Below are 49,292 nucleotides of genomic sequence, written 5' to 3'. Positions count from 1 at the left end.
GATCTAAATTACTCAATCATTAATAATAAACTTTAAATTGTAAAATATATAAGGCAATAAAATTCTCACAACTTCATATTTATAAGTACAATCTATCTCTTATGTACTCCCCCTCCCCCAAAACCTCTCCACAACCACATCCCGTTCATCCAAACTATTAGAGCTTAAAACCTGTAGCAGCAAACCATCTATAAGGTTGACCACCATATCGGCATCAAATTTTGGCTCGCGAGTTTCACTGCTAAAAATTAGGTCAAAAATTTCATGGCGCAGCCACTTTCGGTATTCAACTGCCATACGGTAAGCCTGTGCATAAAGCAGTTTTATTTCAAAAATGGCCTTAAGTAAAAGGTTGTACAGGCTGTTTAAATTAGTATGTAAGACAATAATTTTTTTAAGTTTATCTTTTGAAGTGTAATAACGGTTTGAGTAAATGATAGAAAGCACTTCTTCTCTCAGTAAACTTTTTTGAAAGGCGATGCACATTTCGATCAGGTGTTCTTTTGAGCCAAAGTATTTATAAAACGTGGATTTGGTAATGTTGGCTTCTTTAGCAATCAGGTCTACGCCTGCGGTGTGAAAGCCACGAGTGGTAAAGAGTTGGATTGCGGTTTGAATCACTTGTAATTTTTTGGAAGATATTTCTAAAGTTGGCATAGTTTTACCTTTTTAAATTCTTGTTGTGTCTAAATGAGATAAAAAGCCCGTGCCCTTTTTGGGAGAAAAAAAGGCACAGCAAAGCCGCAAGACGGTGCTTGGCACATCTCAAGTTTTGTTGTTGCTAAGTTTTAAGTAAAAATGACGTAAAGCCTGAAAACCTTATGGCGTTCAAGCTGCTGTAATTTTTTAAGCTGTGTTGTTATAGCTTTTGGCACCGAGTACCAAGAAATGATGGATGTGCATAGCCAACTCCTGATTTATGGAGTTCTGCCAGAGCATTTATTTGGACTTATGGTGGCAGAACGAAAGAGGGTTAGCAGACTGGCTTCGAGAACCCAGCACACCCGAAGGTGTCCCCCTTCCGTCCTACCGCTACAAAAAGGGAGACGAGTGGGTCTACATCAAAAAAACGTGTTTTTTCAATGTCCTCAAAGAACGGTCTGCTAAAACCGACTGGCAATGTGGCCAGCACGCAAAGCATAATCTGAGAGTTTAGATGTGTCAATGTCGCTTTTATGACAAGTATTTAAATTTCTTATTGTTTTTCATTAGATTAACTTAATTATTATTTTAGATATTATATTTAATTGTATTTATTTATTTTTTAAAAAGAGTCAGATACGGTAAGCTAAACCTCATAAATTTTACTTTTTGATTTTGAATATTTTTTAGAACTTTACGAGAACATAAATGATAAGACTATCTTCAAAGTCCATTTTAATATTAACAACTGGGTGTTTGTTAAATGGCTGTAGCCAAGGCCCTCTTCCATTAGAGGTTACGCTACATCAGGATTATGTATGTGCCTTTACCAATAAACCTCCAAAAACCACTTATCCTGTTGATAATAGTTTTTTGATTTATATGGGGAAAATCGACAATAGAAACGCATATTCAAGTTCTTATGAGAAGTTTTACCCAAGCGGTCCGTTACCAATAGAAGAAAAGGATTGTGCAAAAATTCCTCTAAAAGAGTTTGAAAAGAATGTGGTTTATGACATTACTTTGGATACATATAAAATTTTTGATACACGTATTTGTGTAGTAGAACAGAACAATAAGCTAGAAATTCGAGAGCCTGAACTCGGTGAGACAACTTGTAAATAGAATTGTTTCTAGGCTCTCATTTCGCTATTACAGAAATAACAAAACGAGTGGGATTAGACAATCTCGGTCTGCCCCACTTGGTGATAAGCGCGATTAAAATAAACCAAACTTTGGTCATGCTGGCTTTGTTTAATCGCCACAATCGGACATATAAAAATCGTATGTGTGCCGACTTGTTGAATTTGTTCAATCTCACAATCGAAACTGACCAAAGCATCATCTAACACAGGTGAACCTGTTTCTAACTCAATCCATTCGCCATGTTTAAAGCGTTCTTCTGGTGTGAGCTTAGATGAAAATGCTTTTGAAATATGTTCGTGGTGTGCGCCTAAAACATTTACCGTTAAGATTTTGTTATCTAGGAAATGTGCATGTGAACTCGCAGATTGGTTCATACAGACCAATAATGTCGGCGGTGTGTCAGTCACACTACAAACAGCAGAGGCAGTAAATCCAAAACGGCCAGACATGCCTGCCGTGGTCACAACGCTAACCGCACTTGTGAGTAAAGACATTGCATTTCTAAAGTCTGTTGCTTGAACCATGACATTATTCCTAAATTGAACCGTACCTTGTCCTGTGTGTTTTGCTATACCGCCCAACTCCATCAGGAAGGTACTGTATCGACATGAGTCCTGTTTAGAACTACATGTAATAAGTGAAATGAGGGTTACTGCTTTGATTATCAATAGCCATCAAAAAAGTAACCCTTTATACCATTGTATTGGTAAATATTAAGCAGTAAGTTCAAAACCAGTTAGTTCTCGACGAACAATTTCTGCACCTGCCGTTAAAGCATTTAACTTGCCACGTGCCACTTCACGCGAAAGAGGTGCCATACCGCAGTTTGTGCACGGGTAAAGCTTGTCAGAGTCTACAAACTGAAGCGCTTTACGTAGTGTGTTCGCCACTTCTTCTGGTGTTTCAATCTGGTTAGATGCGACATCAATTGCACCCACCATGACTTTTTTACCACGAATGAGTTCAAGCAAGTCGATTGGCACACGCGAGTTGTGACATTCTAACGAGATGATGTCGATGTTAGAAGTTTGAAGTTTCGGGAAAGCTTCTTCGTACTGGCGCCATTCTGAACCGAGTGTCTTTTTCCAGTCAGTGTTGGCTTTAATGCCGTAACCATAGCAAATGTGCACCGCAGTTTCACATTTTAGGCCTTCAATTGCACGCTCTAAAGTCGCGATGCCCCAGTCATTTACTTCGTCAAAGAATACGTTAAATGCAGGTTCGTCAAACTGAATAATGTCTACACCAGCAGCTTCTAACTCACGCGCTTCTTGGTTCAATATTTTAGCAAATTCCCAAGCAAGCTTTTCACGGCTCTTGTAGTGACCATCATAAAGCGTATCAATCATGGTCATTGGGCCAGGTAATGCCCACTTAATTGGTTGATCAGTTTGCTGACGTAAAAACTTCGCATCTTCAACAAACACAGGCTTTTGACGAGACACAGCACCAACAACAGACGGTACACTTGCGTCATAACGGTCACGAATACGAACTGTTTCGCGCTTCTCAAAATCTACGCCATTTAAGTGTTCAATAAACGTGGTCACAAAGTGTTGGCGGGTTTGTTCACCATCGCTCACAATATCAATGCCCGCACGTTGTTGTTCGTGCAACGCTAAACGTAGCGCGTCTTTTTTACCTTCAACTAAGCCTTCGTTTTCGAGTTTCCACGGCGACCAAAGCTTTTCAGGTTCTGCAAGCCAAGACGGTTTTGGTAAGCTGCCAGCAGTTGAAGTCGGTAATAATTTTTTCATGTTAAATGACCTGTATGTTGATTAATTAGGAGCGTAATTAGCAGACCACTGCTCAAGAATCGCTTGGTATGGTTTGATAAATTGCTCTTCAACAAACTTCCCCTGCTCAATAGCCAAACGGCTACGTTCTTCACGGTCATACACAATTCGAGTAAGTGAATAATCTTCGTGTTTCAAGCTTGGTTGATAAGACTTTCCAGCCACTGAATTTGCGTTATAAATTTCAGGGCGGTAAATCTTTTGGAATGTTTCCATCGTACTAATGGTACTAATCAACTCAAGGTTGGTGTAATCACTCAACAAATCACCAGTAAAATAGAACGCTAACGGTGCAACGCTATTTGGCGGCATGAAGTAGCGAACTTTTAAGCCCATTTTTTGGAAATATTCATCGGTTAATGAATAGTCTTCTTGCTTATATTCAACACCTAAAACAGGATGTTCGTTTTCAGTACGGTGGTACTCTTTAGTGGTTGAAACGCTTAGGCAAATCACAGGCGCCTTTTTAAAGTTGGCTCTGTAAGTTTCAGAGTTAATAAAGCTCTTAAATAAGTTGCCGTGCAGTTCACCAAACTTTTCTGGCGTGCTAAACGTAGACTTGTTTTTGTTGTGATCTAACAACAACACACTAAAGTCATAGTCACGTACATAAGACGAGAAGTTGTTACCTACAATACCTTCGATGCGTTCATTAGTCTTTTTATCAACAATATTGGTTTTCAATATTTCAATGAGAGGCAGTCCGCTGGTACGGTTTTCGGCATCAATATTCATTTCAACCGAAATGATTTCAAGTTCAACGCCATAGCGATCGCCCTTAGGGTTGTCCCAATGAGCTAAGGCATTAAAACGATTGTCGATCATCCGTAATGTATTGCGCAAATTTTCTTCGCGGCTCATCCCTCTCGCCAAGTTAGCAAAGTTGGTGGTAATACGCGTATTGTCTGCTGGACGATAGTTCTCATCGAAACAAATACTCTTAATCGTAAATGTAAATTCTTTACTCATTTTGATCAGTACCCTAATTTCTGAGATAAAACCTAAAAAAATTTCGAGCTCTTTTTTGAACTTTCCAGCCTTGTCAGTTTTGTGCCTTATGGTCTTATCAAAAAGTGAATTACTGGAGCGCTTCAGAGCATGAATAGATTTATACCGCAATCACAACATGAATAAAAATGATTTAGTCTCATTCAAAACTGAGTGAAATTCATGTTTAGGGTTTAATAAATAAGTAGGAAGTTAAATATTTTTCATCTTAGGTTTTTTTAGACAGTACAAACGAGACATGCGGTACTCACGTTTTAGCACCTGTATTTTTTATAATTTATTATTATTTTTAACTACTTAAACTTATTATTTTAAAATAGAACTGCTAAACCTAAAGCAGTTTATGCTGAATCTCGCTCATCTCTGCTTTGAGCCATTCTAAAAATATAGTTTTGCGTGGATCTTCTTCAAAAGCACTATGAGAAAGTAGAAAATAGGCTGAACCGTCTTGAACGATTGGTGAAATTTTTTGTATTGCGTTCCACTCAAGCTCTTTTTCAATCATATAAATTGAGATAACTGTAGCTCCGAGTCCAGCCAAACAGCCTTCTAAACATAGATAAAAATGTTCGAGTTCAACTTTAGTGTAGCCTTTTAAACTTTGCTTTAACTCAGCAATACGACTCATGTTTTTGAAAAAATTCGGCCTAGAGGTCGAAATGAGTACGTCGTTGGTTTCCGATGGCTTGGTTGCTTGAACTAGGGCGATATATTCATCGGCAATTTTTTCGCTATAGATATGCTCTCCCCAATCAAAGTCATTTCGGCGAATCGCGATATCAATATTATCTTTTTCAAAATCAACCACGCCGCCTGCGGTAAGTAACACAACCTCAAAATCATGACCGAGCTTTTTAAATTTTGATAATCGTGGAATAAGCCATTTCATGGAAAGAGTCGGTTCACACGACAAAACCAGTTGCTTTTTTTCGTTTTTAGGGTGGCTGAGTTCTATTAAACATTCATCAAGTTGACCAAAAACTTGATGGCAACAACTCAATAAAGTTTCACCCTGCTCGGTCATCACAAGCGTTTTATTTTTTCGGTCGAATAAAGTCGTATTTAAAGCTTCTTCTAAATTATAAATCTGTTTACTGACCGCACTTTGCGTCACAAATAACTTCTTTGCAGCTAAAGTCACGCTGCCATACTTCGCCACAAAATAGAAAAATTTTAGTGAATTCAGCGATATTCTTTCGATCATTCCAAAAACTCATAGATGTTTAGTCGTTTTTATCGATTTTTATTTCTGGGTTTCTGTTCAAAAATAAAAATCATCTTTATTAAACCCCATTTTAGATGATGAAAAACATATTGAATATCTATCTTTGTAAACCTCAAATCCTGATATTTCTCGCGAAAAGAATAGCAACTATAGCTAGTTCTTCCGCACTCTTACATACATTCCAAAAACTACAGATTAGTTCTCTTGTTTTTAGTGAAGGTACAAGATAATGGCAGAGTTTATTGCGGTTATTCTCATTACGATTTTGGCGGTGGTTAGCCCCGGCGCTGACTTTGCAATTGTGACTAAAAATAGTTATCTGTACGGCAGAAAAATAGGGGTTTTCACTTCACTAGGAATATCGCTTAGCGTATTGGTGCATGTGACCTATACGTTAGTTGCGGTTGCCTTTGTGATGGCTTATACGCCACAAATTTTGACTATTGTTAAGTATATTGGCGCACTTTACCTGATCTATGTTGGTTATAAAACCTTTACGCAAAAACCTGTTTTAGACACTGCTGCGTTAAACGCTATAGGCACTTTGCAAGCCATAAAATACGGCTTTTTTACCAATGCCCTGAATCCAAAAACCACGCTATTTGTAATTAGCACCTATACGCAAATTGTGAGTTTAACCACGCCTGAAAGCATTCTTTTAGCTTATGGCTTTTTTATGTCATTTGCCCATTTTATATGGTTTTCACTGGTGGCTGTGCTTTTCTCTTCAATGCTCTTAAGACAGAAAATGTTAGCCAAACAAGCTCAGATTAATAAGGTAATTGGTTCTATTTTATGTGTGTTGGGTGTGATTCTGCTTTTTACTAATTTTCAGTAGAGGCACTTAATTTTTCAGAACCTTTTTAATGTATTACTGTTAATATAAAAATACATGATAGATTTTCCAATCCTTCATATTTCTATAAATCAAGGATGATGAGCGAATACATTTATTATGGAAATCAAGCAAATAAAGTATTTTTTGACAGTCGTTGAATCGGGCAGTATTGGTAAAGCTGCCCAAAAACTCGATGTCGGTGCTTCGGCGATTAGTCAGCAAATTAGTAAGCTCGAACAAGAGCTAAGCATTCGCTTATTACAGCGTAATGCTTTTGGCGTGACCCCAACCCCAGCAGGTCTTGCCTTTTTAAAGCACTCGCAACTTATTTTGCGTCAGGTAAATTTTGCCATAGATGCTGCGCATTCGGCACGGTTGTCTGGTCATGTCAGCCTTGGTTTTCCACCGACCATTACCGCTTTGATTGGTATCCCTTTAATGAAACTGATGTCTGAACGCTATCCAGACATTCGTTTAGAGATTGTGGAAACCCTGTCAGGTAACCTGATTCAATACATTAACTCGCGTCAGCTTGATATCGCTATTATTTTTACTAATGAGATTGATAAGCAGTGGTCGATACAGCCCTTGGTACGCGAGCAAATGTACTTGATGGCGCGAAAAGAAGTGCTCGAAAAATACGGTCTTGCCGATTGTATTAAAAGCGGCATTATTCAGTCGCAGCAGATTGGTGATATTCCTTTAGTGTTGCCACGTCAGCGTCATAGCTTACGAAAGCTACTTGAACACAAGATTGGACAGCTTAATGTCGTCTATGAAATTGATGGCTTACACTTACTCATGGACAGCCTAATCCACCTCGACCTTGCCAGTGTTCGCCCCGGAAGTGCCTGCCTGCAAGAATACAAACATCAGCTGCAATTGCTTAAAGTGATTGACCCAGAAGTGGAACGAATTAACTACTTAGTGAGCCTTGCCGAAGAAGAATTATCACCCGCTGCACTTGCTGCAAAGTCAGCCATTAAGGCATGTGTGAAAGAGTTGATTCAAAACCAAATTTGGCCATGTTCTGAAATTATTGTTTAAAGGGTCATTAATTTTTCTAAATACCTAATTAATTTTCGCCTCTCACTCCTCCCTGCTTTTTAAGATTACATTTTTATACAAATGATAAGTGGTTTTCTGTTTATCGAAATATAGATGTGTAGTTTTAACTGGAAACAAGGCATCACATTTTCTACCAAGGACACCTTTAAATCTCATCTCTAACCCATTTCCTATTTAGGTTTATTGATTGAATCAATTTACGTCCAAACTTTGAAGATCGTGAATGTTTCCATTTTGTCAGGCCAAGGAGGTCTCCAATGGATGTCGTTAATAACCGTAGGGCTACTTTTAAAAAAATATTAAATGTAACGAGTGGCAACTTTTTAGAACAGTACGATTTTTTTCTTTTTGGTTTCTATGCCACCTATATCGCAGCAAAATTTTTCCACTCTGAAAATGAATATGTCTCTTTAATGATGACATTTACCGTATTTGCTGCGGGCTTTCTTATGCGTCCTCTCGGCGCTATTTTCTTGGGTGCTTATGTCGACAGAATTGGTCGCCGTAAAGGTTTAATTGTGACTTTAAGCCTCATGGCTATTGGTACGATCTTAATTACCTTTGTACCGGGTTATGACACCATTGGTATTATGGCTCCTATTTTGGTGGTCATTGGACGCCTATTACAGGGCTTCTCGGCAGGTGTTGAATCTGGCGGTGTGTCGATTTACCTCGCAGAAATTGCAACCGATAAAAACCGTGGTTTTATCACAAGCTGGCAGTCTGGTAGTCAACAAATTGCGGTGGTGTTTGCTGCGTTATTTGGTTATTGGCTCAACACCGTTTTAACTCATGCACAAGTGAGTGAATGGGGCTGGCGTATTCCGTTCTTAATTGGTTGTTTAATCATTCCTTTAATCTTCTTATTCCGCCGTACTTTAGAGGAAACTGAAGCTTTTAAAGCGCAAAAAACTCACCCTTCAACCAAAGAAATTTTCAGCACACTGGCGAGCAACTGGCGCATCGTACTTGCAGGTATGATGATGAGTGCAATGACCACAACGACGTTCTATTTCATTACGGTTTACACCACAGTATATGCAAAACGTACTCTAGAAATGTCGGTAACGGATAGTCTTTTAGCAACCGTATTTGTAGGTTTATCGAATTTCTTCTGGTTACCAATGGGTGGCTTACTTTCAGACAAAATTGGTCGTCGTCCTGTGTTAGTCGGTATTACGACTCTTGCGATCTTTACCAGTTATCCAGTTTTAAGCTGGTTGGTGAGCGACATTAGTTTTTCAAACTTACTGATCACACTTGCTTACTTCTCGTTCTTCTTTGGTATGTACAACGGGACTATGGTGGCAACACTTGCCGAAGTAATGCCAAAACGTGTTCGTACCGTTGGCTTCTCTTTAGCGTTTAGTCTTGCAGCCGCTATTTTTGGTGGTATGACGCCAATGGCGTGTACTTACCTTGTGGAAAACACAGGCAATGCAAGCACACCAGCGTACTGGCTGATGCTCGCTGCGGTATGTAGTCTCATCTCAAGTTTATATCTATGTCGCGGTTCTAAACAGAACAAATCTGACGCGATTGCTGAACCTGCAAAGGTTAGCGCTTAAAACAACTCCTTAACCTGAAATTTTAATGAACAGTACGGCGCATGTTGCAGCCGTACTGTGCTCTCCTGTCATTAAAGCGAGATACTATGAAAAAGTCCCCTATCTTCATGACCATTTGCCTAGCTGGTGCGGGCTTAGGCTCAACCCTTGCTAACGCAGATACCCTCGAAGTAATTAGCTCAGGCGGTTTCTATTCATCTATGGAAAAACTCATTCCAATATTTGAAAAGCAAACTGGTCACACGGTTCACCTTTCATCTGGTTCATCTATGGGTGCATCGCCAACTGCAATTCCAAATCGTCTCGATCGTGGTGAACATTTTGATGTGGTGGTGTTGGCCGCTCCTGAACTGAACAAGCTTGCAGAAAAAGGTTATGTAGACCCAAATTCACAAAGTGCATTAGTCAATTCAAGCATTGGCATGGCTGTGCCTAAAGGTGCACCAAAACCAGATATTAGCTCTGCGGCAAAATTTGAAAAAGTTTTATTAAATGCCAAGCACATTGGTTATTCAGCAAGTGCGAGCGGTACACATCTTGAAAAAGATGTTTTCCCAAGCTTCCCACCTGTCGAGTACAAAGTGATTTCTGGTAAAGCAGAAAAAGTAGTCGGCGACCGCGTTGCAAAACGTATTGCTGAAGGTCAGTTTGATATTGGTTTCCAGCAAATTAGTGAAATCAAACCGTTTACCGGCAAATATGGTCAAGTTGATTTAGTCGGTCCAATTCCTGCGCCTTACCAAAAAGTCACCGTGTTTGCTGCTGGCATTGGTAAAAACTCACAACATGAAAAAGTCGCAAAAGAACTTATTCAATTTGTGAAATCGCCTCAAGCGACACAAATTATTGAAGAACAGGGTCTTGAGCAGGTTAAACAATAAAAGCTCTAAAAGGCAGCATTTTGAGAGGGTGTTGCCTTTACTCTTTAGGCGGTTTACGTAGCGTAATAGAACAAAATGTATAGCAATAAACCAGTGTAGAATAATTAACAAAGGACAATGTAGTATTTGCCGTGGAACTCAAACAATTAAAGTATTTTATTGCAGTGATCGAGTCTGGAAGCTTGGGTAAAGCTGCAAAAAATCTCGATATTGGAACTTCTGCATTAAGTCAGCAAATCTCAAAATTAGAAAGCGAGCTTTCTATTCGCCTTTTACAACGTACTGCTTTGGGTACAGTTCCCACCCCTGCGGGTTTAGCTTTTTTTCAACAGGTTCAACTTGCGCTTAGGCACTTAGACCATGCCGTAGACTCTGCGCATTCTTCACGTTTAAGTGGTCATGTTACCGTCGGTTTTTCGCCGAGTGTCGCGTCGGTTATAGGCACGCACTTTTTAAAACTCATGAGAAACCGTTATCCCGACATTAAAGTCCGTCTCATTGAAGGCTTATCAGGCGACTTAAAAGCTTTAGTTAATGCAAGGCAGCTTGATGTTGCCATCATCTTTAGTGACGATGTCGACCCACAGTGGGCCATACAGCCTTTAGTAAAAGAGCAAATGTTTTTAATCTCGCCTAAAGAAGTACTGAGTCAGTACCATCTTGAAAACTGTATAGACACTCAAACTATTACGCATACACAGCTTAAAGAACTTCCGCTGATTTTACCAAGTCAACGACATGGGCTGCGCTTGTTGCTCGAACAGAAAATTCATCAACTTAAAGTGGCTTATGAAATTGATGGGTTGCATTTGTTAATGGAAAGTATTAGCCAACTCGAAATGGCGACCATTCAACCTGCCGGTGCCTCATTAAACTCACGACAAGACCTATGTTTGCTACGCATTGTAGAACCTGCCATTGAACGTATTAACTATTTAATTAGTCTCTCTGAAGAAGAACTCTCGCCTGCCACCTTAGCCACCAAAGTGGTGATTCGTGCTTGTGTGACTAACTTAATTAATGAAAAGCGCTGGCCCGGTGCGGAACTCATAAACACTTAAGCGCTTAGTGTTTATTTTTACTAAACACCCATTCAAGCTTAGCCTCTCACTTCACCTGCTCTTTTAAAGCTAAATTAGCCTTAGCTGAGAAAGGGAGAAATCTATGCATGATGTGATTGTAATTGGTGGTGGGAATGCCGCACTGTGTGCCGCGCTCACGGCAAAAGAAAGTGGTGCGTCTGTGCTTGTCATAGAAGCAGCACCTAAAGAATGGCGTGGTGGTAACTCACAACACACCCGTAACCTCCGTTGCATGCATGATGCTCCTCAAGATGTATTAGTCGATGCCTATCCCGAAGAAGAATATTGGCAAGACCTACTTAAAGTCACTGCAGGCAAAACAAACGAACACTTAGCTCGTCTGGTTATTCGTAGCACAGCGACCTGTCGTGACTGGATGCGTAAACATGGCGTGAATTTTCAGCCGCCACTATCGGGTGCTTTGCATGTTGCACGTACCAACGCCTTTTTTATGGGTGGCGGTAAAGCCCTCATTAATGCGTATTACCGTAGTGCCCAAGAACTTGGCATTGAGATTTTATACAACACAAAAATTAAAGACCTAAAGTTAAACCAAGGACATTTTGAAGCTGCAATTGCTGAGGATGGCCGTGTGTTTAAAGCGAAAAGCTGTGTATTGGCCGCAGGTGGTTTTGAGTCAAATCTGGAATGGTTAAGAGAAGCATGGGGACAAAATGAAAACGGTGAATGGCCTGCCGATAATTTCATTATTCGCGGAACCCGCTTTAATCAAGGCAACTTACTCAAATTTATGATAGATCAAGGCGCCGATATTATTGGTGACCCATCACAATCGCACTGTGTCGCCGTAGATGCACGCGCACCGTTATATGACGGCGGCATCTGCACCCGTATTGACTGCGTTTCTTTGGGTATTGTGGTCAATAACAAAGCCGAACGTTTTTACGATGAGGGCGAAGACTTCTGGCCAAAACGTTATGCGATTTGGGGTCGCCTTGTTGCCAAACAACCTCAGCAAATTGCTTATTCCATTATCGACTCAAAAGCCATTGGTCGCTTTATGCCACCTGTGTTTGCGGGTGTGAAAGCAAATAGCATTCAAGAACTGGCCGAAAAAATCGGACTAGATGCAAAAACCTTATGTCACACCGTAGAAGAATTTAACCAAGCCTGTTTACAAGGCACCTTTAACCACACGGTTTTAGATGACTGCAGCACCCAAAATATTGTTCCAAACAAAACCCATTGGGCCGTTCCTCTCGATCGCCCACCTTTCTATGCCTATGCGCTTAAACCTGGCATTACCTTTACCTATTTAGGCTTAAAAGTCGAAGACGATGCTGCGGTGCGTTTTAACAATAAAGCCAGCCGCAACCTGTATGTCGCAGGTGAAATGATGGCAGGTAACGTACTCGGTCAGGGTTATACCGCTGGCGTTGGTATGTCGATTGGCACGACCTTTGGACGCATTGCCGGAAAAAATGCAGCCCACTATGCACTTTCACAAGGAGTTGAACATGAATGCTAGTACTAAAGCCCTAATTCCAGTTGTTCAGCTCTCTGACCATGAGCAAGAAGTTCAAAGAGCCCTACAGATTTGTAATGCTTGTCGTTACTGTGAGTCATTTTGTGCTGTATTTGCGGCGATGACCAAGCGTCTTGAGTTTAATCAAGCAGATATTCATTACCTCGCAAACCTGTGCCATAACTGTGGTGCTTGTTTACACGCTTGCCAATATGCCCCGCCGCATGAGTTTGGTGTAAACATTCCAAAAGCAATGGCGCAAGTACGTTTGGAAACTTACCAAGAGTTTGCGACACCTCAACCACTAGGCAGACTTTATAAGTCTGTTGGGATTCCTTTTGTTTCGGCGTTATCAGCTATTTTCTTTTTATGCATGTTAGCTGTGGTCTGGTACAAAGGCACCGACCTGTTTGCAGGCTATCAAGGTAATTTCTATGCGATTTTCCCACATAACTTTTTAGCGCTACTGTTTGGAGCGACCTTTACAGTTGCGATTGTTCTGCTCGGTATCGGAATTAGTAAATTTTGGCGACAGACGTCTAAAGTTATTCATGGCAAAGTTGAGAAACCAGATCTAGTTCAAGCTACCCAAAATGTATTAACACTTAAATATTTAGATGGTGGACATGGCAAGGGCTGTAATGAACAAGATGACCGTTACACACAAATCCGCCGTGTGTTCCATCACCTGACTTTTTATGGCTTTATGCTCTGCTTTGCAGCTACAGGTGTAGCGACTTTATATCACTATTTTCTTGACCTACATGCGCCTTACCCTATCTTTAGCTTGCCTGTGATTTTGGGTACTTTGGGTGGACTTGGCTTAGTGGTCGGACCATCTGGCTTGCTCTATTTAAATCTTAGACGTCATCCGTTGCATGGTGACCGTGAGCAAAAACCTGTAGATCGAGGCTTTATTTTCCTTTTAATTTTAGTCAGTGCTTCAGGCTTAGCTCTCATGGCATTTCGCAATACACCTTACATGGCACTTTTACTGATTTTCCATTTAGCCACAGTCATGACCTTCTTTATTACTATGCCATTTGGAAAGTTCGCACACGGTTTTTACCGCAGCGCCTCTTTACTCAAATTTGCCATCGAAGAACGTATTTCCAAGAAATCATAATTTCATTCAAAAGTATTCACTATCTTAGCGTAGTGAATACTTTCATTATTTTAAGCTCAAAATACTTCATACCTTGCCTACTTTTTACTATTTAAAATTCCCAAGCCATACATCGGCCACTTGGTACTCGCTTTAATGTTATTAATCAGCATCGCTACCAAAACTAAAGACACTGCACCGACCAAAACAGGGAAAATTAGAAAACTCCACTGGTAATGTATGCTGCTTGCGGTGAGTAAAATAACTAAAGGATTTGCCCCAGCAGGTGGATGAACGCATTTAAACACTTGCATGAGCGCAATTGCGCAGCCCACTGATAAAGCAATTGTAAAAATAGAAACACCAACAAATTTTAGAAAAAACAAACCTACAAAAGCCGAAATAAGATGCCCAAATATAATATTTCTCGGCTGCGCCAAAGGTGACTGCGACACGGTATAGAGCAATACACAGGTCGCACCAAACGGTGCCATGATAAAGATATTGTGTGTGAGCTTACTCAACCACAGAAGTATAAAAATACTGAGCGTACCTCCAATAAGACTTCTTAAAACATCAACTTTAGTGGGCGATGGAGCCAGTTTTTCTTTGCCATAAAAGATCGAGAACATGATTTTTTCCTCAAACAAAAATTTGCTTTTTAAAAAGCATATAGATAAAATTCTAAATAGTACAGATCTGTACTATTTTATTTTTTGGAAAAGATACATGTCAAAATCTGCCTTAAAAATATTAGATACAGCCGAGAAGTTATTTAATGAAAATAGTTTTGTCGGGGTGGGTGTCGACCTGATTCGCGATGAATCTGGCTGCTCTAAAACCACTATGTACACATACTATAAAAATAAAAATCAACTGGTTAAGTCTGTGCTCGTTGCGCGTGATGAACGGTTTAAGCAAAGCCTTTTGGGTTATGTTGGAGATGCAACAGGATTAGAGGCCATCAATAAGATTTTGGATTGGCACACCAATTGGTTTAGACAAGATTTTTTTAAAGGCTGTTTATTTGTAAGAGCAGTCGCTGAATCTAACCAAGATGATCAAGACATTATTTCTATTTCTAAAGCCCATAAACAATGGATTAAAGTATTGATTGCGGAAAACTGCAATGTACCGAATGGTGAAGCTTTTTCTGAGCTGATCTATACGGTGATTGAAGGCTTAATTAGCCGCTTTTTAGTCGATGGTTTCGATGAAACACTTGCGATAAACATGAAAAATTCTATTAATCAATTATTTAATATTCATCAACATTAGCATGAGAACTTAAAATGGAAGTGGACCATATTTTTATTTGTGTACAACCAGGCGCTCCCGAAGCTGAAACTTTAAAAAAATTCGGTCTAACAGAAGGTTCATCCAATAAGCACCCGGGTCAAGGTACAGAAAACAGACGCTTTTTCTTTAAAAATAGCTTTATCGAATTAATCTTTTTAAATAATCCCGAAGAAGCCTCAAGCGATCTCACCAAACCGACTCTGCTTTTTGAGCGACTAAGTACTCAAAATAATATCGCGTCCCCTTTTGGTATTTGTTTTCGTCCTAAGAATAAAGATGATAACGGTGCAAAATTTCCTAATTGGGTGTACAAGCCAAGCTATTTACCAGCCAGCTTAGAAGTAAATGTTGCCAAAGATGCTGTTTTATCTGAACCGATGTGGTTTTTCCTTTCATTTGCTTCACGACCAGACCTTGCCGTAAAAGAAAAACAACAACCACTTGTTCATAGCAAAGATTTATCAGAAATCACCGCGATTAAAGTTTCTGTTCCAAACCTTGAACAGCACCCTACTTCGTTACTGTTCAATACACTTGATAATTTTGAAGTGACAGATGGAACCGAACACTTAATGGAAATTAGTTTTGATCATGAACCTCAAGGAATGATTCATGATTTCAGACCAGAGCTACCGCTTATTTTTAAATATTAAAACGCTTAGTTTCTAATAAAAAACTGTGATTTATTGCAAATCACAGTTTTTATTTAAATTGAATCACATTAAAAACGATAATAGCTTAAGCAATTTTTCCATCAATAATGCCTTTCTCCTTTAATGCAGCAAGCTCTTCTGCTGTTTTAAATCTCGATAAGATTTGAGCAGTATGTTCACCTAACTCAGGCGGTGCATGATGATATTCAACTGGAGTATCAGACAGCTTGATTGGTGAGCCAATCGTTTGGAAGTTTTCATTTAAACGATGAGGAATATTCACTACCAAATTGCGATGGACGATTTGTGGTTCAGCCAAAGCATCTTCAATAGAATTGATAACACCTACTGGCACTTTAAGCACATGAATCATCTCAACCCATTCTTTAGCAGTTTTTCGCAAAAAGTGTTCCGACAATAAAGGAATCAGTTCATCTCGATATTTGACGCGGTCTTGATTGCGTACAAACTTTTCATTTTCGAGTAACTCTGGATAACCAATCGCAATACACAGATCTTTAAACTGTTTGTCGTTACCGCAAGCAATAATAAATTCTTTATCTTTAGCCTTAAAAGTTTGATACGGCACAATACTGGGGTGTTGATTACCCATGCGTTGAGGGGCTTTACCTGAGGCTAAATAATTCATCCCCTGATTTGCCAGTGCCGCGACCTGTACATCTAACAAAGACATATCAATATACTGACCGCGTCCTGTATGTGAGCGTGCAATCAGTGCCGCTTGAATGGCAATGGTGGAATACAATCCAGTTTGAATATCTACCACAGCCACGCCAACCTTTTGCGCACCACCACCTGCCACATCATCAGGCTCGCCAGTAATGCTCATTAAGCCAGACATACCCTGAATAATAAAATCATAACCGGGTTCTTCTGCACGTGGGCCATCTTGCCCAAAACCAGTAATCGAGCAATAAACAATGTTCGGGTTCAACTCACTTAATGACGCGTAGTCCAAACCATATTTAGCCAAAGACCCTGTCTTATAATTTTCAATCACGACATCGGCAGTCTTGGCAATTTCATAAATTAAGGCCTGACCTTCTGGTGTGGTAATGTCCACTGCAACCGAATATTTATTGCGGTTGGTACACTGGAAATAACCAGATTCACGGGTCATGTTTCCGTCTTGATCGGGCATCCATGGTGGGCCCCACATACGTGTATCATCACCGACTCGAGGACGTTCAATTTTAATCACTTCCGCGCCAAGGTCTGCCAAGATTTGCCCACACCATGGCCCCGCAAGCACACGACTTAAATCTAAAACCCGAATACCTTGTAATGCACCCATAACGATACCCTTATCTTTTTAGAAGGTACTTAGAGCACCTTCCTGTCATTGTTTATGATTGTTTTTGCGGATCGTACTGACGATCTTTAATAAATAAGCCCGGCAATACACCCGCAACAAAATACGCAGCACCCATCACAATAAAGGCCATGGTAAACGTACCGCCCGACGCTAAGAAACCAATAGTAGCTGGTGCAATCGCTGCCCCGACACGACCAATGTTATAAGCACCCCCAATGGCTGTTCCGCGCACATCGGTTGAAAAACTTTCAGCCATATAAGTCGCGTTCACACCATATGGAATGCCATATAAGAAGCCAAAAGTGATTAATAAATACAAAATATTGTCAGGGGTATTGAAGAAAATAATGATTGGTAAAAACACGGCACTCGCAATTGTTCCAAACACAAAAACAGCACGGCGGTTAAATTTGTCGGCAAGATAACCCGCTAAAATTTTGCCTAGAATCATTGCGGTATATGAACCCACCATATAACTGGTTAAGTTTTTAAAGTTCATATGCACTTCTGTTTCCAAATAACTTGGCATCCAGTTGTTAATGCCGTAATAACCAAACTGCAAGAAGAACGCTGTGGTCATCCACAACAAAAACATCTTGCGGTGCTTAAAGTTATGAAAGATTTGCTTATAGATACTGCCACTTTTCGGCTTTTCAGCCACGACCATTTCTTTAGGTTGTCTGTTGCCTTGTAAACTTTCAATTTTAGTGAGCTGCCAAGATTTTGGCTCTGGCACAAAGCGTTGCAAGAAAATATTAATAAAAGCAGGTACCACGGTCAGAAAGAACAAAACACGCCAGCCATGATCTGGAATAATTGCTCCTGCTAAGAGTGTTGCAGCAATATAACCTACGGTCTGACCTGTCTGTAATGTGCCCAATACCGTTGTACGGTAAGTAGTTGGCACATATTCAGCCATTAAGGTATTACAGGCCATATAGAGTGCCCCGATTCCTAAAGCACCAATAAAACGTAGAGCCATAAATTGCTCGAAGCTTTGCGTAAAGCCTAATAAGCAGGTCGCTACCGAAAAGAAAGTCACCGAGTTGGCAATGGTTCGTACGCGACCAAACTTGTCACATGCCCAGCCACCCAAAATACCGCCAATACCCATACCCGCCAAAGAAGCACTACCTAAGGCACCCGCCTGAAAGGTACTTAACCCAAACTCTGCCTTTAAACTGGTTAAGCTATAAGACAACAGCATAATATCAATACCATCGACCACCATTGCAAAATAGGCAAATAACAACGCCCATTTCCATGTATGAGGGCTAATTCTTTCATATGTTCCAAGGTTGCTTGGAAATGTATTTCTTAATTCTTTCGATATTACTTGAACGTCATTGTTCATCTTTAGTTCCTCATTTTCCCAAATGAGTCATCGATAGCCTACTTATGTTTTCTGTATGACTTAATCTTCTATACTTTTCATCATTTTACATTTGGTTTTAAGTCCACAGAGGCACATCTTCACATGAGTATCCTTACGATGAATCTTGTCATTATCCATAAATTTTTGCGTAAAAATCCCTACAGGTGCTCCCGAAAGAACACCTCTATTTTTAAAAAATGAATTAGTTACTAAATGCGGCAATGCCTGTTTGTGCACGGCCTAAAATTAAGGCATGAACATCGTGTGTACCTTCGTAGGTATTTACGACCTCAAGGTTAACCAAATGACGTGCTACGCCAAACTCATCACTAATACCATTTCCACCCATCATGTCACGTGCCATGCGGGCAATATCAAGTGCCTTCCCACAGTTATTACGCTTAATTAAGGAAGTACCCTCAACTGAGGCAATGCCCTCATCTTTCATACGACCAAAACGCAAAGCCGCTTGCAAACCCAAAACAATTTCAGTTTGCATATCTGCCAATTTCTTTTGAATCAATTGATTTGCAGCCAACGGACGACCAAATTGTTTACGGTCCATGGTGTATTGATGTGCGGTATGCCAGCAGAACTCAGCAGCCCCCATTGCACCCCATGCAATGCCATAACGAGCACTGTTTAGACAGGTAAAGGGGCCTTTTAAACCTCGAATTTCAGGGAATGCATTTTCTTCAGGGACAAATACGTTATCCATTACAATTTCACCCGTAATCGAGGCACGTAAACCGACCTTGCCATGAATGGCAGGTGCAGATAAACCTTCCCAGCCCTTTTCTAAAATGAAGCCCCGAATATCACCTACATTACCTTCAGCAGAAACTTCTTTTGCCCAGACCACAAATACATCGGCAATTGGACTATTGGTAATCCACATTTTTGCGCCACTTAAACGGTAACCACCGTCAACTTTTTTAGCACGGGTAATCATACTGCCTGGGTCTGAGCCATGGTCAGGTTCAGTCAAACCAAAACAACCTATGTATTCACCCGTAGCTAATTTAGGTAAGTACTTTTGCTTTTGCTCTTCGGTACCAAATTCATGAATCGGAACCATCACCAATGAACTTTGCACACTCGCCATAGAGCGGTAGCCCGAGTCAACATATTCAATTTCACGCGCAACCAAGCCATAACTCACATAGTTCAAACCCGCGCCGCCATATTGCTCAGGGATGGTTGGGCCCAGTAAGCCAAGCTCTCCCATTTCACGAAAAATAGATGGATCTGTTTTTTCATGACGGAATTGTTCAAGTACACGGGGTTGCAGGCGTTCTTGGCAATAGGCATGAGCCGCATCACGAATCATGCGCTCATCTGGGCTAAGCTGTTGTTCAATTAAAAATGGGTCTTGCCAGTTAAATTGAACTTTTGCTTTTTTTGTTGTCACCATGTGATTCATCGCATCCTCTGCTTGATTTGATCTTCTTTATTTAAGTCGATGTTATGCGTGAAAAATGCAGTAATCAAACGATAAATGTTCATGCAGATATGCGACTTACGCATATTTAAAATAAGATGCATGAAATTTAGATATTTAATTGGTTGTATTTCATTAAAAATGGCTTATTTTTATACTAAAACTCGGATATCTGCATTTAGGTCATATGCTGTTTTGAAATATGACGACAAATAAAAGGATTTATTTATGCGAAGAAGTATCCCGTCCATTCAGGGCCTGATTTGCTTTGAAAGTGCAGCAAAACATCTAAGTTATACCTACGCTGCGCAAGAGTTATGTATTACCCAAAGTGCAGTCTCTCGCCAAATTCAGCAGTTAGAAGATTTCTTGGGTGTTGAACTCTTTATACGTACTCGGCATGGTGTTGAACTCACTATTGCAGGTCAGCAGTATTTTAAAAGTATTAAGCCCTATTTATTGGGTTTAGAGAAATGTACAGCCGATGTGATTTCTCATAAAGGTTTAGGTGGAACATTAAAGTTAGGTGTGGTTCCTACCTTTGCAACACGCTGGCTGTTACCCAAGCTTCATCTTTTAAATCAAAAGCATCCTGAAATTACGGTTCACTTAGAAACCAGTACTAAACCTTTTTTATTTAATGACAATATTTTTGACGCTGCGATTTTTGCAGGTACACAGCAGCAAATTGACCACTGGCCCGGTATACAAGCGCATTATTTAATGGATGAAGAAATTGTACCTGTATGCTCGCCAAGACTGATTGAAAAGTATTCTCCAGATGTAGTGATGATCAATGAAAATACCTATGATCTAAGCTCTGAAGATTTGCTGAAAATTCCCCTGCTACAACAAACAACTCGGCCTAGCATTTGGCAAGAATGGTTTCTGACCCATCACATGCAGCACCCTAAACCTTTTGATGGACAACGCCATGAGTTATTTTCAATGCTTGCTGTTGCTGCGAGTCATGACATGGGAATGGCTTTAATTCCACAAATGTTGATTGAGTCTGAACTACAAAAAAAGGAACTGGTGATTGTTTCCAATAAAAAACTAAAAGGTAGCCGAAAGTACTATCTCATCCATTCGAGCCAAGACATAACCCCAACCATTCAGAAATTTGTTGAGTGGATTTACCAAGAACTAGAACAACTAAAGACCAATACAAATTAGCTGAGCCACTTTGTGCGATCTATACGCATAAAAAAAAGATTGTGATTAATCAAATCACAACCTTTTTAATTGAGCATAAATGACTTTGAATTAATGACTCATCAACTGAATGTCTGAACCACTACGTTTAGGGTCGATCAAGATTTTGGCGTGCTGTTCAGGATCACGTAATGCTTCAAATGCACTGGTAACACCTTCTAGGCCAACAACACCAGTAATGAGCGGTGAGCAATTCACTTTACCTTCTGCAATCATGTGTAGCGCATCTCGGAACTCAAGCGGTGTATAACCCAATACGAACTGAATTTCTAACTCTTTATTAATTGCAAGTGCGGGTTCGATTTTGTCGCTTTGCATGCAGACGCCCACCCCAACAATTCGGGAAAACAAAGGTGCACCTTCAATAATTTGCTGTAAAACACCCGGTACGCCGACACACTCAAAAATAACAGGACGTTTTGGCAGAGTACCTAATTTATCAATCATGCGCCATCCATGCCACCACGGTAAGCGTGTCGCTTGCAACTTATCAAACAGCCCCATACCCATGTTAATTGCATCAGAAACATTGCCAAGCAAACCAAACTCTTTCCAGTTGGCAAATGGCGATGTCTCTTTAGGATCTACCACAATATCTGCACCGCATTGCTCGGCAAGCTTACGACGGTTTGGAGAAAAGTCACTGGCAACTACGGTTTTAACCCCAGCTGCTTTAAGCATTAATATGACACCTAGCCCGACAGGACCACAGCCAATCACAATAGCAGGTTCACCAGTTTTCACACGGCTACGGCGAACAGCATGTAATGCAACCGCCATAGGTTCAGTCATGGCAGCACTATCTGCATCTAGACCGTTGGGTACTTCAAACATCAAGCTCGATTGAGCCAATACTTGCTCGGCATAGCCACCAGATGCATTTGGAGAAAGCCCTGTAGACAAATAACCATGCTGATCTACATTTAAAAGAGGCATTGCACAAACGAGTGTATCGGCTTTAAATTTATGACGTGTTTTTGGACCGTAGTCTAAAACCTTGCCACAAAATTCATGTCCTAGTACAAATGGGTCTGTAGACTTAGCTAAACCATTAAACCCGACACGTGCAGCCAAATCATGCATGTGGTCGCAGTGATGCTGCATATGTAAATCTGAACCACAGATCCCACATCGCACCACTTCCAATAAAACCTGCCCTTTAGCAGGTGTTAATTTCGGTTGGTCCACCACTTGTAATTTTGCCTGATGACAAAGTACCGACTTCATTTGAGCGCTTCCTATTTCTTCTTTTTCATTTACTTGCTAGAAATAGATTTCTACAGATAAATTAATCGCTTTATCAGTTTGGTCTTTAGCAAGCCTTTATTCATCTTTACAACTAAAAGGCAAAATACCAATGACCATTCTTCAGCCAATCTATTGTTGAAGAGTCAACAAAAACAGGCTCAGCGAAATTAAAAACAATAAAAATCTTGGTGCTTGTATCTTACACAGACTGCGTTGTCTTCTTAGGCCAGAACAATGTCATCAAAATTAAAACTTATACAAATATAGTAAGTTCAAAAAACTCAACTCAACGCTTTTCACAAAAACATAGCAAATCCAAACTTTTATCAGTGCATCTAAACAGGCATGATGAACTAATACGAACAGATAAGAAGAAATCTATGATCACAAAAATGCTTCCGCTTACAGATATACACCGCCACCTTGATGGCAACATTCGCATTCAAACCATTTTAGAGTTGGGGCAAAAATACAATTTGGATTTACCTGCCTATGACATTGAATCTTTACGACCACACGTACAAGTGATGGATAACCAACCTGACTTATTAAGTTTTTTATCTAAGCTCGATTGGGGCGTAAAAGTATTAGCGAGTTTAGATGCCTGCAAACGCATTGCTTTTGAAAACATGCAAGATGCAGCACAACAAGGCCTAGATTATGTAGAGCTGCGTTTTTCACCAGGTTATATGGGAATGACACATCAACTTCCACTTGAAGGCGTTGTTGAAGCGGTTATTGCGGGCGTAAAAGAAGGTAGTCAAGCTTACGGAGTAAAAGCGAATTTAATTGGCATTATGAGCCGTACTTTTGGTCAGGAAGCTTGCGAAAAAGAATTAAATGCCCTACTTGCCCATAAAAATGATATTAAAGCTTTGGATCTTGCTGGAGATGAGCTTGGTTTTCCGGGCAATTTATTTATTGATCACTTTAAAAAAGCCCGTGATGCAGGTTGGCATATTACGGTACATGCAGGTGAAGCTGCCGGCCCAGAAAGTATTTGGCAAGCCATTGAAGAATTAGGTGCCGAACGAATTGGACATGGCGTTAAAGCAGTTCAAGATTTAAAACTTTTAGATTATTTAGCTAAACATGAGATTGGTATTGAATCTTGCCTCACTTCAAACATTCAAACCAACACAGTACCGTCTTTAGCAGAACACCCATTAAAGACTTTTTTAGAACATGGTGTACTTGCCACCATTAATACAGATGACCCAGCAGTAGAAGGTATTGAGATACAACATGAATATTTAACTGCTGCCCCATTAGCAGGTTTAAGCCCTGATCAAATTTATACAGCTCAAGAAAATGGACTTAAAATCGCATTTTTATCAGATCAAGAAAAAGATGAGTTAAGACAGAAATATCAATAACAGAGAACAGAGAACAGAGAACAGAGAACAGAGAACAGAGAACAGAGAACAGAGAACAGAGAACAGAGAACAGAGAACAGAGAACAGAGAACAGAGAACAGAGAACAGAGAACAGAGAACAGAGAACAGAGCTTATATAAAGAAGTTCAAATATTGGAGTGTGTATGAATTAAAATTTAAATATATAAAAACAAAAAAATTCCTTCAATCTGTAAGACTAGAAGAAATTCTTTTCAATATTTGGGATATTTCAAAGCTTGAACGCTTTTAAAATATGGTCGGAGCAGTAGGATTCGAACCTACGACCCCCTGGTCCCAAACCAGGTGCACTACCAGGCTGTGCTATGCTCCGAAATTGGGGTGAATGACGGGATTCGAACCCGCGACAACTGGAATCACAATCCAGGGCTCTACCAACTGAGCTACATCCACCATCAAATAAGTTCTATGTACCAAGCTACCAAATGGCGCGCCTGACAGGATTCGAACCTGTGACCATCCGCTTAGAAGGCGGATGCTCTATCCAACTGAGCTACAGGCGCTTAACCGATGATGCTTATCATGCGATACTTCGCCGATCTTAAAATATTATTTTAAGTGGTCGGAGCAGTAGGATTCGAACCTACGACCCCCTGGTCCCAAACCAGGTGCACTACCAGGCTGTGCTATGCTCCGATCTATCTCAGCTTTTGCTGTATCGCACATCGTGCGGTACGGTGTGCATTCTAGGCGCGACGCCCTCAGACGTCAACACCTATTCTCAAAAAAAGTTAAAAATCCTTATCAAATGTATATTTAACAAGCATTTTGAGGTTTTTTAACGTTTTAACGATGCACTAAAGGCTAACATTCGATCTAAAGGCATTTTGGCACGTTCAGCAAGCGCTGGATCAACGTGTATTTCCTGATCACCTTTTTGTAAAACTTCTAAAATTCCGTCGAGTTCATTCATTGCCATCCACGGACAGTGAGCACATGAACGACAAGTTGCCCCCTCACCCGCTGTTGGCGCTTCAACTAAAATCTTATTTGGTACCGCTTGCTGCATTTTGTAGAAAATACCGCGGTCAGTTGCCACAATGAGTCTTTCATTTGGCAAAGTCTGCGCAGCTTTAATGAGTTGAGAAGTACTACCTACTGCATCTGCAATTTCTACAACCGACTCTGGTGACTCTGGATGTACCAATACAGCCGCATCTGGATACAGTGCTTTCATGTTGGCAATGCCACGTGCACGGAATTCTTCATGCACAATACATGCACCATCCCAAAGCAACATATCAGCACCAGTTTTCTTTTGAATATAGCGACCTAAGTGCTGATCTGGTGCCCAAATAATTTTTTCGCCCAAGCTATCTAGATGCTCAACAATTTCAACAGCACAGCTTGAAGTCACTACCCAATCTGCACGTGCTTTAACAGCAGCCGATGTGTTGGCATAAACAACTACGGTATGGTCAGGGTGCTGATCACAAAATGCCGTGAACTCATCAACTGGACAACCCAAGTCGAGTGAGCAGGTTGCTTCAAGTGTTGGCATTAAAATTGTTTTTTCAGGAGACAGAATTTTAGCTGTTTCTCCCATAAACTTTACACCAGCCACAACCAGTGTAGAGGCTGCATGATCTCGTCCGAAACGAGCCATTTCTAAAGAGTCAGAAACGCATCCACCTGTTTTTTCAGCAAGTTCTTGTACATCCGGATCGCAATAGTAGTGAGCAACAAGGACAGCATCACGTTTTTTGAGCTCTGCTTCGATCTGTGCAAACTTTTGTTGTTTTGCTTCTTCACTTAGGCGGTTGTCTTTTGGCTCACCTAAACGGTCTAAATGCGCTTGTACAATGTTTTTTGCATCGTTGGCAATTAAAGTCGCATCACTCATAAAACGTCTTCTCTATCCTTCATGCTGGCATACCTGCTCGCATATAACGTTACTGCTTAAATGATTTACGGATTGAATCATTTAATATCAAAAGTTGGGGCTAATAAAAAAGCCTCTTTGTCGAGGCTTGATTATAACTGAATATTTACGAACGGTAATCTGCATTAATCTTGACGTAGTCGTAAGATAGGTCACAGGTGTAGACTGTGTCCTTGGCTTGACCACGACCTAAATCAACACGAATGGTAATTTCCGTTTGTGCCATAACGCGCGCACCAGCTTCTTCGGTATAGTCCTCTGCCGCACCACCATCTTTGCAGATTTGTACGTCGTCTAACCATACCTGAATTTTAGATACGTCTAGGTCTTTCACTCCAGCATAGCCAATTGCCGCTAAAATACGTCCCCAGTTCGGGTCAGATGCAAAAAGTGCAGTTTTAACGAGTGGAGAATGCGCAATGCTATACGCAATGTCACAACACTCTTGAATGTTACCGCCGCCCTCTACAGCAACAGTAATAAACTTCGTTGCACCTTCACCATCACGGATAATTAACTGCGCTAAACGGTTCATGACACGAGCAAGCACTTCTAATACTTTCGCGTAGCGTGCATCGCTGTCTGATGTAATTTCAGTGCCACCTGCCTGACCAGTCGCCACAAAAATACAAGAGTCATTCGTTGAAGTGTCACCATCAATGGTAATACGGTTAAATGAATGCTCAACCGTGGTCTTTAATAGCTTTTGTACTAAATCGCGGCGAATAGGCGCATCTGTAGCTACAAAGCTCAGCATCGTTGCCATGTTTGGACGGATCATGCCTGCACCTTTACTAATACCTGTCATGGTATAAGTAATGCCATCAAGTTCAAATTTTTCAGATGCACCTTTAGGCACTGTATCTGTCGTCATAATACCAGTTGCGGCATCATTCCAAGCAGCATCTTGTACGCTATTTAATGCAGGCTGAAGTCCAGCAAGTAAACGCTCCATTGGAAGCTGCTCACCAATCACACCCGTAGAAAACGGAAGTACTTCAAAACTGTTCACACCAGCAAGCTCAGCTAACTTCGCGCAAGTATCCTGAGCATTTTTTAAGCCTGTAGGCCCAGTACCCGCATTGGCATTACCTGTATTAATTACTAAATAACGAGGATTACCTTGAGCAAGATGAGCTTTCGATACATGAACAGGTGCTGCACAGAACGCATTTTGGGTAAATACACCCGCAACATTTGAACCTTCTGCAAACTCAAAAATGACTAAATCTCGTCGGTTTTGGTAACGTACATATGCTTCTGTTGAGCCAATTTTTACACCTTTTACCACATGCATTTGTGGCATTGTTACGTCGCCGACAGCCATTTTTAGAACATCCAGAGTTTGTTATGAAAAGATTAATATTTCAGGAAATAGCGATGCAAGAAAAGCCGCTTTACATGAAATATCAGTGTTGACAGCTTATTAGAAAAGCCTGAAAAAATCGAGCGCTAAAACTAGCTTATTTTTGCTCTAATTTTAATAAAATATCTTTCTTATCAAGACCACCAGCAAAACCGACCAAGGCACCACCTGCCCCAATGACTCGGTGACAAGGTGCAATAATTGAAATCGGGTTTTTACCATTGGCAGCACCTACTGCACGCACGGCTTTTTCATTGCCAATTTGAACAGCAATCTCTTTATAACTTCTTGTTTCACCATAAGGAATGCTGAGCAATACCGCCCATACCTGTTTTTGAAATGCTGTACCTTCAAAATCTAATGGCAATGTAAATTCACGGCGCTTGCCTTCAAAATATTCTTTTAATTGTTGTTCAGTTTTTAATAAAACTGGATGCTCAGTTTGTTCGACCAGCTCTGCCAGTCGAACACGTTTTGGATTTTCATTGTCCCAAAGTACTGCTACCAAAGCATTTTCATTCGCAACTAGCTTTAATTGCCCAACAGGCGAATTGATATACTTATAAGACAGCAACATACTTTATCCTTTTAAGATGGAGACGAAATTTTCATTAGAACCAGTCCCGATACAATCAGTACAGCGGCAATCATTCTCATTGCACCAATAGGTTCATTAAGAAAAAATATACCCACTAAAAATGATCCAATTGCACCTATGCCTGTCCAAACCGTATAAGCAGTACCAAGGGGTAACGTTTTCATTGATATTGAAAGCAGAACTACACTCAAAATCATAAAAACTACGGTAATAACACTAGGGGTTAAGCGTGTAAAACCTTCGGACATTTTCATAGAATATGCCCAAATGATTTCAAATACACCTGCTAAAATTAAAATAGCCCAAGCCATAACATTCACTAATTTTTATAGTGTCAGGTCGTCCTGACATGATTACCCATTATGGGGGAGGTCGTTCCTCCAGTATGTGAAGACCCAGTTTACTTTAAAATAAAAAATGAAGGCAAACTCGCACTCAAGTCCGCCGTAAATCTATAAATCTTGTTCATTTTTGAGTTGTAAGATTTTCCGTGCACCATTTAAAACAAATAAAACAATAATTAACCCAATTATTAGATCAGGATAACGAGAACCTGTGATTGCAACCAATATTCCCGCAATAATGACACCTAAGTTTACGATGACATCATTTGCAGAAAATATATAACTCGCCTTCATATGTGCCCCACTCTCCTTATGGTCTCTCATTAAATAAAGGCAACTAATATTGGCCGCAAGTGCTAAGCCACCAATTAAAATCATGAGAATTGAAACAGGTTCACTGCCGTATATAAAACGACGTAGTACATCCACTAGCACGATCATGGCTAAGCCAAACTGAAACCATCCGGAAATATGTGCAGCCTTTAATTGAGCATTGAGGTTTTTACCCACCACAAATAAAGCAATGCCATAAATTGCCGCATCGGCAAACATATCGAGCGAATCGGCGATTAATCCTGTGGAAGAAGCGATGATGCCTGCCATTAACTCTATGACAAACATGACCCCATTAATGAGTAACAACCATTGTAAAACTTGTTTTTGTGCTGCATTCGTTGAAGTACTTGGTCGAACCTTTTTAGGTTTTTCAACAGGTTCATAATGTGGCTGTGTTTGTTGTAACTCGGCGCCTAGTCCCAAACGCTGTAAACTTTGAGTAATCCTTTCAGCTTGAAGACTGTGATAAATCGCTAAATGGCGTGCAGGCAAATCAAAATGAAGTTCTTGAATATCGTCAGTGTAAGAGGCTAAAGCCATCCGCACCATTTGCTCTTCGGCTACACAGTCCATGCGAGGAATATGATAATAACTTACCCACTGGCTCTTTTTAGCCACAGGTTCACTAGGCGTGAAACACTCATGAGACGACATGCTTGAGCATTCGCAGTTAGAGCTATTTTTACTTAAATGTATTTGATTCTCTTGTTTTTCTAAAGCCATCTTTGCACCATAACTGACACAAAAAACAATGCCATCAGTATAAACCAATGGCATGTCATTAAGCTTACTTTTTGTTCGGCAATTAGAATTTAAGTGTTAACCCTGCACCATAATACCAACCATGTTCAGAGCCGGTTTCAGTTTGCCAATCAGTTTGTTTTAAACCTTTTTCATAGCCGTAACCAACATCAACAAATGGCATGACCTTTTTGTTGATTTCATAACGGGTTTGAAAGCCAGCTTGTAAACTTGATAGCCCCGTTTTACTGGCATAGCGAGATTCATCTTGTAAAACAACATTTGCTTTTAAATAGGGCTTACCAATCAACTTTTGGGTAAAGAGTAAGTCCCTTTCAGTCTCTAGGCTCAACTTCCATAACTGATCTTCACCTGCGTAAAGATATGCATCGGTTTCAAAAAAGTAAGGTGCCATGCCGTGTAAGCCCACTACACCAGCCCAGCGATCTTGCTTTTCAGCTTCCCGTTTTAAACGCTCGTAGTTTACCCCAGCCTGCACATCCCAATAGTCAGCTACATTGCGGCTATAAAGTACTGAACCACCATAATTGGCATCTTCCGACTCGGCCTTTTCAACATGGGCTTTAATGAACAATTTATTTTCATCCGTTCCCACCCAGCTTTCCAATTCAGAAGAAAAACTGCCTTCACCCTCTTCATTTTGAGTCCAGCCAGTATCAATCTTTGTTGCTTGATAAACCTGTCCACCATGTTCACGTAAATGATCATGTGTTAAAGGCTCTTGAGCAAAAGCAAATACAGATATACCCGAGAAAGCACCGCAACATATCATTTGAGAAAATAACTTAGTGATGTGCATGACTAGCTCCTTTCTCATTTTCAGATTGAACAGGTGGCTGTGATTGAGCTGGTTGTTGGCTTTCATTTACTTGAGCAACAATCAACTTATTCATCATTCCCGCACTCATGTGATAGAGCAAATGACAATGAATCGCCCATTCCCCCAAGGCATCGGCTGTCAATAACGCAGTAACGGTTTTTCCGGGTGGAACAATAACGGTATGTTTATTTGGTAAGTTTTCAGCTTGTTGACCATTTTCCAATTGCATAAACATGCCATGTAAATGCATTGGATGGGCCATCATGCTGTCATTCACAAACTTCAAGCGAATACGTTCGCCATATTTAACTTGTAATGGTTCAGCTTCGTTAAATTTCTTACCATTAATGGTCCAGATATAACGCTCCATGTTGCCACCCAAATGGATGACTAATTCACGCTCGGGCGCACGCGTGTCTGGTTGAGGTGTTAAAGATTGCAAATCACTATATTGCAGCGCTTTCATACCCTCTGGTGTTGAAGCATTTGCCCAGCCATAAACAGGCTCATTATTTTTAGTCTTATTCTCAGATTGAGATGGCATCTCATGCTTCATATTCATCATAGCGTGGTCATGTTCGCTAGACGACATTGCCTGCATATCATGCTTCATTTGCATCATAGAGGGATCATGTTCACCAGATGACATATTTTTCATGTCATGATCCATTTCCATCATATGATTATGACTGGCATGGGCATCCTGATTTTTTATTTCAGGCATGGCCGACATGTCGTGTTGCATGTTCATTTGATGGCCAGCATGTTCATCACTTGCCCCATTGCCATGACTCATGCCCATATCATCCATGGTTAGCAAAGAACGTGGGCGTGGTGTTGGCATTTGGACTGGCCCTACAGCCTGCGTATTTTCATTGTGCAAAGTACCGATAGCAAAACCAGTACGGTCAATAGACTCTGCTTCAATCTGATAATTTGGCTGTTTAGGTTCCACAATGACATCGTAGGTTTCAGCTGTACCAATACGAAACTCGTCAATTGCAACAGGTTTGACTGGCTGCCCATCTGCACTTACAACTGTCATTTTCAAATTTGGAATTCTGACATCAAAAAATGACATTGCTGATGCATTAATAAATCGTAATCGAACCTTATCGCCAGTCTTAAAGTTTCCTGTCCAGTTTTGCTGTGGTGTCTTGCCATTAATTAAGAAGGTATAACCCGTCACATCAGACATATCTGTTTTTAACATCCGCATCTGATTCCACATCGAACGATCTTGCCAAGTTGCATTTAAGCCTTGTGCTTTAACTTGCTTCCAAACATCAGATACGGTTTCACGGCGGTTTTGATAATACTCAGCAGATTTCTTCAAATTCTTTAAAATACTATCACTAGAAGAGTTATGAAAATCTGAAAGCATCACCACATAATCACGGTCAGCTTTTTCATGCGCCGCTACGGGTATTTTTCCTTTTGGATAAATCACGAGCGGGCCATATAAACCATCTTGCTCTTGGCCTTTACTATGGGCGTGATACCAATATGTGCCATTTTGTTTCACCTTAAAACGGTAAACAAAATCTCCGTTTGGCGCGATTCCTTTAAAACCATTGAAACCCGGTACACCATCCATTAACCCTGGCAGTAATAAGCCATGCCAGTGTAAAGAGGTATCTTGATTCTTTAATTGGTTATGAACATGAATAACAGCCTCATCTCCTTCCTCAAACTCAAGGAGTGGTGCTGTAAACTTGCCATTTACGGTAATTCGCTTGAGCGGCTGACCAGTAACATTGACCTGTTGTTCATTAATATTAAGGTGATATTCCTTAATTGCCGCGAGGGTCCATGGTGAAACCAATAGACCAAATACAGCGACGAGGCTGCTAATTGTTTTATGAGACATTGCTGTAATCCTTTGAACTAAAAAATAAGTAAGAAAGGATTAAGCTTTTGGTGGACGTAAGATTTCTTGCCAGTGTCCAGCTAAATGCTGTGCCTGATAAATACTACTAAATTGAGATGAAATAGGAATAAATGATGTTTCAATATCTGGTACAGCTTGCTGTAAAGCCAGATTCACCATTTGACAATGCACTGGGTTACAGTCTTGACAGTGTTCACCATGTTGATGAGAAACTTTAACCATAGATTGATGACACATCGCTTGATCATCAGCTTGACCCTGCATAGTGTGATGTGTCATTTGTTTACTATGGCATGGCATTGTATGAAGATCATGCTGCATAGGCATCTGAGCAACAGACACGCCACTCCACCCAACGACCAAAGTCATTAGGAACACAAACCAAGCATACTTGCGTAAGTGTTGCAGCGTCATCATTTATTGCCTTGAGCAATCCATTTATCTATGGGATATAAGCATAACCAAGTTTTAAAACAGATACAATTTTACATCTTAATTGATTGTTTTTATGGTCATTAAGCAAACGGAGGTTGATGCTGAAGGACTAAATCAATCACATCTAGTGCACCTTCTTGTTCATTACTTACTGTTGCATAAGGCGCTACTGCTTTTAAAGCTTGAACAGCATTTTCAACAGCAAAACCATAACCGACTGCTTTAATCATCTGGATATCATTATTGTTGTCACCTATCGCCACCACTTCATTAGGCTCAATCTGCCATTTTTGTAGTAATAGCTTCAAACCATGCGCTTTATGCTGATCAGGAAGAATTAAATCGATAAAACCAAAACCACTTGAAACGGGAACTAATACTTTATCTGCAACAAAACTTTTTTTCTGAAAATGTTCAAAAATCGCAAAGCTTTCGTTTTCCTGAGCAGTAAAAGTAATTTTACACACCAAGTCATCTAGTGCATAAAAATCATCAATAACTGTCAGCTTCTCAAAATATCGAGCGACTTTAGCGTAGTCCTCTGCGTTCATGCTGCTATGCACATAAGCACTCTGTTTCCCACAGATTACCATAGTCGAGGTATACGCAGAGTCAATCGCTTTTAGAATATTACTAAATTGTTCTTTGCTTAAATGGGCAAAAGCGAGTTCTTGTCCAGCATCTACAACATGCGCGCCATTTTCTGCAATAAAAGCTATTTCATGATTAATTTCTGGAAAATAGGTCACAAGCTTTGCGAGTTGGTTCCCGCTGGCCACCACAAAATGAATATTATTTTGTTTTAATTGTTCATACTGTTTTAAAAAACGTGCTTTGTTGTACTGCTTCTTAGAATTAAGAAAAGTCCCATCCATATCTACCGCTAAAATTTTTACTGTCATTAATGATCTAGGTCTCTTACTAAAATCTTATTAAAGCAAATTTAGCTTTACTTTTCATGACACTTTTATAGTTTTCTCTCTATAAGTTTTTAAAAGTTTTATACAGCCTCATCTCGTTTTTTGCACAGGTTATTTTTTAGCAAATCTTAATAAAAAACCAGACAATAAAACATTCAATACGCATAAAAAAAGAACGCCAAAGCGTTCTTTTTTCATATATTTTGTTTAGAGAGTAAACGGTTGATCTCATTTTGTTTATTTTACCAACATCTTATCCATACGGTTATCAACACAGTTATCCATACAGTTATAAACAAAGTTATCCACATGAAAGAGGGGTAGCAGCGATTAAGTATCGCTGCCCGAGTACAAGACGAACAGCTATGCTGTGAGTGGCGGGAAAACTATGCTTTGCCTGAGCGCAAGACGAACAGCTATGCTGTGAGTGGCGAAAAGCACATCTCATCTTATTCAAGCACAAAAAAGCTGTTAAGCCTCTTTCACCCCTACTTTAGCAAGCTCTGCACGCATTTGATCAATCACAACTTTATAATCTGGTTGACCAAAAATTGCTGAACCTGCAACAAACATATCTGCACCCGCTTCTGCAATTTCACGAATATTTGCTGGGCCAACCCCACCGTCAACTTCTAAACGGATATCACGGCCACTTGCATCGATAATTTTGCGCGCTGCACGTAATTTTTCTAAAGTCATTAGAATGAACTTTTGTCCACCAAAGCCAGGGTTTACACTCATTATTAAAATTTGGTCAACTTTATCAAGCACATAATCTAAATGGTGTAACGGCGTTGCTGGGTTAAAGACTAAACCTGCTTTAGCACCACCAGACTTAATCAGCTGTAATGAACGATCAATGTGGTGAGATGCTTCTGGGTGGAAAGTAATAATATCAGCGCCTGCTTCTAGGAAATCACCAATAATACGGTCAACTGGAGACACCATTAAATGCACATCAATTGGAGCTTTAACACCATAGTTTTTTAGAGCCTTACATACACCAGCACCAAAAGTTAAGTTTGGAACATAGTGATTATCCATCACGTCAAAATGCACTACATCTGCACCTGCAGCTAACACTTTGTCTACATCTTCGCCTAAACGAGCAAAATCGGCAGATAAAATAGAAGGAGCAATCAAATAAGGCTTGGACATAGGTGGATGACCTGGCTAGAAGTTTAAGGAGAGGCTAGAAATTATAACAAAAAAGAACCTACTTAGCCCGCCCTTCCTTGTTTAAATGACAACATTTCAAACTTGCAACGTAACGTTGCTACTATAGAATGCCAAGTGCCAAACGAATTTGTTAAGGTACATTAAACCAATGTGAGGATTGATAATGAAAAGTACGACTCATCTATTAACAAACGATGGAAAACGCATTGCAAAACGTCTAGTTAATCATTGGAAACATAAGTTTGAAGTACAAGAAACTGAGCAAGATTTTAAAATCTTAATGCCTACAGCAACCATTACGCTTGCACCAGAAACAGAGCAATTAAATGTTGCTATTGATAGCCAGTTAGATGACCATGACCACTTGGAAAAAGTTGTCCTTGATCATCTAAACCGTATGGCTCAACAAGAATTTCAGGTGGAATGGCAGCACTAATTATTAGCCAGCGACTTTTTCCAACTGGATTGCATGAAACTGCAAATGCTCATCCATAAAGGTCTGGATAAAATAATAGCCATGATCATAACCCGCATGTTGTCTTAAAATTAAAGGCTGCCCTGCCTTTAAACATGCTTGCTTAAATTTTTCAGGGTGAAGTTGTTCATAAAATTGATCATCTAATCCCTGATCAACCAAAATTTCACTAAAAACTGCACCATTTTTTGAGACTAAAGCTGTGGCATCATGGTCCAACCAGCTCTCACGATCTGCACCTAAATAATGGCTAAATGCTTTTTCACCCCATGCACAATCAGTTGGTGCACAGATCGGAGCAAAAGCGGATACCGACTTAAACTTTTCAGGATATTTAAACGCTAAAGTTAATGCACCGTGGCCACCCATTGAGTGTCCAAAGACACCAACTTGCTGAGCATTTACTGGAAAGCTTTTTAAAATGAGTGGATATAACTCATCAATTAAATAGCTTTCCATCTGATAATGTTCAGACCACGGCGCTCGCGTTGCATTAATATAAAAACCTGCACCTTGTCCTAAATCCCAATTGTCACCAGCTGCTACCTGTTCACCACGAGGTGAAGTATCAGGCGTAATCAGTATAAGACTAAGCTGGGCTGCCATATGCTGTGCATGTGCTTTAATGGCAAAGGTTTCCTCAGTACACGTTAAACCCGCCAGGTAAAACAATGTAGAACATGGTTTACCTTCTAATGCAGCAGGTGGCAAATAGACACCAAACTTAGTAGAACCTTTTAATAATTGAGAATCGAACTGGTAGATACGCTGCTCACCTTCAAAGCAGCGGTTTTTTTGCAGGAGTTGCATCGTTTTTAGCCTCTGTTTGTGTTTGAGCAATATTTACACTACCTGTACTTTGCTGTGGGAAAAGATATTTTTCCAACTGAGGTAGCATAAGTTCCATATTCTTACCAATCATCCATTGCGGCTCTGAAGGGTCTACACCTTGAGCCACTTCCCATTTGGTCACGGTTTGCTTGGCAGCATTAAACGAATCTTTCATTGAAGATTGCTCTCGCATTGCCAAGTCAAAGAAAGCTCTTCCAAAATAAGTATAGTCAGCTTCGTTATTACAACCAAAAGAAGTTTTGTCTGCCGCAGATGCCGTAATAATTAAAGTATCTGGTGACTGTAAAGCAGGAATAAAACTTCCAGAGTAACAAGCAGAAATGACAATCACGCGCCAACGAATACCAGCTTTATCGAGTGTTTCACGTAACCATTTCGGATCGACTTGCCCCAAATCTAAAGGTGCATTTTCAATTTCAAAATGATTCTGTTCACCGTGCGATGTCATGTATAAGAACAGCACATCACTATCACGGTTCATTTGTTGGCCCATACGGCGTAGAGCCAGCTCTATACTGGTTTTAGATGCAATCGGGATTTCGGTTCGAGTATCTGGGTTATTGACCAACATCATTGAACGCCCAACTGTACCAAAACGCGTATCGAATTGTTCCTTAATACGGACCACTTCCGATTTAAAAACATCTTGGTAACTATCGCCAGCCACCCCCAAGAAATACCAATGGCTTTTCGCCACTTCACCATATTGGACTTGCTCTAAAGCATCATGAAGTAACTTGCTTTGTGCATAAAAAGCATCTTCAGCAAACGTAGGTGGAGAGTCTTCTACTTTCCAAATAGGCTGATCTTTTACAGAAAGTTGCCAGACCACCATGGTCGCAATAGTCGCAACCATGACCAATGCCCGCTCCCACCAAGGCCACTTGAGTTCACGTGAGAAAACCCAAATAACAGCTAAACTTTGCCACACAAAAAGTGCCACAAATAGGCTTGGTAAAATACCGTTATAAATGGCATCGGGAATAAAGTTTAGATAACCATTAGAACCCAAATATTGAATTAAACATTGGATTAATAAAATATTGGTATCTAAAACCAGCCAAAGCAAAGCTGGAACTAACATCAAACGCGGTTGATTAATACGCTGTGATAAAAAAATACCGACAATAAGCGCGATAAAAGGCCAGAGTGCGTACCCAATTAAGCCTTGCGAGTTGAAATCACCCGTTTGGCCAGCAACAAGCCAGCTATAAAGTGAGTTGGTACATCCACCCAATATTCCCCAAACAATAAGCTGAAGAATAGAGGGATGTACAATCTGTAAGGAACGTCTTGACCCCAAAAATAACCACATTCCGGCAAGCTGGTTACTTTTAAAATCATGCCAAAAGTTAATGGAAGGTTTGAGATCAATCATAAAAAGGTTTCAAAAATTTCGTTTTTGTCAGGCACCATAAGTGTATGCCTGCTAAGAATTTTAGCAATCATGCTTTTGAACTATATCACATATATTTGTGCATTATTCAAGCAATAAAACTTAACCTTACATAAGCTTACTGAAAGTAAGCATCAAAACGACAAGCATCCCCCTGCCACTGATGGGCTGGCTCTTGATTTGCTAAAAAAACAGCATGTCGTGGCCGTTTCACAATCACTCGCTTGGCAACTTTTTTAGCCAACTCAAGCAAATTATCGCCTAAATCCATTTCACCATCTTCTGGTAAAAGTAAATGCAAAAGCTGCATCTGCTTTTTGACTTGGGCTTGTTTCTTAATCGCTTGTTGGTTCTGGTCACGCTGTGGAAACATCGGGTCAAGGTAAACCACATCAACCGTTTTTGCTTCTTGATCTAATTGCTGTAAATAGCTTGCAGAGTCAGCAAACACCAGTTGAATACGTTCCATAAATTGATTTAAAAATGGATCGTGCTGTGCTTGAGCTTTTGAAGCTTCAAGTAAAGTAAATAAAATCGGATGGCGCTCAACGAGCTGAATTTGAGCACCTAAATACGCCATAAGTAAGCTGTCGTGGCCTAAACCTGCTGTTGCGTCTACAAGTATTGGTTTTTCACCCAGCTGACAAGCTCGAGCAATCATTTCTGATTTAAGACTGGCACGTTTTAAACGAGGAATTTCAGCTTTCCAGTCAGGCTGCATTTTCATACCATTTGCAGATAACCAAAGTCCGTTTTCATCTACACAAAGCGCTAAGTCAGGGTTTAAACGTAAAAACCGGGCATTGAGTTTTTCAATGGGCTGTAAGTCAGCAGTCACACGTCTCGAACTAAGCACAGCTTGGTAGTGCTGTGCTTGTTCTTGAAAATCTACTTCAAAATATATATGCATGAGTAGTGCCTTTACTTTGCTTTACCCTGATCCGCTATTTTTTTCCACGCATCATCACGTAAGTAAACCGGTAAAGCATGTTCTGCATCAACCCATTGCTTTTGCGCGGCATAGACACGTGCAATCGAAGCAATGTCTTGTGCAGTGGCAGTGATTGTTTGATGCTCTGCATCGGCTTGAAGAAGCTTAGCACCTGAACCAATTAAGCAATGCTTTGCATAAGCAGCTGCTTGTTCATAGCTCATTAATTTTTCTTCATCGATACACTGCATGATGCCTTGTTCATCTAAAACAAAACTTGCAATGTAAACTTCATTCATACGGGCATCGAGTACCGCAGTCACCTGCTCTAAACCTTCAAGTCGGTAAGCCGCTTGCGCGAGAGCTTGCAAGGTAGAAACCGGAACTACAGGTAAATCGTGTGACCAAGCTAAAGCCTGAGCAACAGCAGCATTAATTCGAACACCACTAAAAGAACCCGGCCCACGACTAAAGGCAATCGCATCTAAACCAGCAATTTCTAGTCCGGTTTGTTGTAAGCCCTGCTCAATCATTGGCAGAATGGTCTGGGTTTGTGCTTTCGCTCGCGTATCGAGTTGGAAAAATAGTTCTTGGGTTTCATCAATTAATGAAATGGAACATTGCTCATTTGCAGTTTCCAACGCCAGCAGTTTCATGCACAACCTTAGTATTCAATCAAATTAAAAACGGAAGTTATGATACCCCACTCGGCCCTGATAGGCGAGTTGTTCCTATCTAAATAAAAACGCCAAGCGAGTGCTTGGCGTTGAAAATATCTTACTGAAAATTTAAAAGTGAAATTCTTTTAAATCTGTATAGCTTTTAAAGTGTTCAGCATAATGTAGGGCACTCAAGCGTATTTTTGCCGCGCCTTCTTCATCTAAAGTTTTGACAATTTTACCTGGTGAACCCATTACCACTGAGTTATCTGGAATCACTTTCCCTTCAGGAATTAAGGCATTGGCACCAATAATACAGTTTTTACCAATTACAGCTCGATTTAAAATGACAGCGTTCATACCAATCAGGCTATTATCACCAATCGTACAACCATGCAGCATGACTTTATGACCGACTGTGACATATTCACCAATGTTCAACTCAAGGCCTGCATCGGTATGTAATACCGAGTTTTCTTGAATATTAGAAAAATTACCAATCCGAACAACACAGTTATCAGCACGTACTACCGCACCAAACCAAATACTGACCTGACGGCCTAATTCTACTTGTCCAATGAGCGTTGCTGTTGGAGCAACCCAGCCATCCCATGGTTCATGTAATGCTTTTGGGTGCTGTCCTTGATAGCTATACATCATACTTTATCAATCCTGATCTTTATTTTTTATGAGAAAATTTTGGCATTCCAAATGTAGGTGAGTTGAGTAAAAATGGCCATTCCTTTTGATAACCTAATCCATATTTAAATAGAGCTACCAACATACGAGCAGTTAAACCCCAGATAATTTCATTATCAATTTGTAAGCTTGGAAAATACAAAGACTGATGAGCATATCGAACTTCGTATGGTGTCGGACGCGTCTCTATAAGCTGTTGTAATGGCACAAAGAAAATTCGATCAATTTCCGTAGGCTGAGGTATTAAGTGAACCTCTGGTGGAATAAGCCCAACAATCGGTTTTACAGACAGCCCACTTCTTGCGCGCTGCATCGGCAAATCACCTAACAACTGCACATCAAACGGGTTTAAGGCCGTTTCTTCTTGAGCTTCTCTTAGCGCTACAACAATATTACTGGTATCACTGGGGTCACGCTTTCCCCCCGGAAAAGAAACCTCCCCCGCATGGTTGTTCATATGTATTGAACGGCGTGTAAGTAATACCTTAGGATTATTTTCATTTGTAATCGCAATAAGTACCGCAGCTTGTGCTTCTTGTATGCGGGTGGAAAAGCGCAATCTTTGCTGTAACTTTTGCGTTAGCAAGTGCTCTTCCATACCTTTCACCTATTATTCTGTCTCTCTTTTCATCATATCTGAAAATAAAACTTAGGGAATAGAGTTGATGCGTAAGTCAAAAAATTCAGTTATGCTGAGGCATCTCTATACTCGATGATAATTATGAGTTTCTGTGTAGCGTGTGGGCATAAAACCGAACAAAAAATTCCTTTAGGTGATCATAAAGTACGCCGTGTTTGTACTCATTGTGGAAATATTCACTATGAAAACCCCAAAGTAATCTGCGGTGCCTTAGCGTTATGGGAAGACAAAGTACTCCTTTGTCGTCGTGCAATTGAACCTCGTTATGGTTTATGGACGCTTCCTGCTGGTTATATGGAGTTGTTCGAAACCATGGAACAAGGCGCAGCACGTGAAACTCGTGAAGAAGCAGAAGCCGAGATAGAAATAGAACAACTGTACTGTATGTACAATATTCCTCGTATTGGCCAAATTTATGTCCTGTTCAAAGCACAGCTGAAAGATGGAATTTTTGGTGCAGGTGAAGAAAGTATAGAAAGTCGTCTGTTTGAAGAGCATGAAATTCCATGGGGTGAACTTGCATTCCCTAGTGTTGAACACACTTTAAGACATTATTTTGAAGATCGTAAGAAACAAGTTTTTCCAACGCACCTAGAAACGCTAGGCACTCGTTTAGACCATACAGGCTAATAAATTCGATAATAAAAAGACCGCATTTGCGGTCTTTTTATTTTGTTTAATTAAGATTTAATTTTGATTGCTTTACATGCTGGAATAGACTGATCAGCTAGTTTAATTGTGACTGTACCCAATTGACGTTTGGCTAAAGCTTTATCATCTTCAGTAGGGGTTACTTTATCAAGCTTATTATAGCTAGCCTGAGCTGCCGCATATTGATTATACCAAGGAGTATTATTATCAAAATCTATGCTTGTACTATCTACCTTATTTGCCAATAAATTAAATAGATTCAATTTTGCAGGACCTGGAGAAACGCCTGCAAAAGTCAGCCCAACCATAACACCATCGATATTGGCAAATTTAGTATTAGATAAAATCATACGGACATATACAGATTGATCAGCATTTAAAGGGTCATTAACCGTCGCTGCTGTAGTACCAATTCGATATTGTTGCACACCATTGCTATCAACTAAGCTTTCATCGGATACTGTAGCACATTGTCCCGACATGTCAGTTGATGTTGAATTTGGTTTAATATCAGTCCGAATATCTCCATGCTCATCAATCACAATACCTAAATTTACAGGTTGAATAGTGGTATCTGAAAAATTGAATGTCAAAGTAGCATAAAGAGGAAAAATATAATTTTCGCCTGTTTTTACATTACCTAATGTTTTAAAAACATTTCGCTCTAGATAACTAATAGGGTTACTTTTAATAATACTCAACATACCATTGTAACTATCTCCATCAACATTTTGACGCCAGAGCCCATAATGCTGTGGATTACCTGTACTAAGTTTTGTTAAGTATTTATAGAATGCTTCTGTGCCTGCTACTGCATAATCATTAAAGAATTTTCCTTGATAAATCTGCAGATCTTCGCTTGGGTTATTAGAAAAACTCAAACGGAGTGGTGTAGTTGACTGAACTTCTCGACTAACCGGGTTTAACCAATTATTTTGTGCATTTACGTTGAGTTTAGCTGGTTTAACTTTTGAAGTTAATGAATAAGGATTTTGTACTACTTGATTACCCTCAGTTCCAGCAAGAATCGCATCACCTTTCCACTGTAGACCATATCCTAGCGTATAACCTTGACGATCCGATAATAAATAAAGATCATCTGTGGAATGACGCAAGTTAGGTGTGTTAATAAAACACTCTTGTTGTGTAGATCTATTACACCCATTAAACACTTGATAAGTCTGAAGTACTGTTGAGTTAAGAAGTAAATTGAATGCTTGGAAAACACCGGCATTACTTAAATTAGTCGTTTGTACTAAAAGCCTATATGCTTCATCATCAGAAATTTGGTCTAGATCTAACCATGGTTTCAAAATGCTTGCATAAGCTCCGTTCTGAAATTCGGTAGCTGTTATACTCTGAGAAATCTTCGTAAGTTGATCTTTTTTTGTATCTGTAAGTTGAGTTGGTTGTATATCACCGATAACATTATCGCCATTTTCTACACCAATGCTTTGAAAAATTTTTACTAAAGCAATTGCTACTTTAATAGTTTCATCATTTTTATCTAAGCTTGCTGGTGTTTTTCCTGTAATTCCACTTGCTAAATCTAGTATTCTTAAATATATAGGATTGCTTTGCTTGGTATTAGGATTAACAGAAGTAAATTTTCCAACTGTATCAAGATTAACGTTTCCTAAGTAAACCTTTTTATTATCTTTACTTTGAATATAAAAACGTGCTGTATCACCAACTTTACATGATCCAATTACAGCATTTCCTGAAAATTTTGTAGCATAATGAAAATTTGTAGCTGAACTACAATCAAAATTAATACCAGCTATCGGATAATCTAAAGCAAATTGTAAACAAGTTGTATCTACTGCACCAATATTACTTGTGGTCGGCGTACAACTGCCAGAAGTTAAGTTTCCGTTATTAGTACCAGAGTTTGGATCTTCATTAATTGTCGAGCTGCCACCACCACAACCATTCAGCATCATTGCCAATGTGGTTAATGCAAAAGGCCATAATAATTTTTTATTCATTAGATACCCTACTTATTTTTAACGTAATACTGAAATTTGAATCTGTCCCTGATTAGATAACTCTTGTTCTGCTACATCTACAGAGGAAGATAACGGAGTTAACATCATATAACGTGCATGAGGCGGCACTCTTAAAGTACCTTGAATTGATGCATGTTGTAATATCGTAGAAGGATAAGACTTGCTCTTGAAACCACTTGCCCCCTCTAAAATACAACCCTTCTCATCTAAAAATATAGCTAAAGGCCAATAATATAGAGGCGTCGAATTACTTGCTGCAAATGACATAAGCTGTAAATGTTGTACAGACGGATCTAGTTTTACTAGCTCGTATTCAAACTTTTCTTTTAGCGGCTTACGAGGCCATAAATTTACTTCTTTTTTAGATCCAAGTATTTTGATTGACTTTTTGTAGCCTTGAACAAAACACTTATCTTGCTCAAAAGTCGTTTCTAATTCTTTTTGAGACAGACGTATATAGGTTGGGGCTAAAACAATCGCCGCTTGATCATCCTGAGATTGCTTATTAAACAATTGTTCTAAAGTAGATTTACTTACACCCTTTTTCCGCTCAATAAACTCTGTTCGCCCTAAACCATCTGGCATAACATAAAAGCGTTTTTTGCCTTCAAGATTAAATTCTTGGTCTTCAAGATATTCATTATTTACATACTCTACACCATCAATACTCGTAAATTTAGATGGATCATTTGGCGAATTTTGAGTTGAAACAGCTTGTGAAGTGCTTGGTACAGATGAAGGAATTCTAGCAGGGGTACTTTCTTCCTTAACAGTATTAGTTTGCTTTTTAACTCCATTCTTCTGAGTTTTACTAACTGTTAAAGGAGGCTCTTGAGTCGGTGCAGTCGGTGCAGTCGGTGCAGTCGGTGCAGTCGGTGCAGTCGGTGCAGTATTTAATTTTTTTGTAACGCGTGATTCAAACTTTTTAGATTCTTTTGAATTATGAAGATTCTCAGGAGGTGCTTCTTGAACAGGTATAAAGACAGATTTAGGCTGCGCCACTTGCTTCGGTGCTTCGACTCTAATATTTGATTGCTTCTGTTCAACTTTTTTACTCGGCACAATCATTGGTCGACCATCTGGACCAATGATTGTATAGAACCCATCTGCATAAGATACAGAAACGCTTGCTATCGCAACACATAAAGTTGAGATAGCAAATCTAGGTCGAAACATCCTTTTATATTGTTTTACCATTTTGTTCTATAGCTCAAACCAAGTACTGTAACTTTTGTATTCGTTTTTACATCTAAACCAGAATATGGGTTTAATAAAATATTATCGACACCACACTTGTTTGATAATGTACTCGTACAAGCTGGAATATTGTCACGACTACGTAAGAAACCCACTGAAAGATCTAGATCAGTATCCGCATCAAAACGGTACCCCACCCCAAGACCGAATAATTGCGCATTATTGATCGGGACCATGGTATTACGTTTATCATCAGGTATCGAACTGGCACGAGGTTCATAACCTGCTCTTAATTTCAAACGATCAGTTGCTGAATATTCAAGACCAATCCCCCAGCTCCATGGCGAGGTAAATTTCAGAGGCAATGATAATGAATTATCGGTAACGTCATTAGATAAAAGCTTAGCCACTTTTAATAACGTAATTTGTCGATCAAATTCGAACTTAAATTTATTCCAAGCAGAATAATCAGTCCATCCCACATCAAAGTTAACTTGTAAATCTGGTAATATTTTATATTTAATACCCGCTTGGAAATGTGCTGGGTACTCGAGATCCATTGCAACTAAACCGGACTCAGTATCAGGAACATAACCAGGTAATCCGAGAATGGCAGCTAAAATTTGACCCGTAGCTGATGAGTTAAGACCGTTGATTAATTCTTGAGGTGCTCTGGCATTATTAATCATGTATTTGCCTTTTAAACGCATCTTGGCAGCACTTTGATAGACCATACCAAAACCAAAATCGTCTGTTGGTTCCCAGAGTAGACCTAGGTTATAACTTGGGCTTAATGATTGTTCTAACGAAACTTGCAATGAACCCATTTTACCAAATGGATTCATACCTTCTTTTGCATTACAAATTCCCAATAACAATAGATCGGTAATCATATCGTTATTGTCTTTGAACGGTGCACATACCACATCATCAACCATACGCAATACACCAATCATCTCGTTTGGAAAACGTAGATCAGTATTTAAAGCGATTGCGTTATAGGACATCCCTATAGAAGCACCAATTGATAAATGATCATTTACCTGATAACCAAACGATGGGGATAAATAAGTGATCCGTTCTACAGCAACTTGTTTACCCATGTAATTACCAGGATTACCATTCTCTGCTCCAAACCCTGCTACTAACGGCGCATATATTGCTGTTGCATAAGTAACTTTTGAACCAGGTGGTTTATATGCAATTCCGGCAGTAGGAGCAACTAGAGGATACCCTGCTCCGAGATCAACCATTTTTTTAAGAATAGGTACATATAGGCTTGCGTACTCGACATCACCATGAACTGTTCCTTTAAAATCTGTACAAATATTAGCGGAAACTTCCGGACCATCATTACAAACGAGAGGGTCATCTGAATAACCAAAAATGTTATAACCAGGGGGAGCCGAGAACTCACGCTTAATATCAAAGTTAGCAAGAATCCCTTGCACATCTGTTTGCAACCCATCAATTTTTGCTAAGGCTGCAGGGTTAAAGTGAACTGCACTAATACCAGGAGGGTCTGCAGTTACAGCATTCCCCATTGATAGTGAACGAATATCAACAGCTAGGTTTTGTCCTAATTGAGCATTGGCAAAGCTAGAAAAACCGGAGATAACAATTGCCGCCGTTAAAGGACATAATTTAGGATATTTCACCTGCTTATCTCCTTATTTTTGTTTTTTGTTAAAACCTAAAATATCTAACGGGAACGACAAACCAAGAGAAATATCTGGTGCATCTTCAGTTAAACCAATACCAACAGTACCATTAACAATCGTTTCAGGTGAAACGCGAACACCTAAAGCAAAAGATAACATTCCACTACTTTGATCTGGTGACTTATAAGACTCACCATTATTAAATTGGAATTCAGCATTTGTATTAAAACTTTGCTGATATGACATCGTCAAAGACACGTCATAGTTAAATGAGTACGCAAAACCAAATGAGAAACCGCCACTGATCCCTGGATCAAAAGATTCTAAAATGCGTGAACCTCGGGCTTGATTAAGACCACTTTCTTTAAATCCATAGTTGGCAGATGCAGAAGCGAAGAGAACAACTGGATCAATATATTTTCGAGTACTCGCCCCTACACCAACCGAGTAATATCCCTTACCTGTTGACAGCTCATCTATACCAATTTCATAAGGACTATCACCTGTTTTAGTTGATACGCTACCAAAAAGAACGAGTGGTAAACGGCCTTGCTTTAATGGAAAAGGTTCCCAGCGTGCACCAAAAGAAATATCCCCTAAACCAGCTGTTGTTTTATCTTTAATAATCTCAGACTTAGCAACAAAAGGAAGAGTTGCAGACAACGTTAAGTTATCTAATACCCCATATTGAACAGTAAAACTATTCGTTAATGTGTGGTTAGCATCTTCTTCAACACGTAAACGGTTAAGTTGAGAAGAATTATCCGATAAGGCTAAATCAATACGAGCATCACGATAATAAGTGTAATCAAGGTCATAGTAAGAAGAAATCACGCCCTTCTTAATCAAAGAATATTGACGTTCATTTGAAGTAAATACTTCTTGTAAGTTTGTCTCCTGACTAGCATCCCCTTCTTTTTTCTGTAATGCACTTGCAGCTTGATGTGCCTCACTATTCGAAGCTGGGGCTACAGCATTTGTATCTACTGCATTCAATGTTTGCGTAGTATTATCTGTTGAGACTGAACCAGAACTGGTAGCTTCTGAAGAAGCAGAGCTTTCTATTCCCTCTGTTACAGTCTGATTCGTACCAGATACTTGTGTTTGCTGTACTTGATCTTCGGCATAGATTGTCCCTGTAATGGCACTCATACTTAAGGCCAACACACTCATCTTCATCCATCGATTATTCATGTTTTTCCTACCCAATTTATTTATTTTACTAACTTTAAAATTGACTATTTGCGTTTGTAATAAAGACGCATATAGGTTTCTATCGGCTGTCCATATGTCGGCGAATGATTATCGTTATCTAGTACACGTCTCATGGTTGAAGCTTTATTTGCTAAACGATCAAAGTTAAATGCTGGATATTGAACATCAACAAAAGCATATCTATTGACCGTGGCATCTTCTACATGACGCATATCTGCATCTTTTAATGCCAATAAATCTTTACGCTGTGATTCAGGAACAGAAATAACAAATAAAGTATTATTATCCCAAATTTGTTTAAAACGACTTTCATCAAAGCTGATATTCCCTAAAGCAGGATCAGCTACATATACTCTTCCATCTTTATAAGCTTTATATACGACAAAATGTTTAAAACCTGCATAAGAAATAGGCACAATTGCAGGTTGGCCGAGTTTAACTAAATCAGAAAACTCACCTCGATAACCACCACTGTCCAAACCAATTGCTGTGACAAAGCGCTTCATATCAAGTAATGAGAAACTTCGGCGTTCAATAATACGTTGATATTCACCATACTGAAGCAAACCACTCATTGTTTGCTGTTCAGTTAAACTCGTTCCAACATAGCCATTTAATAAAGTCGTAAGTGCAGCAGAACCACAACTATAGTCATAGGCTTGTCGAACAATGCCACGAAACTGATCTTCTACAGCCGGTTTTATTGTGACAGGTTCAATATGGTTTCGATGAAATGATAAATTACGTGAATCGGCAGTCTCTGTATAATAAACAGTTCCCGGTGGCTTTTTTTCTATTTCGAAGGCTTCTGTCGCAAAGTAATACATCAATGCTGAGCCTAAAACTATCTCTAACATAAGCACTTGGTCTAAATGGTGGCCTAACCGGCCTTATTCATTTTATTCTTAGAGCAATAGCTCTACATCCCTGTGTGTTGAAGATACCTTTTTTTTTTGTAAAAAACAGCTTTTTTTTAATCTTTTTGATGAATGCATAGTTTTACATTTATAAACTGATAATTAATTCTCATTTCAAATGTTTTATATTCTTTCTTATTATATAAGCTAATATTATTTAAATAGAAAAGCTTAAGATTGAGTTTTATTAAGATAAATAAAAAAGCGCGTATAAACGCGCTTTTTATCAGCCTTTAAATTAGTGTCCAGAAATAGTAATTGTAGACGTTCCTACATTTAAACCTTGGATTTCTAAATCACCAATTGAAGCATTACCCGCTGCACCTAGGTGTACGCCCTGTGCATAAACGTTCATACCTTGTGTACTGTTATTCTGGATACGTAAACCTGTAGGAACAACAGAAATGTTCGCATTTACATCCAAGTCACCAGTTGTATTACCTGAACCACGAACCATTACTTTGTCTAGGACAATTTTACCACCACCAGCAGCATCATTAATACCGAAGTTAGAAAGTGTTAAACCACCTTGTAAGCTAGAGTTCACTTTGATCATCGCGCCTTGCGGAGTTGAACCTAACTGAACATTTGCAGAAATTTGACCCAAAGATAAATCTAAGCCAGAAATAATTTCAGTTGGAGCTGTTTCAGTAATACCACGTACAGCAGTAGTCGTATTTAATGTACCAGAAGTACCTACGCCAATTGAACCTACATGTACATCAACTGCGCCCACTGTTGCTGCAACGTTTAAGAAAGCACCGTTTGAGCCTGAAGCACCGTTTGTATCAATTTTTAAATCTAAAAGGTTGCCTGTACCTTTTTGAGTTACAGTAACACCACTAATTGCGATTGAGCCCGCTGTACCTGAAGACCCTGTAATACCTGTTGATGTTGCTAAACCATCATTATCATGTAGGTATAGCTTATCGATAGAAATACCACCAGAACCCAAAGCAATACCGATATTAATACCATCTTGACCTGTAGCAGCACTAAGCGCTGCATCATCCATTGATTGCATTGCCATTGCATTTGCACTGATAGCTAAAGAAGAAACTAAAGCAAGTTTAGTGAACATTTTCATTGAGCACTCTCCCAAGAGCATTTATTTTTTGACTTAACCACTCTTACTGTCTCAAGTTGCATTTTTCTTTTATGGCAACCGAAACTTCCAATCCTTGAGTAGTTTTGCTTAGCAATTACTAAATTACAGCTACGTTAATTTTTGTTCAACTACTGTAATGCATTTTTTGCCAATTACCCGACAAACGGTACAGATGCTGACTGCCTGATCACGCTTATAAATTGTCTTTAAAACTGAGATACTATTCGGTTATTTTTTACACGAAATATTAAACTCTTTCGACTCATCCGTCTGATAGACTAGAACTTGTAGTAAACTATGTCACCTCTTCCAAGCGCTTACATGTTTAAAATGTCACAGTTAAAGAAAAAAATCTCTTTAGAAAGCTATCAATCGGCTGCCGATATTTTAAAAAAATTAGAAGAGTTAATTGGACTTGTATATCTCCATGATGATAACAACCCAATTATTGGTTTTTTGCCAAAAAAATACTTAATTATTCAAAATAATCAAAAAAAATTATTTGATAAAACTGATCTAAAT

The 49,292-nt window shown here is 39.6% G+C and carries 46 protein-coding genes, 4 tRNA genes and 1 pseudogene; 15 read left to right on the top strand and 36 right to left on the bottom strand.

Annotation, left to right across the window (positions count from 1 at the left end):
* Nucleotides 1–99: 99 nt before the first annotated feature.
* A complete protein-coding gene (locus ACH63V_RS11850; RefSeq protein ID WP_396463599.1) occupies nucleotides 100–657 on the bottom strand; it encodes a TetR/AcrR family transcriptional regulator in 558 nt (185 codons plus the stop codon).
* Between the two features lie 693 nt (nucleotides 658–1,350).
* Between ACH63V_RS11850 and ACH63V_RS11845 the strand changes: the two genes are divergently transcribed.
* A complete protein-coding gene (locus tag ACH63V_RS11845; RefSeq protein WP_032014965.1) occupies nucleotides 1,351–1,767 on the top strand; it encodes an NF045616 family extracytoplasmic (lipo)protein in 417 nt (138 codons plus the stop codon).
* 53 nt (nucleotides 1,768–1,820) lie between these two features.
* Here the strand turns inward: ACH63V_RS11845 and ACH63V_RS11840 are convergent, their stop codons facing one another.
* The 4 genes from ACH63V_RS11840 to ACH63V_RS11825 all read right to left on the bottom strand — a co-directional run bounded on the left by ACH63V_RS11840 (nucleotide 1,821) and on the right by ACH63V_RS11825 (nucleotide 5,796).
* The gene (locus tag ACH63V_RS11840) at nucleotides 1,821–2,312 is read right to left on the bottom strand and encodes a flavin reductase (protein WP_032014964.1); all 492 of its coding nucleotides are present in this window, start codon (nucleotides 2,310–2,312) and stop codon (nucleotides 1,821–1,823) included.
* A 189-nt stretch (nucleotides 2,313–2,501) separates the two neighbouring features.
* A complete protein-coding gene (locus ACH63V_RS11835) occupies nucleotides 2,502–3,545 on the bottom strand; it encodes a methionine synthase (protein ID WP_311070346.1) in 1,044 nt (347 codons plus the stop codon).
* Between the two features lie 21 nt (nucleotides 3,546–3,566).
* A complete protein-coding gene (locus tag ACH63V_RS11830; protein ID WP_016804373.1) occupies nucleotides 3,567–4,553 on the bottom strand; it encodes a DUF1852 domain-containing protein in 987 nt (328 codons plus the stop codon).
* Between the two features lie 370 nt (nucleotides 4,554–4,923).
* Entirely contained in the window at nucleotides 4,924–5,796 is an 873-nt protein-coding gene (locus ACH63V_RS11825; protein WP_396463598.1) for a LysR family transcriptional regulator, read from the bottom strand.
* A gap of 250 nt (nucleotides 5,797–6,046) precedes the next feature.
* Here ACH63V_RS11825 and ACH63V_RS11820 point away from each other — a divergent pair, with 250 nt between their 5' ends.
* From ACH63V_RS11820 to tcuB, 7 genes are all read left to right on the top strand, one after another.
* The gene (locus ACH63V_RS11820; RefSeq protein WP_396463597.1) at nucleotides 6,047–6,655 is read left to right on the top strand and encodes a LysE family translocator; all 609 of its coding nucleotides are present in this window, start codon (nucleotides 6,047–6,049) and stop codon (nucleotides 6,653–6,655) included.
* 117 nt (nucleotides 6,656–6,772) lie between these two features.
* Nucleotides 6,773–7,702, top strand: a complete 930-nt coding sequence (locus ACH63V_RS11815; protein WP_086496553.1) for a LysR family transcriptional regulator — start codon at nucleotides 6,773–6,775, stop codon at nucleotides 7,700–7,702.
* A gap of 278 nt (nucleotides 7,703–7,980) precedes the next feature.
* The gene (locus tag ACH63V_RS11810; protein WP_191000678.1) at nucleotides 7,981–9,291 is read left to right on the top strand and encodes an MFS transporter; all 1,311 of its coding nucleotides are present in this window, start codon (nucleotides 7,981–7,983) and stop codon (nucleotides 9,289–9,291) included.
* Nucleotides 9,292–9,377: 86 nt separating this feature from the next.
* Nucleotides 9,378–10,172, top strand: a complete 795-nt coding sequence (locus tag ACH63V_RS11805) for a substrate-binding domain-containing protein (protein WP_343570505.1) — start codon at nucleotides 9,378–9,380, stop codon at nucleotides 10,170–10,172.
* A 131-nt stretch (nucleotides 10,173–10,303) separates the two neighbouring features.
* Nucleotides 10,304–11,233, top strand: a complete 930-nt coding sequence (locus ACH63V_RS11800; protein WP_396463596.1) for a LysR family transcriptional regulator — start codon at nucleotides 10,304–10,306, stop codon at nucleotides 11,231–11,233.
* A 103-nt stretch (nucleotides 11,234–11,336) separates the two neighbouring features.
* Nucleotides 11,337–12,743 (top strand): FAD-dependent tricarballylate dehydrogenase TcuA, encoded by a 1,407-nt coding sequence (gene tcuA / locus ACH63V_RS11795; protein ID WP_396463595.1) that lies wholly within the window; start codon nucleotides 11,337–11,339, stop codon nucleotides 12,741–12,743.
* Entirely contained in the window at nucleotides 12,733–13,866 is a 1,134-nt protein-coding gene (gene tcuB, locus ACH63V_RS11790) for a tricarballylate utilization 4Fe-4S protein TcuB (protein WP_396463594.1), read from the top strand. Before tcuA ends, tcuB begins: the two co-directional genes overlap by 11 nt.
* Nucleotides 13,867–13,943: 77 nt before the next feature.
* Here tcuB and ACH63V_RS11785 read toward each other — a convergent pair whose 3' ends face one another.
* Nucleotides 13,944–14,477, bottom strand: a complete 534-nt coding sequence (locus tag ACH63V_RS11785; protein WP_068934170.1) for an HPP family protein — start codon at nucleotides 14,475–14,477, stop codon at nucleotides 13,944–13,946.
* A 97-nt stretch (nucleotides 14,478–14,574) separates the two neighbouring features.
* Here ACH63V_RS11785 and ACH63V_RS11780 point away from each other — a divergent pair, with 97 nt between their 5' ends.
* Nucleotides 14,575–15,123 (top strand): TetR/AcrR family transcriptional regulator, encoded by a 549-nt coding sequence (locus ACH63V_RS11780; RefSeq protein ID WP_396463593.1) that lies wholly within the window; start codon nucleotides 14,575–14,577, stop codon nucleotides 15,121–15,123.
* 14 nt (nucleotides 15,124–15,137) lie between these two features.
* On the top strand, nucleotides 15,138–15,797 hold the full coding sequence (locus ACH63V_RS11775; RefSeq protein WP_396463592.1) for a VOC family protein: 660 nt from the start codon (nucleotides 15,138–15,140) through the stop codon (nucleotides 15,795–15,797).
* An 85-nt stretch (nucleotides 15,798–15,882) separates the two neighbouring features.
* On the opposite strand, the gene ACH63V_RS11770 is transcribed toward ACH63V_RS11775, so the two are convergent.
* The 3 genes from ACH63V_RS11770 to ACH63V_RS11760 form a co-directional block, all read right to left on the bottom strand.
* Entirely contained in the window at nucleotides 15,883–17,112 is a 1,230-nt protein-coding gene (locus ACH63V_RS11770; protein ID WP_396463591.1) for a CaiB/BaiF CoA transferase family protein, read from the bottom strand.
* A 52-nt stretch (nucleotides 17,113–17,164) separates the two neighbouring features.
* Nucleotides 17,165–18,487 (bottom strand): MFS transporter, encoded by a 1,323-nt coding sequence (locus ACH63V_RS11765; protein ID WP_396463590.1) that lies wholly within the window; start codon nucleotides 18,485–18,487, stop codon nucleotides 17,165–17,167.
* Nucleotides 18,488–18,710: 223 nt separating this feature from the next.
* On the bottom strand, nucleotides 18,711–19,931 hold the full coding sequence (locus ACH63V_RS11760) for an acyl-CoA dehydrogenase (RefSeq protein WP_396463589.1): 1,221 nt from the start codon (nucleotides 19,929–19,931) through the stop codon (nucleotides 18,711–18,713).
* A gap of 246 nt (nucleotides 19,932–20,177) precedes the next feature.
* On the opposite strand from ACH63V_RS11760, the gene ACH63V_RS11755 reads away from it, so the two are divergent.
* Nucleotides 20,178–21,125 carry a LysR substrate-binding domain-containing protein gene (locus ACH63V_RS11755; protein ID WP_396463588.1) on the top strand — a complete coding sequence of 316 codons (948 nt, stop codon included), beginning with the start codon at nucleotides 20,178–20,180 and terminating at the stop codon, nucleotides 21,123–21,125.
* 90 nt (nucleotides 21,126–21,215) lie between these two features.
* On the opposite strand, the gene ACH63V_RS11750 is transcribed toward ACH63V_RS11755, so the two are convergent.
* Complete coding sequence (locus ACH63V_RS11750) at nucleotides 21,216–22,391, bottom strand: zinc-binding dehydrogenase (protein ID WP_396463587.1); 1,176 nt, start codon at nucleotides 22,389–22,391, stop codon at nucleotides 21,216–21,218.
* Nucleotides 22,392–22,792: 401 nt separating this feature from the next.
* On the opposite strand from ACH63V_RS11750, the gene add reads away from it, so the two are divergent.
* Nucleotides 22,793–23,788 (top strand): adenosine deaminase, encoded by a 996-nt coding sequence (gene add, locus ACH63V_RS11745; protein WP_396463586.1) that lies wholly within the window; start codon nucleotides 22,793–22,795, stop codon nucleotides 23,786–23,788.
* Between the two features lie 275 nt (nucleotides 23,789–24,063).
* Here the strand turns inward: add and ACH63V_RS11740 are convergent.
* From ACH63V_RS11740 to rpe, 14 genes are all read right to left on the bottom strand, one after another.
* A tRNA-Pro gene (locus ACH63V_RS11740) sits at nucleotides 24,064–24,140 on the bottom strand.
* Between the two features lie 4 nt (nucleotides 24,141–24,144).
* Nucleotides 24,145–24,220 (bottom strand) — tRNA-His (locus ACH63V_RS11735).
* A gap of 33 nt (nucleotides 24,221–24,253) precedes the next feature.
* Nucleotides 24,254–24,330 (bottom strand) — tRNA-Arg (locus ACH63V_RS11730).
* Nucleotides 24,331–24,386: 56 nt separating this feature from the next.
* Nucleotides 24,387–24,463, bottom strand: a tRNA-Pro gene (locus ACH63V_RS11725).
* Nucleotides 24,464–24,605: 142 nt separating this feature from the next.
* Nucleotides 24,606–25,670: a quinolinate synthase NadA gene (nadA, locus tag ACH63V_RS11720; RefSeq protein ID WP_024433993.1), complete on the bottom strand. Its 1,065-nt coding sequence runs from the start codon at nucleotides 25,668–25,670 to the stop codon at nucleotides 24,606–24,608.
* 145 nt (nucleotides 25,671–25,815) lie between these two features.
* Nucleotides 25,816–27,036, bottom strand: a complete 1,221-nt coding sequence (gene argJ / locus ACH63V_RS11715) for a bifunctional glutamate N-acetyltransferase/amino-acid acetyltransferase ArgJ (protein WP_396463585.1) — start codon at nucleotides 27,034–27,036, stop codon at nucleotides 25,816–25,818.
* Nucleotides 27,037–27,172: 136 nt separating this feature from the next.
* On the bottom strand, nucleotides 27,173–27,652 hold the full coding sequence (locus tag ACH63V_RS11710) for a methylated-DNA--[protein]-cysteine S-methyltransferase (protein WP_396463584.1): 480 nt from the start codon (nucleotides 27,650–27,652) through the stop codon (nucleotides 27,173–27,175).
* Nucleotides 27,653–27,663: 11 nt separating this feature from the next.
* Nucleotides 27,664–27,984 carry a multidrug efflux SMR transporter gene (locus ACH63V_RS11705; protein WP_002050323.1) on the bottom strand — a complete coding sequence of 107 codons (321 nt, stop codon included), beginning with the start codon at nucleotides 27,982–27,984 and terminating at the stop codon, nucleotides 27,664–27,666.
* A gap of 141 nt (nucleotides 27,985–28,125) precedes the next feature.
* Nucleotides 28,126–29,130 carry a cation transporter gene (locus ACH63V_RS11700; RefSeq protein WP_396463583.1) on the bottom strand — a complete coding sequence of 335 codons (1,005 nt, stop codon included), beginning with the start codon at nucleotides 29,128–29,130 and terminating at the stop codon, nucleotides 28,126–28,128.
* Nucleotides 29,131–29,158: 28 nt separating this feature from the next.
* Entirely contained in the window at nucleotides 29,159–29,914 is a 756-nt protein-coding gene (locus ACH63V_RS11695; protein WP_396463582.1) for a copper resistance protein B, read from the bottom strand.
* Complete coding sequence (locus ACH63V_RS11690) at nucleotides 29,901–31,805, bottom strand: copper resistance system multicopper oxidase (protein WP_396463581.1); 1,905 nt, start codon at nucleotides 31,803–31,805, stop codon at nucleotides 29,901–29,903. Before ACH63V_RS11690 ends, ACH63V_RS11695 begins: the two co-directional genes overlap by 14 nt.
* 39 nt (nucleotides 31,806–31,844) lie before the next feature.
* Nucleotides 31,845–32,240, bottom strand: coding sequence for a hypothetical protein (locus ACH63V_RS11685; protein ID WP_396463600.1), 396 nt, complete (start codon nucleotides 32,238–32,240; stop codon nucleotides 31,845–31,847).
* A gap of 101 nt (nucleotides 32,241–32,341) precedes the next feature.
* Entirely contained in the window at nucleotides 32,342–33,163 is an 822-nt protein-coding gene (locus tag ACH63V_RS11680; protein WP_311086368.1) for a Cof-type HAD-IIB family hydrolase, read from the bottom strand.
* A gap of 489 nt (nucleotides 33,164–33,652) precedes the next feature.
* Entirely contained in the window at nucleotides 33,653–34,339 is a 687-nt protein-coding gene (gene rpe, locus ACH63V_RS11675) for a ribulose-phosphate 3-epimerase (RefSeq protein ID WP_396463580.1), read from the bottom strand.
* 184 nt (nucleotides 34,340–34,523) lie between these two features.
* Between rpe and ACH63V_RS11670 the strand changes: the two genes are divergently transcribed.
* Complete coding sequence (locus ACH63V_RS11670) at nucleotides 34,524–34,796, top strand: DUF2218 domain-containing protein (protein ID WP_000843452.1); 273 nt, start codon at nucleotides 34,524–34,526, stop codon at nucleotides 34,794–34,796.
* A gap of 3 nt (nucleotides 34,797–34,799) precedes the next feature.
* On the opposite strand, the gene fghA is transcribed toward ACH63V_RS11670, so the two are convergent.
* The 6 genes from fghA to ACH63V_RS11640 form a co-directional block, all read right to left on the bottom strand.
* A complete protein-coding gene (gene fghA, locus ACH63V_RS11665; protein WP_396463579.1) occupies nucleotides 34,800–35,645 on the bottom strand; it encodes an S-formylglutathione hydrolase in 846 nt (281 codons plus the stop codon).
* On the bottom strand, nucleotides 35,614–37,065 hold the full coding sequence (locus ACH63V_RS11660; protein ID WP_002050332.1) for a C13 family peptidase: 1,452 nt from the start codon (nucleotides 37,063–37,065) through the stop codon (nucleotides 35,614–35,616). Before ACH63V_RS11660 ends, fghA begins: the two co-directional genes overlap by 32 nt.
* 136 nt (nucleotides 37,066–37,201) lie before the next feature.
* Nucleotides 37,202–37,993 (bottom strand): class I SAM-dependent methyltransferase, encoded by a 792-nt coding sequence (locus ACH63V_RS11655; RefSeq protein ID WP_396463578.1) that lies wholly within the window; start codon nucleotides 37,991–37,993, stop codon nucleotides 37,202–37,204.
* Between the two features lie 11 nt (nucleotides 37,994–38,004).
* On the bottom strand, nucleotides 38,005–38,670 hold the full coding sequence (tsaB, locus tag ACH63V_RS11650; protein ID WP_396463577.1) for a tRNA (adenosine(37)-N6)-threonylcarbamoyltransferase complex dimerization subunit type 1 TsaB: 666 nt from the start codon (nucleotides 38,668–38,670) through the stop codon (nucleotides 38,005–38,007).
* Nucleotides 38,671–38,802: 132 nt separating this feature from the next.
* A complete protein-coding gene (locus tag ACH63V_RS11645; protein WP_002000137.1) occupies nucleotides 38,803–39,330 on the bottom strand; it encodes a gamma carbonic anhydrase family protein in 528 nt (175 codons plus the stop codon).
* Between the two features lie 22 nt (nucleotides 39,331–39,352).
* The gene (locus ACH63V_RS11640) at nucleotides 39,353–39,979 is read right to left on the bottom strand and encodes a CoA pyrophosphatase (protein WP_081400259.1); all 627 of its coding nucleotides are present in this window, start codon (nucleotides 39,977–39,979) and stop codon (nucleotides 39,353–39,355) included.
* Between the two features lie 114 nt (nucleotides 39,980–40,093).
* Between ACH63V_RS11640 and ACH63V_RS11635 the strand changes: the two genes are divergently transcribed.
* Entirely contained in the window at nucleotides 40,094–40,642 is a 549-nt protein-coding gene (locus ACH63V_RS11635) for an NUDIX hydrolase (protein WP_002115876.1), read from the top strand.
* A 50-nt stretch (nucleotides 40,643–40,692) separates the two neighbouring features.
* On the opposite strand, the gene ACH63V_RS11630 is transcribed toward ACH63V_RS11635, so the two are convergent.
* The 6 genes from ACH63V_RS11630 to ACH63V_RS11605 all read right to left on the bottom strand — a co-directional run bounded on the left by ACH63V_RS11630 (nucleotide 40,693) and on the right by ACH63V_RS11605 (nucleotide 48,749).
* The gene (locus ACH63V_RS11630) at nucleotides 40,693–42,651 is read right to left on the bottom strand and encodes a protein FilF (protein ID WP_396463576.1); all 1,959 of its coding nucleotides are present in this window, start codon (nucleotides 42,649–42,651) and stop codon (nucleotides 40,693–40,695) included.
* Nucleotides 42,652–42,669: 18 nt separating this feature from the next.
* Nucleotides 42,670–43,848 (bottom strand): putative pilus assembly protein FilE, encoded by a 1,179-nt coding sequence (gene filE / locus ACH63V_RS11625; RefSeq protein WP_396463575.1) that lies wholly within the window; start codon nucleotides 43,846–43,848, stop codon nucleotides 42,670–42,672.
* A gap of 14 nt (nucleotides 43,849–43,862) precedes the next feature.
* A complete protein-coding gene (locus tag ACH63V_RS11620) occupies nucleotides 43,863–45,527 on the bottom strand; it encodes an OmpP1/FadL family transporter (RefSeq protein ID WP_396463574.1) in 1,665 nt (554 codons plus the stop codon).
* 12 nt (nucleotides 45,528–45,539) lie between these two features.
* Complete coding sequence (locus ACH63V_RS11615; protein WP_396463573.1) at nucleotides 45,540–46,724, bottom strand: transporter; 1,185 nt, start codon at nucleotides 46,722–46,724, stop codon at nucleotides 45,540–45,542.
* 44 nt (nucleotides 46,725–46,768) lie between these two features.
* Nucleotides 46,769–47,602 carry a C39 family peptidase gene (locus ACH63V_RS11610; protein ID WP_017393200.1) on the bottom strand — a complete coding sequence of 278 codons (834 nt, stop codon included), beginning with the start codon at nucleotides 47,600–47,602 and terminating at the stop codon, nucleotides 46,769–46,771.
* A gap of 298 nt (nucleotides 47,603–47,900) precedes the next feature.
* On the bottom strand, nucleotides 47,901–48,749 hold the full coding sequence (locus ACH63V_RS11605) for a DUF6160 family protein (protein ID WP_311070510.1): 849 nt from the start codon (nucleotides 48,747–48,749) through the stop codon (nucleotides 47,901–47,903).
* A gap of 318 nt (nucleotides 48,750–49,067) precedes the next feature.
* Here ACH63V_RS11605 and ACH63V_RS11600 point away from each other — a divergent pair.
* Nucleotides 49,068–49,292 (top strand): annotated as a pseudogene (locus ACH63V_RS11600) (aminodeoxychorismate synthase component I); the annotation flags it as partial.

Source organism: Acinetobacter sp. ABJ-A23_2 (assembly GCF_044538765.1).
GTDB lineage: Bacteria > Pseudomonadota > Gammaproteobacteria > Pseudomonadales > Moraxellaceae > Acinetobacter > Acinetobacter nosocomialis_A.
Note: the sequence above shows the minus strand (reverse complement) of the source record. Positions and strands in the feature narration are given on the sequence as shown.

Bases quoted from the DNA above. Each gene is read 5' to 3' on its own strand.
- ACH63V_RS11850 (WP_396463599.1), bottom strand. From the start codon at position 657: ATGCCAACTTTAGAAATATCTTCCAAAAAATTACAAGTGATTCAAACC.
- ACH63V_RS11845 (WP_032014965.1), top strand. From the start codon at position 1,351: ATGATAAGACTATCTTCAAAGTCCATTTTAATATTAACAACTGGGTGT.
- ACH63V_RS11840 (WP_032014964.1), bottom strand. From the start codon at position 2,312: ATGGTTCAAGCAACAGACTTTAGAAATGCAATGTCTTTACTCACAAGT.
- ACH63V_RS11835 (WP_311070346.1), bottom strand. From the start codon at position 3,545: ATGAAAAAATTATTACCGACTTCAACTGCTGGCAGCTTACCAAAACCG.
- ACH63V_RS11830 (WP_016804373.1), bottom strand. From the start codon at position 4,553: ATGAGTAAAGAATTTACATTTACGATTAAGAGTATTTGTTTCGATGAG.
- ACH63V_RS11825 (WP_396463598.1), bottom strand. From the start codon at position 5,796: ATGATCGAAAGAATATCGCTGAATTCACTAAAATTTTTCTATTTTGTG.
- ACH63V_RS11820 (WP_396463597.1), top strand. From the start codon at position 6,047: ATGGCAGAGTTTATTGCGGTTATTCTCATTACGATTTTGGCGGTGGTT.
- ACH63V_RS11815 (WP_086496553.1), top strand. From the start codon at position 6,773: ATGGAAATCAAGCAAATAAAGTATTTTTTGACAGTCGTTGAATCGGGC.
- ACH63V_RS11810 (WP_191000678.1), top strand. From the start codon at position 7,981: ATGGATGTCGTTAATAACCGTAGGGCTACTTTTAAAAAAATATTAAAT.
- ACH63V_RS11805 (WP_343570505.1), top strand. From the start codon at position 9,378: ATGAAAAAGTCCCCTATCTTCATGACCATTTGCCTAGCTGGTGCGGGC.
- tcuA (WP_396463595.1), top strand. From the start codon at position 11,337: ATGCATGATGTGATTGTAATTGGTGGTGGGAATGCCGCACTGTGTGCC.
- tcuB (WP_396463594.1), top strand. From the start codon at position 12,733: ATGAATGCTAGTACTAAAGCCCTAATTCCAGTTGTTCAGCTCTCTGAC.
- ACH63V_RS11785 (WP_068934170.1), bottom strand. From the start codon at position 14,477: ATGTTCTCGATCTTTTATGGCAAAGAAAAACTGGCTCCATCGCCCACT.
- ACH63V_RS11780 (WP_396463593.1), top strand. From the start codon at position 14,575: ATGTCAAAATCTGCCTTAAAAATATTAGATACAGCCGAGAAGTTATTT.
- ACH63V_RS11775 (WP_396463592.1), top strand. From the start codon at position 15,138: ATGGAAGTGGACCATATTTTTATTTGTGTACAACCAGGCGCTCCCGAA.
- ACH63V_RS11770 (WP_396463591.1), bottom strand. From the start codon at position 17,112: ATGGGTGCATTACAAGGTATTCGGGTTTTAGATTTAAGTCGTGTGCTT.
- ACH63V_RS11765 (WP_396463590.1), bottom strand. From the start codon at position 18,487: ATGAACAATGACGTTCAAGTAATATCGAAAGAATTAAGAAATACATTT.
- ACH63V_RS11760 (WP_396463589.1), bottom strand. From the start codon at position 19,931: ATGAATCACATGGTGACAACAAAAAAAGCAAAAGTTCAATTTAACTGG.
- ACH63V_RS11755 (WP_396463588.1), top strand. From the start codon at position 20,178: ATGCGAAGAAGTATCCCGTCCATTCAGGGCCTGATTTGCTTTGAAAGT.
- ACH63V_RS11750 (WP_396463587.1), bottom strand. From the start codon at position 22,391: ATGAAGTCGGTACTTTGTCATCAGGCAAAATTACAAGTGGTGGACCAA.
- add (WP_396463586.1), top strand. From the start codon at position 22,793: ATGATCACAAAAATGCTTCCGCTTACAGATATACACCGCCACCTTGAT.
- nadA (WP_024433993.1), bottom strand. From the start codon at position 25,670: ATGAGTGATGCGACTTTAATTGCCAACGATGCAAAAAACATTGTACAA.
- argJ (WP_396463585.1), bottom strand. From the start codon at position 27,036: ATGGCTGTCGGCGACGTAACAATGCCACAAATGCATGTGGTAAAAGGT.
- ACH63V_RS11710 (WP_396463584.1), bottom strand. From the start codon at position 27,652: ATGTTGCTGTCTTATAAGTATATCAATTCGCCTGTTGGGCAATTAAAG.
- ACH63V_RS11705 (WP_002050323.1), bottom strand. From the start codon at position 27,984: ATGGCTTGGGCTATTTTAATTTTAGCAGGTGTATTTGAAATCATTTGG.
- ACH63V_RS11700 (WP_396463583.1), bottom strand. From the start codon at position 29,130: ATGCCATTGGTTTATACTGATGGCATTGTTTTTTGTGTCAGTTATGGT.
- ACH63V_RS11695 (WP_396463582.1), bottom strand. From the start codon at position 29,914: ATGCACATCACTAAGTTATTTTCTCAAATGATATGTTGCGGTGCTTTC.
- ACH63V_RS11690 (WP_396463581.1), bottom strand. From the start codon at position 31,805: ATGTCTCATAAAACAATTAGCAGCCTCGTCGCTGTATTTGGTCTATTG.
- ACH63V_RS11685 (WP_396463600.1), bottom strand. From the start codon at position 32,240: ATGACGCTGCAACACTTACGCAAGTATGCTTGGTTTGTGTTCCTAATG.
- ACH63V_RS11680 (WP_311086368.1), bottom strand. From the start codon at position 33,163: ATGACAGTAAAAATTTTAGCGGTAGATATGGATGGGACTTTTCTTAAT.
- rpe (WP_396463580.1), bottom strand. From the start codon at position 34,339: ATGTCCAAGCCTTATTTGATTGCTCCTTCTATTTTATCTGCCGATTTT.
- ACH63V_RS11670 (WP_000843452.1), top strand. From the start codon at position 34,524: ATGAAAAGTACGACTCATCTATTAACAAACGATGGAAAACGCATTGCA.
- fghA (WP_396463579.1), bottom strand. From the start codon at position 35,645: ATGCAACTCCTGCAAAAAAACCGCTGCTTTGAAGGTGAGCAGCGTATC.
- ACH63V_RS11660 (WP_002050332.1), bottom strand. From the start codon at position 37,065: ATGATTGATCTCAAACCTTCCATTAACTTTTGGCATGATTTTAAAAGT.
- ACH63V_RS11655 (WP_396463578.1), bottom strand. From the start codon at position 37,993: ATGCATATATATTTTGAAGTAGATTTTCAAGAACAAGCACAGCACTAC.
- tsaB (WP_396463577.1), bottom strand. From the start codon at position 38,670: ATGAAACTGCTGGCGTTGGAAACTGCAAATGAGCAATGTTCCATTTCA.
- ACH63V_RS11645 (WP_002000137.1), bottom strand. From the start codon at position 39,330: ATGTATAGCTATCAAGGACAGCACCCAAAAGCATTACATGAACCATGG.
- ACH63V_RS11635 (WP_002115876.1), top strand. From the start codon at position 40,094: ATGAGTTTCTGTGTAGCGTGTGGGCATAAAACCGAACAAAAAATTCCT.
- ACH63V_RS11630 (WP_396463576.1), bottom strand. From the start codon at position 42,651: ATGAATAAAAAATTATTATGGCCTTTTGCATTAACCACATTGGCAATG.
- filE (WP_396463575.1), bottom strand. From the start codon at position 43,848: ATGTTTCGACCTAGATTTGCTATCTCAACTTTATGTGTTGCGATAGCA.
- ACH63V_RS11615 (WP_396463573.1), bottom strand. From the start codon at position 46,724: ATGAATAATCGATGGATGAAGATGAGTGTGTTGGCCTTAAGTATGAGT.
- ACH63V_RS11610 (WP_017393200.1), bottom strand. From the start codon at position 47,602: ATGTTAGAGATAGTTTTAGGCTCAGCATTGATGTATTACTTTGCGACA.
- ACH63V_RS11605 (WP_311070510.1), bottom strand. From the start codon at position 48,749: ATGAAAATGTTCACTAAACTTGCTTTAGTTTCTTCTTTAGCTATCAGT.